This window comes from Veillonella sp. 3913, assembly GCF_003992235.1.
GTDB lineage: Bacteria > Bacillota > Negativicutes > Veillonellales > Veillonellaceae > F0422.
Genome location: NZ_RQVF01000001.1, coordinates 57,672 through 115,342 on the forward strand (window position 1 = coordinate 57,672; position 57,671 = coordinate 115,342).

Consider the following 57,671-nt stretch of genomic DNA (forward strand, 5'->3'; position numbering starts at 1 on the left):
AACGTTATAACAATTGGGAACGTTTACGCCGAAAAGACAGCCATATTATTATTGGTGCTCGTTCGGCAGTGTTTGCTCCAACAGAAGACATTGGCCTTATTGTAGTCGATGAGGAACATGACCCATCCTACAAACAACAAGATATGACTCGATATGATGCACGCATGGTGGCTAGATGGCGTAGTGAAAGTCATGAATGTCCTATTATTTTTGGGTCTGCTACACCGTCCGTACAGGCTTATTATTTAGCGAGCCAAGGTATCTATGAGTTACTATCTTTAGAGCATCGTATTTTTCATCAACCTATGCCTAAGGTGACTGTTGTGGATATGAAAGAAGAAATGTTCTATGGGAATTACTCTGTATTTTCTATGGCGTTAGATACTTTAATCCAAGAAACACTACAGAAACGTGAGCAAATCATTCTTTTGCTGAATCGTCGAGGTCATAGTACATTTGTCATGTGTCGTGACTGTGGTAAACCTATCCATTGTCCTCACTGTGATATATCTATGGTATATCATCAAGCGGGGAAGGACTTGCGTTGCCATTACTGTGACCATCATGAAAAAGTGCCTCAAATTTGTCCGCATTGTGGTAGCCATAAAATTAAATTTTTTGGTACAGGCACGCAAAAAGTAGAAGAAGAATTAGCAAAACGTTTTCCACAAGCTAGAATTGCTCGTCTAGATCAAGATACAACTTCTAAAAAAGGAGAATCTCAGCGTATTTTAGAAGCCTTTGGTGCTGGTCAATATGATATTTTGTTGGGCACGCAAATGGTGGCAAAAGGACATGATTTTTCAAATGTTACCGCAGTGGGAATTATTACTGCTGATTCTGTATTGCATATTCCTGTGTATACGGCTTCTGAAAGAACATTTAATTTGCTAACGCAAGCAGCTGGTCGTGCTGGTCGTGGTAATAAATCAGGAAAAGTAGTGGTACAAACCTATAGTCCTGAACATTATGCTATTCAGCACAGCACGCACCATGATTATGTTAGCTTTTATGAGGAAGAAATAGAGGCTCGTAAAGCTTTGTTGTATCCACCAATTGGTGAAATGATACAAATTACCTTATTAGATGAAAAGCTTTCAGTAGTACGAACAAGAGCGACAGAATTAGCCAACACTTTGCGCCAGGCTTGTGAAGGTCAGCGCATTGATATACTAGGGCCCTATGAAAATGGCGCCGCAAAGATACGAGATATGTATCGACTTTGTATTATGATTCGTGGTATTGATTTATCGAATTTAAAATCACACATGTATCATTCAGATATATTTACATTGCCCCATATCTATATAGATGTGGATCCAGTATAGGAGGGACTATGGCAGTTTTAGAAGTCATGAAAACAGGGCATCCTGTGTTAAAACAAATAGCAGAACCGGTAGAGTTCGTAAATAAAAAGATTCGTCAATTATTAGATGATATGGCTGAAACTATGTATAAAACAGATGGTGTAGGCTTGGCGGCACCACAAGTCAACGTATCCAAACGAATTATTGTACTAGATGATGGAAATGGTTTAATTGAAGTCATCAACCCAGAAATCGTGAAAAAAGAAGGTTCTCAAGTAGGCTTAGAAGGTTGTTTGAGCGTACCAGAACTATTCGGCGATGTAGAGCGATATGACAAAATTGAAGTACATGGTATCAATCGAAATAATAAAAAGATAAAAATTAAGGCAGAAGGCTTTTTAGCTCGTATTTTTCAGCATGAAATCGACCATTTAAATGGTATTTTATTTGTGGAAAAGTTAGTGAATCCCAATGAGATTTTTATCCATAAAAAGGAACAACAATAATGAATCCATTACGTATAGTATTTATGGGTACTCCAGATATAGCAGTCCCAACGTTACAGGCTTTAATCGATAGTCCACACACTGTAGTAGGTGTATTTTGTCAACCAGATAAGCCGAAAGGGCGAGGTAATAAGTTACAAATGCCGCCGACGAAAGAGTTGGCATTAGAGCATGATATTCCTGTGTATCAACCAAAATCCTTGCGCAATGAAGAAGCGGAAGAACTATTAGAATCCTTGGCTCCTGATATTGTGGTAGTCATTGCTTATGGAAAAATTTTGCCTCCTTGGCTTATTCATCAGCCTCCTTTGGGGTGTATTAATCTACATGCTTCTTTATTACCGAAATTTAGAGGTGCAGCACCTATTCAATATGCGATTCTTCATGAAGAGTCAGAAACTGGTATGACTATTATGCATATGGACGAAGGATTAGATACAGGTGATACTCTGTTAATGGAACGTATTCCTGTTACAGAAGAGGATACATCTGGTACAATCTTTACAGCTTTGGCAAAATTAGGGGCACAGATGATTGTACCAGCCGTAGATGCTTTACAATCAGGTACGTTAACAAGAGTCCCTCAAAATCATGAAGAAGCTATTGAAACAGGAAAAATTACAAAAGAGATGGGACATCTTAACTTTACAGAACCAGCACATACATTAGCTGCGAAAATAAGAGCTTTCAATCCCAGTCCTGGATGTTATACATTCTTAGAGGGTAAACGGATTAAGTTCTGGCATGCAAAAGTAGACCCTACCTCCAAGTATGCCCCTGAACATTTACAAGGGGCTTGTGGCTATCCTAAAGAGGGGACAATAGTGCATGTAGATAAAGAGTCTTTCAGTATTTTCACTGGTCACGGGGTCTTACGTGTCACAGAAGTGCAGCCTGAAAATAAAAAACGAATGAATGCAGGTGATTTTGCTCGTGGTCATCAGTTAGCAGTAGGAGCTTGCTTTGGCGATGAATAAATCTTATCGTCTATATTTAACAGTGACGGCTGTGGCAATGCTATTGATTTCCATGGTATGGGGTTGGATAGTCTGGATGATGCATCTTAGCTTATCCCAATGGGGACCTGTTGTCGGGCCTATCGTAGAGAGTGCGCTACTACTACCTATATTGATTGGGTGGTCCATGTGGATATACATGGCATTAGTCACAATATATCCTATACAACATCCGATTTTATTGCGACTATCCAATCGTGGGTTATATCTTTTATTTCCTTTGGTCACGGTCTTAGCTAGATGTTTTGGGTATACAAAGGATGAAGTGAGTCAATCCTTGATTGCGTTAATTAATCATCTCGTGAGTACCCAAGTGTATCGTGTGGAACCAGAACGATTATTATTGCTCACACCGCACTGTATACAACTATCTAGCTGTGTACATAAAGTGACTACAGATGTACATAATTGTAAGCGCTGTGGGGGATGCCAAGTAGGAACCTTGCTAGATATTGCAGATACCTATGGATGTCATTTTGTGGTAGTCACAGGTGGTACATTAGCACGTTTAAAAATTAAGGAAATTCGTCCTCAAGCGATTGTGGCTATCGCCTGTGAAAGAGACTTAGTCAGTGGCATGGCAGATGTATTTCCTATTCCTGTGATTGGTGTCTTAAATGAACGACCTTGTGGTCCTTGTTGTAATACGCGAGTCAATACAGAAGACATTAGACTTGTCATAGAAAGGTTACTCTATGGAAACGAAACAAAAGAAAGAATATAAAAACATTCGGCGCCTAGCTATGAAAGCCTTAGTAGATATACATCGAGATAAGAAGTATGCCAATATTGTATTGCCTCAGTATATGATGCAAGAAAGACTAGAGGATTTAGATCGTAGATTCTTTACAGAATTGGTATATGGTGTGGTGCGACGCAAAAACTACTTGGATGCCGTTATCGTTCACTTTACCAAGAAACCGGTTAAAAAATTATCTCCTTTTGTACTAGAAATTCTTAGACTCGGAGTGTATCAATTGCTCTATATGGATAAGGTACCCTCTAGTGCTGCGGTGAATGAAAGTGTAAAGCTTGCCAAAAAAGTGGCACCTGGTACAGACCGTTTTGTCAATGCTGTACTTCGTAATGTAGATCGACAGCGCGAAGATATTGGAGTAGATGCTTTAGCCACTTCGGAAGCGGAGAGAATTTCCTATATTTATAATCAACCTTTATGGCTAGTCCGTTTATGGATAGAGCAACGAGGTCTAGAAGAAACAATTGATCTCTGTGAATGGTTCAATGAAACTCCATTATTGACAGCGCGAGTGAATACTTTACGAATTAGTCGGCATGATTTATTAGAAGAGCTTTCACAGGCAAATTGGGTGGTAGAGCCTAGTCATATGATTCCAGATGCAATTATCATCAAATCTCACAAAGGACAATTGCAGGAAGCAAAATGGGTACAAGAGGGATTGATGACATTCATGGACGAAGCCTCTATGGCTGTGGCTTATGCAGTACAACCTAAACACCATATGCATATTTTAGATACCTGTGCAGCGCCGGGTGGTAAAACATTACATATGGCAACCCTTATGGATAATACAGGAACTATCGTAGCTACGGATATTCATGAACATAAAGTAGAACTGTTGCAGGCAAATGCAAAACGCATGAAAATATCTAATGTGCAACCACAGCAAGGGGATGCTACAGTTAAAGAAGAACAATGGAAAGAGTCTTTTGATGCGGTACTAGTAGATGCACCATGTTCAGGACTAGGAATCTTACAGAAGAAATTAGATATGCGTTGGCGAAAAGAGGAATCTCAATTACAAGAATTGCCAATGTTACAGCAACAAATATTGCAAAATGCTAGTTCCTATGTAAAAGTAGGGGGACATTTGGTATATTCTACGTGTACTATAAATACATTGGAAAATGAAGGGGTTGTAGAAAACTTTTTACGAGAAAACCCTAATTTTATATTAGAAGATGTGGCTCCCTTGTTGCCGTTTGCAGCAGAAGGTCCTATGGTTACTTTATTACCGCATGTATATGATATGGATGGATTTTTTATAGCCCGTTTACGTAAGGAGAGAGCATGATAGAATTACTTGGCCTTTCATTGCCAGCATTAAGTAAAGTTGTGACAGATGGAGGGTTTCCAAAGTTTAGAGCGAAACAGATTATGGATTATATTTATCAACGTCACGTATTCTCTATGGAAGATATGTTACAGCTTCCACAGACAATGCGTGAATGGCTTGCTACACACTGTACAATTACACTTCCTACGGTGGTGCGAGAATCTACTAGTTCTGATGGAAATACGAAGAAATTATTGCTCAGATTTTCTGATGGGCATCAAGTAGAAACGGTACTGATGAAGCAGCACTATGGGAATTCTGTGTGTTTGTCATCTCAAGTGGGATGTGCTATGGGATGTATTTTTTGTGCATCCACTACAGAAGGCCTATTCCGGAATCTGACGGTAGCTGAAATTGTTGGGCAGTTATTATTGTTTGAAAGCATCATCAAAGAAGAAGTCAACTCCATTGTTGTCATGGGATCTGGAGAACCATTACAAAACTTCGATTATACTATGGAAGCATTGCAATTTATTCATGAAAAAGAAAGCTTTAATATAGGCTATCGTCGAATGACTGTGTCTACCTGTGGTTTAGTACCCAATATTTATCGTTTTGCAGAACTGGAACTACCTATCACATTAGCATTATCATTGCATGCTACTACAGATGAAAAACGAAAAGAAATTATGCCTATAGGGGCGACGTATGCTTTACAAGATGTGCTAGACGCTGTGGCAGAATATTATCGACGGACAGAACGCCGTGTAACCTTTGAATATATTTTAATTAAAGATGTGAATACATCTGAAAAAGAAGCTCATGAACTAGGTACTATTGCAAAACAATTTCCTCATTGTAATGTCAACTTAATTCCTGTCAATGGAAATGAACATATTAATTTATATAAACCGTCTATGAAAGCAATGCAAGAGTTTAAGTCTATTGTAGAATCCTACGGTGTATCTGTAACGATCCGTAAGGAAATGGGAGATGAAATCCAAGCAGCTTGTGGACAATTAAAAATACAACATCAACAATCTTTGAAAGAAGGAATGGTATGATTAGTTTAGGAATTAGTAAAACTGGGCTAGTTCGCCAGCGAAACGAAGATCGCTTTTATGCACAAGGACCGCTGTTAATTGTAGCAGATGGTATGGGTGGATATACTGGTGGAGAATATGCTAGTACTATGGTGGTAGACGCTATTGTAAATGTAGTAGAAAAGTCTAAAGAAGTATCTGCTCATGTATTGCGAAATGCCATACTAGAGGCAAATCATATGGTGTATAGAAAAAGCCAATCCTATAAGGAATTAGAAGGTATGGGAACTACTGCTGTTGTGGCTTATGTGCAAAATAATATTTTATATTGGGCTCACGTAGGAGATAGCCGTTTATATATATATGGCGAAAAAGGTTTACAACGCATGACAAAAGATCATTCTATGGTACAACAGTTAGTAGAAGCTGGAACGATTACAGAAGAAGAAGTTCTTCATCATCCTAATCGGAATATGTTAACCCGTGCGATTGGCGTCTATGAATCGGTAGAAGTCGATACAGGGATGATAGAATTACTTCAAAATGACCGAATCTTACTTTGTAGTGATGGTTTATCTGGTTATATTGAAGAATCCAAGATTGAACAAGTTCTCTCTGAAGAACAAAATGAAAATAGAGCGTTAGAAGATTTAGTGCACCTTGTGTATGATGCGGGAGCACGAGATAATGTGACAATCGTACTAGGACGTATATAAAGAGGTGACTTATGGATAGACTTACATTAGTAGGATTGGTCTTTGACCATCGCTATGAAGTACAGCAAAAGATAGGTGTTGGCGGCATGGCCGACGTATATCTTGGAAAAGATACATTATTAGGAAGACCAGTAGCTATTAAAATTCTGCATCAAAATTTTGGTAGTGATCAAGATTTTGTGGCTCGATTTAAGCGAGAAGCGCAAGCTGCTGGTAAATTAAATCATCCCAATGTTGTTAGTATGTATGATGTAGGCTTTGATCAAGGCTTTCATTACATCATAATGGAATATGTATCAGGATGTACATTAAAAGAATATATTCAACATCATGGTAATCAAGTATCTGTGCAAGAGGCTGTAAAAATAGTAGTAGCTATTGCAGAGGGCTTGGAGCATGCACACATGATGGGCATAGTACATTGTGATGTAAAACCGCATAATATTTTAATTACAGATTCTGGTCGTATCAAAGTAACTGACTTTGGCATTGCTCGTGCAATTAATACAGCAGCTACGATGATGTATACAAATTCAGTAATGGGATCAGCTCATTATATTTCTCCAGAACAAGCTAGTGGAAAAAGTATTAATGTGAGTACAGATATTTATTCATTAGGGGTTGTGCTTTATGAATTATTAACGGGAGAAGTTCCTTTTAGAGGAGAGACACCAGTTAGTGTAGCCTTACAACATGTACGTGATCGAGTATTGGCACCACGTATTAAGAATCCACAGATTCCAGCACAGTTAGAGCAAGTTGTTTTGACAGCATTAGAAAAAGAACCTGGTAAGAGATTTGGTTCTATTTCTGAGATGATTCAAGCTTTACGGATGTCTTTAGGTTATCGTGGTAGTACTTCGACACGACCATTACAGCATGACTTTGCTACACAAGTATTACCTCCTATGGAGACAGACACTATGGAAGATGAGGATGACTCACAAGAAGGAATATTGTCAAAACTAGGAAACTTACCACAAAAATATGTCATTGGTGGTGCTGTTTTTGCCTTTTTGCTTGCCTTTTTATGGGCCTTCTTGAGTTTTGGTAACTTTTGGAGCAATTCCACAGTAGATGTACCAAACGTGGTGGGCAAACAATTAAGTGTGGCCACACGATTGTTGGAAGAACGACATCTTCGAGTCTCTAGTTCAGAGGTAACTAACTCTGATGTGCCTGCAGGGCAGGTTATTTCACAGAGTCCTGAGCCAGGTGAAACAGTAAAAGAACAACGGATGGTTCATTTGGTGGTTAGTAAAGGTGCTGGTGATATAACAATACCAGATCTACAAGGGATGAGTTTTGATCAGGCAAGAGAAAAGTTGAAAGCCTTAGGCCTATCAATTGGTAAGATATCCTATGTAAGTGACACTAGTAAAGATGATGGAGTTATTATTAGTCAAGGCTTACAGCCAGGCGGTAAAGCCTCTAAAAATGCAACCGTAGATATTACGATTAATGAAACAAAATCTACCATGGTAGAGATACCTAATGTAGTGGGTATGACAATTAAAGAAGCTAAAGAAGCATTGGGAAATTTAGGATTAAGCATTAGTAAAATAGCAGGCTCTAATGAGGATTCTGCAATTGTAACTGAAGTGAGCCCAGCACCAGGATCTTCCGTAAAACGTGATGAAAGTATTTCTCTAGTAGGGCAAGCAAAAGATGCCAAAAAAGATACTACTAATAGTAAACAAAATGGTACTACAAAAGGTGTAGTAGATATAACCGTACCCAATGGACGTGCCTCCCAGCATATCAAGTTAGTGGTTATTGATGACGATGGCGGTCGTGTTGTCTATGATGGTACCAATGCGCCTGGAGATCGTATTGTGAAAAGCGTATCAGGATCTGGAAATGTACGCGTACAGGTGTACTTAAATAATGCATTAGTACAAGAGCAATCCTTATAGGAGAGACTATGGAACAAGGTGTTGTAATTAAAAATATGAATGGCTACTTTTATGTGCAGACTCTAAATGGAGATGTGCATGAATGTAAAGTACGTGGTCGATTAAAAAAAGAACGATATTCCCTTTTAGTAGGTGATTCAGTGACAATTACAGAAGATTCTTGGATTGATGCGATTGAACCACGAAGAAATTCTTTGCGTAGACCAGCCATTGCCAATATTGACCAAGTCATTGTAGTGGTAGCAGCTAGAGAGCCAGATATTCATCCTCTATTATTGGATCGTTTATTAGTGATGATTCATCATAGTCATATTCCTCCAGTACTAGTGATTAATAAATATGATTTGCACACAGAAGATACGATGAAACTGAAATCTATCTATGAAAATATCGGTTACACTGTAATCTGTACGTCCACATATACTGGTGAAGGGATTGAAGAGTTACGCCATGTATTACATGGTAAAATCAGTGCCTTTGCCGGCCCTTCTGGAGTAGGTAAAAGTAGTTTGCTCAATGCAGTAGATCCGAATTTTGCCTTTCAAACAGGGGCTGTTAGCGATAAGATTAAACGTGGTCGCCATACAACGCGCCATGCCTCTTTATACAGCTTAGATGAAAGTTCCTTTATCATGGATACACCAGGATTTTCAGCTCTAGAGCATACAGGGATGACTGTAGAAGAGTTAGTGCATACATTCCCCGAGTTTGGTGACCATGATAGGGGATGCAAGTTTAGTCCTTGTTCCCATAGTCATGAACCTATTTGTTCTGTGAAAGATGCCTTAGCTAATGGGCAGATTAGTGAGCAACGATACCAATCCTATTTGACGATTAAATCAGAACTTGAAGATCAAAGGAGACGATAAGATGATTCAAATTGCCCCATCTATGTTATCGGCAGATTTTTCAAATTTGCGAGAAGATATTCGTACTATCGAAGAAGGTGGTGCTGACTTATTACATATTGATGTGATGGATGGACATTTTGTGCCAAATCTAACATTTGGTGCTCCTGTGGTAAAAGCATTACGTCCACATACAAAGTTGCCATTTGATGTACATTTAATGGTAGAAAATCCAGGCGATTATGTAGAAGAGTATGCCAAGATAGGTGTGGAGTATTTCACCTTTCATTGGGAAGCTGTGCCACATGCGCATCGTTTGATTCAAGCCATCAAAGCAACTGGTATGAAAGCAGGAGTTTCTTTAAATCCATCTACGCCAGTATCCTTACTGGAAGATATTGCAGAAGGTTTGGATTTAATTCTAATTATGAGTGTAAATCCAGGCTTTGGAGGGCAATCGTTTATTCATAATGCAGTGAAAAAAGTAAAACAAGCTCGAGAATTATTGGATTCTGTAGGTAATATAAAAGCTGTTGTAGAAGTAGATGGTGGTATTAACTTGGAAACAGCTCCATTAGTGCGTGAAGCAGGGGCTACCCTATTAGTAGCTGGTTCTGCTGTATTTGGTGCAGCAGATCGTGCAGAGATGATTGCCAAATTACGAGGCTAATATGATTCGAGTAGGCACAGATATTATAGAAATTCATCGCATGGAACAAGCGATTGAACGGGATAGCTTTTTACAACGAGTATTTACAGAATACGAACGAAACTATGCGTGGGGACGTAACAAACAGGCAGCTGCATCCTTTGCGGGTATCTTTGCGGCGAAAGAAGCTTGTGTAAAAGCTTTAGGAACAGGATTTCGTCATGGCTCTTGGCAGAATATTGAAATTACTCACGATGCATGGGGGGCCCCTGTTCTTACTTGTACAGGCTATTTTGGACAACAAATGAAAGCCTTAGGATACGAAACGTTGCAAGTTTCTATTAGCCATTGTCATGAATATGCTACGAGTACTGTCATTGTATATTAGAGGATAGACCTATGCGACTATTAACACCAAAGCAAGTTAACATAGTAGATCAATATATTGAAAGTTTAGGACTTCCAGTATCTCATTTAATGGAACAAGCGGGACGATCTGTTTTTGAGGTAGTACATAGATACATACAAGAAATAAAGGGGCCAAAGGGAGTTTTGTTTCTTTCTGGCATTGGCAACAACGGTGGTGATGCCTTAGTGGCAGCACGCTTGCTAACAGAAGTTCCTGAAGTGACTCCCTATGTTATTGTATGTGGGAATCCAGAAGAAGGGTCTCCTTTGTTTCAACAACAATGGAAGGTGGTACATACTCTAGAAGATACGATTACGATTGTGCCTGATGAGATGATGCAGTCTAATGGAAATCTAATACCCTCACATATATTACAGGATGTAAGTATTGTGGTAGATGGCGTGTTTGGCACAGGATTTCATGGTGAACTACCCAAACGAATACGATCTATTTTTGAACAATGTAAAGAATGGCGTTCTTATAGTGATACTAGAACATGTATTGCCATCGATATTCCTAGTGGGGTTAATGGTCTGACAGGTAGTGCAGATATATCTTCATTTAGAGCAGATGAAACGATTACATTATTAGCCCCTAAAGTAGGAATACTTTTCTATCCGGGAAGACAATGTGTAGGACATATGAGTATAGGCAGTATCGGATATCCTTTTCCGCATCATGCATTGCGGAAGTCTGATCATAATTGGCCCGAACTCTATTGGAACAATGCAGATTCCTTGTATGTAGAGCCTCGTTCACCTATTGCTCATAAAGGGACCAATGGTCATGTCTATATTGTGGGTGGTTCGCCGGGGATTTATGGGGCACCCATATTAAGTGCTGAAGGAGCTTTACGCAGTGGAGCTGGAAAAGTCACTATTCTGTCTGGTATAAATGAGTTAGATGCGTTGCGTTCCTTGAGTCGTCCTGAAATGATGATTCGTGATAGTAGCGATATAGAACAACTAGATGGGAATAGCACAGTAGTCATTGGCCCTGGTGGTGGCAGAAGCAATAGTGAGAAGAAACATTTACTTCAATGGATACAATCTGTTACAGGTAGCCATATGGTGATTGATGCAGATGGGCTTATAGCTATTGCTAGTGATCTATTGCTATTGAAGTATCGTGCCTATGAATTAGGAAAAGATGATTATATTATTGTACTGACACCGCATTTAGGTGAATTTTCTGTTCTTACAGGAAAAAGTATAGAAGAGCTTAGCAAAGATCCTATTGGATATGCTAGTGAATTTGCAAAAGAACACGGTGTATATGTTGTCCTAAAAGGACAACCAACGATTCTTGCTACTCCATTTGGTAAAATATATCTAACAACGACAGGTAATCCCTATATGGGAACTGGTGGCATGGGTGATGTATTAGCTGGAATAATTGGTTCTATGTTAAATCAAGAACAGGACCCCATGAATGCTATTAATGTTGCTATATATGCCCATAGTCGAGCGGGAGATATAGCACTCGATGATTGTGGTCCAGGATTTACTCCTACAGAAGTGGCACAGCGAATTGGTCGAGTATTACCCTCTATGGATGGATATGTGCGAATGATACCTCTGTGATAATACGTAGAAATTAGAAAGTACTTAAAAATGAAAAAAGCAATATATAAATATCTACTCTTGTTAGGTGTGTTGGTAGTATCACTACTTAGTCTATTGGGCTGTGGAAAAGAACTTTCACAGGCGAATGCAAATGTTGCAAAGACAGAGGTCAGTCAATCTACGCAAGCACCAACTGGTACTATGAAGGTCCATGTACTGGATATCGGACAAGGAGATGCAATTTTACTCCAAATTGGTGATAGATTTTCCATGATTGATACAGGCGATATTGAACATAGACCACAGGTGGTCGCCTTATTAAAAAAACATGGTGTGAAAGAATTAGAAAATGTCATTTTGACACATCCTCATGCGGACCATATTGGCGGTTTCTATGCTATTGCCAAAGCAATCCCGATTAAACATGTCTATGATAATGGCATCGATATCGATAGTGGTACCTATAGAACCTATTTAAAAATGATAGAGACAAAACAGATTCATCGTGAAACACTTCATAAAGGTGATCTTTTAGACTTAGGAAATGGAGCGTATTTTGAGGTCTATGCCCCTTGGAAAGGGGAAGTGATGGCTGACAAAAAAGGTGAAGTTCATCAAAATAATAACTCCATTGTAGGTAAGCTGACATTTGGTAAGTTTTCTATGCTTATGACTGGTGACGCGGAAAAAGAAGAAGAAGCACGTCTTATTAAAGAGCAAAATACAAAAATGTCTAGTAAAGTCTTAAAAGTGGGACACCATGGTAGTAATGGTTCTAGTCAAAAAGATTTTATTCGTTCTGTTCGACCAGAAGCAGCTGTTATTTCTGCAGGTTTACATAATTCTTATGGACATCCTGGTGAGAAAGCTATGGCACGTTTATTGGAGGAACATGTAGATATTTATCGTACAGATACGATGGGGACTGTTACCATTCGGACAAATGGTACAGACTATGATATCCAAAGAGAACGATAATAGAGTGTACTATATAGGGATCTAAATTAGGGGAGGTATAGAAATGAAAAACATTTTAATTGTAACAGGTCATACCCACGAAGAAAATTCTGTGGCAAACAAAGAGATTCTCGCGTTGCTTAAAGAAAAATATCCTAAGGCTGAGTTTGATCGTTTGGAAGTGCTCTACGGAGATTATAAAATCAATGTAGAAGCAGAACGAGAAAAGCTCTTATGGGCGGATACGATTGTGATTCAGTCTCCTCTATTTTGGTATTCTTTAACATCTCTGATTATGAGATGGTTTGAAGAAGTGTTTACCTATGGTTGGGCCTATGGAGCAGACACCTATGCAGTAGCTGGTAAGGATATGGTTGTTGGCCTTACCGCTGCTTGTGGTAATGATGAATATGCGTTGCATGGTGATAAAGGCATTACTATTGATGAAATCTTTAAAACCTGTGAAGCTACTTGTAAGTTCTGTAAAATGAATTTTAAAGGAGGCGTCTTTACTGGAAATATGCTGTATACAGGTGAAGATGCACAGCTACAAGTGATTCATAGACAAGCAAAAGAACACTGTGAGCAATTAGTTCAGTATATAGACGCTTAAGTGCGCCATAGGATACATACTATTGCGATATACTAGATACGGTGTATAATTTATATTACTAAGACAGTCATTAATACAGGAATGAGGAACATGAATATAATTGTAACAGGAGGTGCCGGTTTCATTGGATCACATCTAGTAGATAGGTTGATTCAAGAGGGACATCGTGTACTTGTCATTGATAATTTAAGCAGTGGATTGCGGACATTCGTCAATGAACAAGCTGAATTTTTAGAATTGGATATACGAGATGAAAGAATATATGATGTGTTTGAAGACTTTCAACCGGACTATGTATTTCATGAGGCAGCGCAAACAGTAGTAGCAGAATCCATGGTACATCCAACAGAAGATTGTGATATCAATCTAATGGGACTATTGAACTTATTACAAGCCTCAGTTAAAGTGGGTGTAAAAAAATTCCTTATGCCATCCTCTGCTGCTGTATATGGTGATTTAGAGGTATTACCTCTTACGGAAGAATTGGCAGGAGTGCCTCGTTCTTGCTATGGATTGACAAAATTAACTACGGAAGGCTATTTGCGTATTTACCAAGAATCTTTTGGATTATCTTATATTTGCTATCGCTATTCTAATGTATATGGACCACGTCAAGGAAATGGTGGTGAAGGTGGCGTTGTTAGCATTTTCTGCGAACATGTGGCGAATGGTGAATCCATCAAAATTTTTGGTGATGGAGAACAAACACGTGACTTTGTCTATGTAGATGACGTAGTAGAAGCAAATATATTGGGATTGAATAATGATGTAACAGGTGTCATCAATGTGAGTACAGAAACTGGAATTTCTGTGAATGATTTAATCGACACATTAGAAGATATTGCTGGCACTACGGTAACACGTCATTATGAAGAACCGCGCATTGGTGATATTAAACATTCTTTATTGAGTACTGCAAAAGCAAAACAATCTTTAGGGTATATGCCGAAATGGACATTACAAAAAGGACTGGAAAATACCTATCACTATGTGAAAGATAATAGATAACATCATAAGAGCTTTGCGAAGGCAAAGCTCTTTGTTATTGAGGAGGAACTATGCAAATTAATGCAGCTGTACTAGAAGTGTTTGACTTTACGTCGTCTATGTCGGCCTATTCAGATCATCCTATGGATATTACTGAACCAGAGATACAGAGCTATCTTGAAATGCATGTAATGAAAGCGTTACAAGACCCTGGAGCTAGAACTGGTTATATCTCGGACCAAACCCCATGGGGGAGAAAGATTAAAGAATTGGATAATCAAGAAGTAAGCCTTGTAGAGTTTGGTAAAGAACTAGGTGAGACTTTATTTATCTATATGGCACAAGCAATGGACCCTTGTGTACTAGATATGATTGTCTGTGAAGCACAAGGAGAGCAAGCTTACCTTTGTGTTCTTCTTTGTAAAGCCCATGATGGATATACTCACCAATTATATTCAGAAGAGGATGGTTCATTAGCAACAAAATTAGTAGAGCATAGAGTCGTATTACCAACAGTGACACAAAAACTATATGCTTTTGCAAGTATTAAACTTTCTGATTTATCCATTCGTCTCTTTGAGCCGAAAGGAGAATATGATGGAGAGAAAATGCACTTCTTGGAAGAACGAATCTTTCAGGTTACCACGAATCCGTCTTCTAAAGATACAGTGAAAAAAGTACGTACAGTGGTAGATCGAATTTCTAAAGCTCATGAGCAAGATGGTGTGGCAGCTATGGCTAAAACAAAAGAATTACTAGCTAAGAATGCAGAAGTTTCTGATACATTAGAAGCACGACATATTATTGAGCAAGTGTTTAGTACGAACCCCATTCAGCGAGAAGCAGCTATGAAAGAGCTAGCAGAAGAAGATTTACTTGAACCATTGCCAGTGAGTCGGACCTATGCTACAAAAGTGGGGAAGCAACATAAAATTAAAACAGATACTGGTATTGAACTTTCATTTCCAGTAGAATATATGAATGATCGTGAGTTTATAGAAATTTCAACGAATGAAAATGGTACCTTGCGCATTGAATTAAAAAATATTTCAAAGATTACCAACAAATAGGGGGTCTAATGAGTAAAAAAGGACATAAAAAAACAAATGCATTACGCATACTAGATACTCACCATATTGACTATGAAGTGTTCACCTACGAATGGTCTGAAGAACGCGGAGCTGGTATACATGTTGCTGAATCTTTGCATATTCCGCCTGAACAAGTGTTTAAAACATTGGTTGGGAAAGGCAATGTAACAGGTCATGTAGTATTCTGTATTCCTGTAGAAGGGGAACTAGATATGAAACAAGCCGCACGAGTGAGCGGAAATAAATCGGTAGAATTGATTGCGGTAAAAGACTTATTACCGTTAACAGGATACTTACGTGGCGGTTGCTCTCCATTAGGGATGAAAAAAGCATTTCCTACCTATTTTGATGATAGCATTACATCCATTCCTATGGTCTATGTCAGTGCAGGACTTAGAGGGATGCAAGTACAGGTTAATCCACAAGCATTAGTAGATGTAGTAGGTGGCACGATAGCGCCACTGACAATGGGGTAAGTATGGCAAAGAAGTATTATGCTGTTCGAGTAGGGCACAAACCAGGAATCTACGTGACATGGTCTGACTGTGAAGTGCAAGTAAAAGGATTTCCTGGTGCGCAGTATAAGTCATTCCCTACAGAAGCAGAAGCAAAAGCCTATATGGGCTCTATCGATTTACCTAAGAGTGCAGGGATTAAACCGACTAGAACTGGTACAAAGAAAACATCTGCTAGTGCGTCTAAACGTATGAGCGTAGGTGAATACCTTAAGACACAGACTGATAACATAAGTCAAATCGTAGAATCAGATCCTTGTGAAATTCGTGCTTTTATCGACGGCAGTTTTGATAAGCGAAAAGGTGTGGTTGGCTCTGGAGGGGTTATTCTTCTTGGTGCAGAAGAAGTAGAATTTTCTCTTTCGAGTACAGAACCGAATCATGTGGCCTATTGGAATGTGTCTGGGGAATTATTAGCAGCACTTCATGTAGTGGATTATGCACTAGACCATGGGTATACATCATGCTCTCTCTATTATGATTATATGGGCATTGAAATGTGGGCTACAGGTAGATGGAAAACAAATAATCCATTAACAACTAACTATGCGAAACGAATGAAAGAAGCTAGCAAACAACTTCGTATCGATTTTCATAAGGTAAAAGCTCACTCTGGTATCGCCTATAACGACCGTGCAGATGCATTAGCAAAGAAAGGAACGCTACTAAAATAACACTGGTAGGAAATTTCTCATAAAATTCCTTTAATCTCTCCATGATTTGATGTACAATAAAAGTACGATTACAATCATACTGTACATAGGAGGAAACTATGAAACGGATTCAATTAGACTCTGGTTTTGTTTATGATTATACAAATATGATGTTACCTGGTGGGGTGACGGAAGCAGATGTAACAAACTTAGGCACTGCGATTTCTGATGCCTTAGCAGCAGCGGAAGAAACTCGTCATCATGGTGTTGTAAAAGGCCATCTATCCAAAGATGGAGAGCCTGAATTAGTACTTTTTCCACAATTGCCGTATGTAGTGGAAGGACATATTAATAATCCTACTGTGATGGCTCGCCTTGATGCTTTGAAAGAAAAGAAGGTTAGTACTGTAGTCAGCTTTGGTATTGGTGGTTCTTTCCTAGGTGGAAAAGTATTATTTGACGTACATTGTGGGGAGTTTTGGAACTCCATGAGTGATGAAGAACGTAATTACCGCCCACGTATGTATTTCAGTGGTAATAATGTTGACCCTGTACGTACCCAAGAATTAATCAAGCAATTACAAAGAGAATGGAAAGAGCAACAATTTTTAGAAGACCATGCCCATGTACCTAATGAGTATAAAGTGCTATTGGTGCTAATTTCTAAATCTGGTTCTACTATTGAACCAATGACAAATTTCATGATTGTGAAAGAAGCTCTAGAAGTAGCAATGATTAATTATGAAGTGCTAGTAGTGACAGATCCAAGAGATGATGACAAAGAAACGTTGTTACATAAGTTAGCTGTTGCAGAAGGTTGGGGAGACTCCATCTTCGCTGTACCTGATGGCATTGGTGGTCGTTTCTCTGTGTTCTCAGAAGTAGGGTTGGTAATCGGTGCTTTATTAGGATTTGACATTCATGATTATTTAGAGGGGGCTAAAGCAGCAGATATAGCAGCTAAAGAACAAGATGTCTGGAAGAATCCAGCCTTGTTAAGTGCTGTGTTAAAATATATTGGCTCTGAACAATATGGTCGTCATATTGAAGTATTTATGCCTTATGCAGATCGTTTGAAATCCTTATCTGAATGGTATGTACAATTATTAGCGGAATCCTTAGGTAAAGAAAAAGATGATAAATCTGGACACTATGGTCGTACTCCAATTGTAGCGGTAGGTACTACAGACATGCATGCCCAAACACAGGAACATCAAGAAGGTCGCTATGATAAAGTTGTATCTTTTGTAGATGTAGAAAATTGGCATGTGAATCTAACAGTGCCACATATGTATGACCAATATAGTAAACTAGAAGCTTTAGCCGGTCTTGACTTAGGATTTATCAATCGTGCGGCCTTGGCATCTAATGCAGAGTCCTTAGCCAGTGATGGACGATTTAATGGGACCTACCAAGTTCCAACCATGAATGCCTTCCACTTGGGAGAATTGATGTTTACTATGTGCTGGGCCATCTACTTTGAAGGACAATTGGCAGGGGTGGATGCTTTCAATCAACCAGGCGTAGAAGTGTATAAAAAATTATTAGGACCTAAACTTTCAAAAGCATAGGAGAAGTAAGAATGAATATTTTAGTGACAGGTGGCGCAGGGTACATTGGTAGCCATACAGTACGTGCCTTATTAGGAGCAGGTCATCAAGTGGTGATTGTAGATAATTTATCTCGAGGTCATAAGGAGTCGATTCCTGCAGGAGTACCGTTCTATGAAATGGATATTACAGACCCTGCATTAGGTGAGGTTCTAGATACGTATAAAATTGATGGCATTATGCACTTTGCAGCTCATTCCCAAGTTGGTGAATCCATGGTAAATCCATCTATCTATTATGAAAATAATGTAGTAGGGTCCTATCGTTTAGTAGAAACTGCTCGTAAACATGGTGTAAATCGTTTGGTATTTTCCTCTACAGCGGCTGTCTATGGTGAACCAGAAGTAGTACCTATTACGGAAGATGCGAAATGGAGTCCAACCAATGTGTATGGTCGCACAAAATTGATGATTGAAGATATGCTACGTGACTATAGCAAAATTTATGGATTTAAATTTGTAGCACTACGTTATTTTAATGCAGCAGGTGCTGATCCATCTGGTGAAATTGGTGAAGATCATACACCAGAAACACATCTAATTCCACTTATTATTGATGCAGCTTTAGGTAAGCGTGAATCCATCACTGTATTTGGTACAGATTATGATACTGCGGATGGTACTTGTGTACGTGACTATGTACATGTAAATGATTTAGCTTCTGCTCATATTCTAGCTATGGAATATCTGTATAATGGTGGAGAATCAGACGTATTTAACTTAGGTTCAGGTAATGGTTTTAGTGTAAATGAAATTGTAGCGGCTACTAAAGAAGTAACAGGTGTCGATTTCCGTGTTGATTACGGTGAACGTCGTGCTGGGGATCCAGGTACATTAATTGCATCTTCAGAAAAGATTCATGCAAAATTAGGCTGGAAACCAGTTCACAGTACAGTACAAGAAGTGATTCGTGATGCTTGGAATTGGCATCAATTACATCCTAAAGGATATTAATCGTATATAGGAGGGCATGATGAACGTATCATATACGCAAGACCTCTACAACCAAATAAAAAGATATATACGTACACACGGTCGTCTCGTTTTCGGGGCGACCGTTTTATTGTGCCTCATTTGCTATCTAGGTTGGAGAGAATCCGTATGGTCAGAAGTAGAACAGTTAGAAAGTCCTGTACAATCCCATCGTGAAAGTAACAGGGCAGAGGGAGGGAAACAGGGAAATACAGATATAGATTCTGTTCCTTCTGAGGCTAGTCCTAGGAAAAAGCATACTGCTCAAAAGGGGAAACCATCTACAATGAAAGAATCATCAACAAAAGAGGGCTCATCAAATGGCACGTTGATATTCCCTATTCGAAATGTATTGCGTCCCTATCCATTAGTGGACACATTTTCTAAGGAGATAGTAGGAATTAAGGGGAAAGAGATGCAAGGGCTAGATAGTAGTGGTATAGATACTAAGGAAAAAGAAATACGTAGAGGAAGACATATTAAAGAAGGAAATACAGACCATGTGTATCAACCACTAGAGATAAAAAGAACTTCTAAACATCATGATCGTGTACATCATCAAGTGCCAGTGGTTCATCTGTTAGGTATCGTGTATGGAGATGCTCCAGTGGGAGTATTAGAGATTAATGGAAATATATATACAGTACATGAAGGAGAACAGGCTGAGGGTGTACAGGTTATCACGGTTGGAGAGACAAAGGTTCAGGTTCAAATGAATGGGTCTACTCATTGGATAGAATAAAAGTAGGGTGGAAATCTTAGATGTAGTACAAGGTAGAGATATGAAGAAAGGAGACACATATGTGGATGAGAATAGTAAATTATCTTAGAAAGAATGTAGCAATTCCTATCCATCAACCTATGTATCGATGTGGAATGGCATATGTTTTACTACTGACATTCTTAGGAGCTTTCCCTGTAGAGGCAGTTCATATTATGGCTAAAGATATGCCTTTACGAACATTGGTGCAAACCATAGCTAGGACGGAAAAACTTTCAGTAGTAGGATTAGATACATTAGAGGGGAAGGTTACTTTAGAAGTACAAGAAAATTCAGGACAAGAGGCCATTACTAAGTTGGGATCACAGTTAGGTTTTTTAGTCTATAAAGAAGGTGGCACCTTCATCGTAGAGGGGCGCCATGAAGAAAAAGAACGTCGACATGTGCGTCGAATCGTAGCGGAGTCGGCCACCCCTGAAGAATTGAGTAATCTGATTCAATCTGTAGTACCTAAAGAGCATGTACAAGTGATAGCAAGCACCAACGAGGTAATCTATTATGGAACGGTTCATGAAATTTTAGAAGTTGAAAAGCTACTTCGATCTTGGCATGCTACACCAAAACAAGTACAGTTAGATGTGGCGGTATTGGCAATGGAAAAAGGCTATGCTAAAGAACTAGGGGTACAATGGTCATTTCCTGGATTACAAAGTTCAGGGCTTTCCATGCATGGAAAATCTGAATCAGGTATGGAAGGAAATGTTCATATCGGTCATATTCCTAAGGGCACATCGTATTCGTTTTTAGCGCACCCTGAAGTATCTGCTAAAGAAGGAAGTAGTCGTATGGCATTGATTGCAAGACCTAGTATTGTAGCTCTTAATGGAGAGGAAGCAAGCATACTCATTGGTGAACGCGTGCCGGTGACAGTAGAATCCATACAAAATGGTGTCACAAGAACCAGTATTCGCTATGAAGAAGCAGGTATACGATTGCGATGTAAACCATATGTATTACAGGGGAATCACATTGATACTATTGTGGAAGCAGAAGTGAGTAATCCTACTTTGGTCCCTGAAATGAAAGCTTATCGCATTACCACACGGCAAGCAAAAACAAGAGTGCGCATACCTGATGGAGAAACATTGATCATTGGTGGATTGATGGATCGCCGTACCGTGCGACAATGGCAAAAAGTACCTATTTTGGGAGATATTCCACTTATTGGTAAACTATTTCAACATAGTCGTAAAACGAAAGATGAAGTAGAATTATATATTTTGGTTACAGCCAAGGTAATTCCTGAAATTCCCTAAATTTCCTTGCAAAAGGTGGGGATTATTACTATAATAAAGGATAGATTAAAATGTTTCTTTCACAGGAGGTTACCATGAGCTATGTAAAACAGCAAGACCCTAAAGTTCAAGAAATGATTGAATTAGAGTTGGGTCGTCAACGCAACAAATTAGAAATGATTGCATCGGAAAACTTTGTGTCTCAAGCTGTGATGGAAGCACAAGGTAGCGTATTGACAAATAAATACGCAGAAGGATATCCACATAAACGCTATTACGGTGGATGTGAATATGTCGACATGGTAGAAGAGTTGGCTATTGAAAGAGCGAAACAACTATTCGGCGCAGAACATGTGAATGTACAACCTCATTCTGGCTCTCAAGCAAACTTTGGCGTGTACTTTGCCTTATTAGAGCCAGGCGACACTATTATGGGGATGAATTTATCCCATGGTGGACATTTAACACATGGATCTCCAGTGAATGTATCTGGTAAGTATTTTAATATTATTCCTTATGGCGTAGATGCAGAAACAGGTCGCATTGATTATGAGGAAATGCGTAAAATTGCGCAAGAGCATAAGCCTAAAATGATTATCGGTGGTGGCAGTGCTTATTCCCGTCAAATTGATTTCAAAACCATGGCAGATATTGCCCATGAAGTAGGCGCAATTTTCATGGTGGATATGGCACACTTTGCTGGCTTAGTGGCAGCAGGATTGCATCCAAATCCAGTGGAATATGCTGATATTGTAACTACCACTACACATAAAACATTGCGTGGACCACGTGGTGGTATGATTATGTGCAAAGAAGAATATGCTAAAGCGATTGATAAATCTATCTTCCCTGGTATTCAAGGTGGTCCATTGATGCATGTCATCGCTGCCAAAGCAGTTGCTTTTGGTGAAGCATTACAACCAGAATTTAAGGAATATGCAAAACAAATCATTGTGAATGCCCAAACATTAGCTGATGCGTTACAAGAAGAAGGTTTTACTATCGTATCTGGTGGTACCGATACGCATGTATTATTAGTAGACCTACGTACTGTAGGCTTAACTGGTAAAGTAGCTGAACATGTACTAGATGAAGTAGGTATTACATGTAATAAAAATACAATTCCATTTGATCCGGAAAGCCCATTTGTTACATCTGGTATCCGCCTAGGCACTCCAGCGTTAACAACTAGAGGTTTACATGCAGAAGATATGAAAGAAATTGCAAGTATCATTTCTTTAGTATTAAAACAGCCAGAAGATACTGCTGTATTAGCAGAGGCTAAACAACGTGTAGCAACACTTTGTGAAAAATATCCAATGTATGCTTAATTAATAAAAAGGAAGTAAGTAAGATGAACGTAAATGTAATGACACATCCTTTGATTCAACATAAAGTAACGTTGATTCGATCTGTAGATACTGGGACAAAAGATTTCCGCCAATTATTAGAAGAAATCGCTTTGTTAATGGGCTATGAAATCACACGTGATTTGCCATTAGAAGATGTAGAAGTAGAGACCCCATTGGTGAAAGCAATTGGTAAACAAATTGCAGGCAAAAAATTGGGTATTGTGCCTATCCTTCGTGCTGGCTTAGGTATGGTGAATGGTTTGTTAGAATTAATGCCAATGGCAAAAGTAGGTCATGTAGGTATGTATCGTGATCCAAAAACATTGCAACCAGTAGAGTACTATTGCAAATTACCATCTGATTTGGCTGATCGTCGAATTATCGTGACAGATCCAATGTTGGCTACAGGTGGTAGTGCAGCAGCAGCGATTTCTTTATTGAAAGAAAAAGGTGCTAAAGAAATTCAATTAATGTGTCTAGTAGCAGCCCCAGAAGGTGTAGAAGTTGTGAATAAAGCGCATCCTGACGTACGCATCTATGTAGCTGCATTAGATGAAAAATTAAATGACCATGGATATATTTTACCTGGTCTTGGTGATGCGGGAGATCGTATTTTCGGTACGAAATAAACGGTGTTACCCGAAGAGTAGTGCGCGTTTCTTTTCAGTGACGCGCATTATTTTTATAAGAAAGGGTATATATGGCTAAAAAGAAAACAGTTTTTTTCTGCTCAGAGTGTGGAAATGAATCATCGAAATGGTTTGGTCGTTGTACTGCTTGTGGTGCTTGGAATACGGCGGTGGAGGAAGAACTGCAACCGGAAGTTAAAACAAAGCATGTAGCGTCTTATCGACCGGTAAAAGATGAAGATAACAAGCCCAAGGCTTTGACAGAGATTGAGGTAGGCGCTATAGCCCGAATTACATCTGGATATGGAGAAATTGATCGTGTTCTTGGCGGTGGCATTGTACCTGGTGCGTTAATCTTGCTAGGTGGGGACCCAGGTATTGGTAAGTCTACCTTACTGTTACAAGTGTCTGGTCGTATTGCAGAAGAGTCAGGTAAAGTCCTATATGCATCTGGAGAAGAATCAGATATGCAGTTAAAGCTGAGAGCTCATCGACTAGGTATCAATTCTTCCAATCTCTTAGTGCAGGCAGAAACTAATTTAGATACCATATTGAATGAAGCTAAACGAAGTCAACCAATGTTACTTGTGATTGACTCTATCCAAACTATGTATGTAGGTTCTGTAGAATCTGCACCGGGAAGTGTCAGTCAAGTTCGTGAATGTACAGCAAGATTGTTACGCTTTGCAAAAGATCAAGACATTCCAGTCATCATCATTGGTCATGTTACCAAAGATGGTACTATCGCAGGACCTCGTATGTTAGAGCATATGGTAGACGTAGTATTGTATTTTGAAGGAGAACGGTCCTATCAATTTCGTATTTTACGAGGAATTAAAAATCGATTTGGATCTACATCGGAATCAGGATTATTTACCATGGAAGAAGAAGGGTTAGGTGAACTCCTCAACCCATCAGCTACTTTATTAGCAGAGCGATCAGAAGAAGAGACGGGTTCTGCCATAATGGCATACTTAGAAGGAGTACGACCTATCTTGGTAGAAGTGCAGAGTTTAGTGGTATCCACTGCCTTTGGTATGCCACGAAGAACGGCTATTGGGTATGATTTAAATAAGCTGATTTTACTACTAGCAGTATTAGAAAAACGCTGTGGCTTTACCTTAGGTAACAAAGATGTGTATGTTACTATTATTGGGGGCTTAAAAATTAATGAACCTGCTTGTGACCTAGCCATGGCAGTAGCCATAATTTCTAACTTAAAAAATAAGCCTGTACCTCCAGATATGGTGATATTAGGCGAAGTAGGATTGACAGGGAATATTCGTAGTATTCCAAGAATAGAACACCGAATTGCAGAAGCCAAGAAATTAGGGTTTAAACAATTTGTGATTCCTGCTGGGAATGTAAAACAGTTGAAAGGAATACAAGAAGGTATCTCCATACAAGGGGTGACTAGTATTCAAGAAGTGATGAAAAGTATTTTCTAACCCTATGTGCAGAGTCTTTACTATCAAGTATTCATTAAAATTACACGTAGGGCTAGTATACTAAAAAAAGAGGAGGTGACCATATGATCTATAAATTATTGCGCTATGCTATTGCTATTTTATTTGGCAGTATGGGGTACGTCGGAGCAGATGCACTATCAACACTTATGGTATCTATATGGGATGAAAAGATGCTGCAAATGGGTGTATTTGGAATCTCTGCAGTGATGATATTGTACTATACTATAAGTATCTTACTGGCAGCTTTTATCGGCTATTTAGTGTCCCAGTATATTTTGCGTATAGGATTAAGAGTAGCAAAACAAATTGAACGTATTTTAAGTCGAGTTCCTAGTCAACAACTAGTAGCTGGCACGATAGGATTATTATTTGGACTCATTATTGCTAATTTAATTGGTATGGCTTTTGAGCGTGTACCAATTATTGGCTCATACTTACCTATCGCGCTCAGTGCTGTATTGGGATATATAGGGATTCGTTTGGGGATGGATAAAGGGCCAGACTTATATAAAGCTATGGTATCTTATACGTTTAGAGGATTGCTCAATAAGGGTAGATCACCTAAAGAATCTAAAGTAAAAGAAATCCGAACTTGTTCTGCTAAGGTTTTAGATACATCGGTTGTCATTGATGGCCGAATTTTAGATATTGTGAATACAGGATTTTTGGAAGGTCCTTTCATAGTGCCTGTATTTGTACTAGAAGAATTACAAAAATTGTCTGATTCTGCGGATACTTTGAAACGTAATAAAGGCAGACGAGGGTTAGACTTACTACAGACAATGCGTGAAAAATTAACAGAATCTATGGAAATCATAGATGTTGATTATGAAGATCTGTCAGAAGTAGATTTGAAATTGATTCGCCTTAGTATGGATAAACATTGGAAGCTCATAACTAATGATTTTAACCTGAATAAAGTAGCTACATTACAAGGAGTTGGGGTGTTGAACCTAAATGATCTAGCAAATGCTATTAAGCCCAAAATGACGAGTGGTGAAACCTTACTAGTACGTATTATGAAAGTTGGTAAAGAACCACATCAAGGAGTTGCCTATTTAGATGACGGTACTATGATTGTTGTGGAAAATGGTGTAGACTATGTGGATCAAACAGTAAATGTAGTAGTTACCTCTGTATTACAAACCAGTGCGGGACGAATGATTTTTGCCCGTGTAGAGGAATCAAATTCCTAGAAAGGGAGTACCATGATTAGTTGTATCTTATTAGCGGCAGGTGCAGGACGCCGAATGGGCTATACAGAGAATAAAGTGTGTATGCCGTTGGGACAGTATACAGTGTTACAATGGAATTTACATCACATGAAACAATGGGAAGGCTTGGAAGAAGTCATTGTGGTTGTATCGGAAGAAGATCAACTCTCGATTCAAGAACAAGTAGAAGCTATGCAGGTACCGTGGATGGTACAATATGTTATTGGCGGTGCAGAACGACAAGACTCTGTAGCCGCTGGACTTTCACAAGTATCGAATGGAGCAGAGATTGTATTAGTGCATGATGGTGCAAGACCATTGGCGAACAAGGAGTTAGCTCATCGAGTGGTTGAGGGGGCTAAAGTATATGGAGCTGCAGTGCCAGCCATTCCTGTAGTAGATACGATAAAACGTGTGAATGCAGAGGGATATGTAGAAGAAACATTAGTACGTTCTGAATTATATGGAATGCAAACGCCACAAGGGTTTCAAACTGCTATTTTATTAGATGCTTATGTATATGCGGAAGAACACAGATATAAAGGAACCGATGATGTGTCTTTAGTAGAGTTTCAAGGAAATCCAGTGCACATTGTGGAAGGGGATAGAAAAAATATTAAATTAACAGTCCCTGAAGATGTGGCAATTGCTAAGAAGTATTTAGGAGTAGAATCAATGATGCGTATTGGTTATGGTTATGATATCCACCGTTTCAAAGAGGGACGACCTTGTGTATTAGGAGGGGTAACTATCGATAGCCCTATTGGTCCTGATGGGCATTCTGATGCGGATGTGTTGATTCATGCCCTTATGGATGCTATGCTAGGGGCTGCAGGTATGCGAGACATTGGGTATTATTTTCCTCCAGAAGATGATGCTTTCAAAGGGATTTCTAGTAGGCTATTATTAGAAAAAGTGGTACAATTATTAAAGGACTCAAATTTTGGAATCTACAATGCAGATATCATGGTCATTGCAGAAGCTCCAAAATTGAAACCTCATATTGAAAAAATGAAAGAAAATCTAAGTGTGGATTTAGGTATCCCTCTTAGTAGAATTAGTATTAAAGCAACGACAAATGAAGGGTTAGGTGCCTTGGGAAGAACAGAAGGTATAGCCGCACAAGCTGTTGTTTCAATGTATGAAAGAGAGGAGTTATAACTCATGAAAGTTCGTTTTGCACCGAGTCCAACCGGTCCATTTCATATTGGTGGAGCTCGTTCCGCATTATTTAACTATTTATTAGCTCGCAAGGAGCAAGGTACATTCTTATTGCGCGTGGAAGATACTGACCAAGCTCGTTCTACTCGTGAAAGCGAAGAAAACATTAAGGCTGCTCTTAAATGGCTTGGTATGGACTGGGATGAAGGTGTTGATGTAGGGGGCGAACATGGTCCATATCGCCAAACAGAACGTTTAGATATTTACGACAAAGTAACACAACAATTGTTAGAATCTGGTCATGCTTACGAATGTTATTGTTCCCAAGAAGAATTAGATTCTGTTCGGGAAGAGCAATTAGGTCGTGGTGAAACCCCAAAATATAATGGTCATTGCCATCATTTAACGGAAGAACAAAAAGCTGCCTACAAAGCAGAAGGACGTAAACCAACTATCCGATTACGTGTCCCATTGCATGAAACAGTAGCATTTGATGATATGGTTCGCGGTCATGTATCTTTTGAATCTAACGGTATTGGTGACTTCGTTATCGTAAAATCTGATGGAATCCCAGTGTATAACTATGCGGTAGTAGTGGACGATCACACTATGGGTATTTCTCATGTTATCCGTGCGGAAGAACATTTATCTAACACACCACGTCAAATCGTGATCTATAAAGCCTTAGGCTGGGATGTACCAACATTTGGTCATATTTCCTTGATTATGGGCAAAGATGGCAAAAAAATGAGTAAACGACATGGTGCTACCTCTGTTGAACAATACCGTGAGTTGGGATACTTGCCAGAAGCGATTGTGAACTTCTTGGCATTACTTGGCTGGGCTCCTGAAGGAGAAGAAGAATTGTTCACGAAGGAAGAGTTGTGTCAAAAATTCTCCATGGATCGAGTAGCAAAAAATCCTGCTGTCTTCGACATCGACAAATTGAATTACATTAATTTTAACTATATGAAACAATTGACACCGGAAGCATTGTATGAATTATGTTTACCTCATTTGGTGAAAGCTGGCTACGCTAGTGAAAGTCCGTCTGCAGAGGAACAAGCATGGCTCACAATGCTTTGTACTTGCGTGAAAGACCATATTAGTTATGGTGCTCAAATCGTAGATGAAGTAAATATGTTCTTCCAAGATGATATCCTAGAAGATGCAGAACATGCAGAAGAGATTGCAGCTGTGAAAGCAGAAGAATCGTATCCAACAGTAATTGGTGTTTTCAAAGAAAAAATTGAAGCTATGGATGAGATTACCCCAGATGCTGTGAAAGCAGCAATCAAAGCGATTATGAAAGAAACAGGATTAAAAGGCAAATTTGTATTTATGCCAATTCGCATTGCTACGACAGGTCAAATGCACGGTCCTGATTTGAATTATATTATTACCTTATTTGGCAAAGAAAAAGTACTTCGCCGTCTAGGCTAAGTGCATACAAGGAGGCTATTTCTAATGAGAGAACTGACAGTTTTCAACACGATGACTCGTGAAAAATCAGTATTCCAACCTGTGAAAGAAGGGGAAGTTAGCATCTATGTATGCGGAGTAACACCATATAATCATCCTCATATTGGTAATGCACGTCCTTTCGTGACTTGGGATACCATTCGTCGTTATTTGAGCCATGTGGGCTATAAAGTAACATATATCCAAAACTTTACAGATGTGGATGATAAAATCATTAATACGTCTAATGGTGAAGGGGTAGCATGGAATGTAATCTCTGATCGCTATATTGATGCATACTATGATGTAATGGATGCATTACATGTGCGTCGTGCTGATGTATATCCTCGCGTGTCTACGCATATGGAAGAAATTATTTCCATGATCACTACATTAATCGACAATGGTTATGCCTATGCAGTAGATGGTGATGTGTACTATCGTGTAGAAAAATTTGAACATTATGGCAAACTATCTGGTCGTACGTTAGACGATATGGAAGCCGGTGCTCGTGTAGATGTAGATGACCGCAAGGAAAACCCAATGGACTTTGCTTTATGGAAAGCGGCAAAACCAGGCGAACCATTCTGGGAAAGCCCTTGGGGGCAAGGCCGACCAGGTTGGCACATTGAATGTTCTGCCATGAGTCAAAAATATTTGGGCGAAGAGTTTGACTTCCATGGCGGTGGATCTGACTTAATCTTCCCTCATCATGAAAATGAAATTGCCCAATCTGAAGGATGCTCTGAACACCATCCAGCTGTACGTTATTGGGTGCATAATGGTTTCATTACGATTAATCAAGAAAAAATGAGTAAATCCTTGAACAATTTCTTCTTGGTGAAAGATATTTTAGAACAATATAGTGCAGATGCATTGCGTTTCTTCTTGTTGAGCACACATTATCGTAGTCCATTGGACTTCAGTGATGAACGCTTAGATGAAGCGACTAAGGCTATTGAACGATTTCAAACCGTGATTGACAACTTACTGTACTTAGAAAGTCGTCCAGAAGGATTGTGTGAACTAGAAGCAGCAGAATTATTGAAAAATGCTCGTAACTATAAAGAAGAGTTTGAAGCAGCTATGAGCGATGATTTCAATACAGCCTTAGCAACAGCACCAATCTATGGTTTGGCAAAAGAAATTAACATCTATTACCAATCTGTTCAAAGCTGTGATGGCACTGTATGCCATAGTACTATTGGTGAAGTTAAAGAAATCTTTAAAATGATGTTAGATATTCTAGGTTTATTAGAAGAGGGCTGGAAAGGTCAAGAAACTAGTAATGAAGAATATAATCAATTAATGGAAGTCATCTTGAATATTCGTCAATGTGCTCGTGATCAAAAACAATGGGGCATTGCAGACTCCATTCGTGATGAATTGGCCAATATTGGAATTGTCATCGAAGATTCCCCACAAGGGGCACGGTGGAAAAAACGTGAACTTTAATCGATACAAACAGCTACGATCTATGGCGATTGATAAATTAAAATCTTCAGTGAAAGTAGAAGCAAATGGAGAGGGTCCTTTAGAGGACTCTCTTATGCTTGCTTATATTGGAGATGGTGTATATACTTTATTTATCAGAAATCGTGTAGTAGAAACGGGCATTACAAAAACACAAATACTTCATGATGTAGTGACGTCATTTATCAATGCAAAAGCACAGGCGAAAGTATTACATGCATTAGAGCCAACTCTGACAGAGGAAGAGTTATTAGTGGCAAAACGGGCTCGCAATAGTAATGTGCATGTACCGAAAAGTGCCAGTGTACAGGAATACCGCATGAGTACAGCCTTTGAGGCGTTGTTGGGGTATACCTATCGCAAGGGGGATGAAGAGAGGCTTACTACTCTCATGGAATTCGCTTTTGCTGAAACGTTGTCACATATGTAGCATGAATATAAATACGCCATAGGCTTTCATTAATTAACTTGTATTGAAGTCTGTGGCGTTTTCTTAATCTGTGGAATGGAAGAGCACGGCATATTCCTTCAGAAACGGCATTTCATGATGTTTGTTCGGGGGCACACCGTGCTCTTCTTGTGTTTTCTGAATTAACGACAGATGAACGTGACATGGCATAGAATATGTTTTTTTCATTGTACTAGTGGGTGTGACAACGTTTCAGGGGGGCGCTCATGTCTTATTTTGGGGTTGTCCTCTTTTAATGGTATAATAGAGTAATAGCTAGTAGTGGCTAGTTTTTATAGATTCTAATGATATGACATAGATGCTATGTAATAGTAATAGCTTAACTAAAATAGGTAGTATTACTGTTGGGAAGGTTTGAGGTTTTCATGGATACGTTTATTGTAGGTCGTAATGCTGTGCGTGAGGCGCTGAAGTCGGATCGAGGGATTCATCGTATTTTAGTGGCAGAAGGTAAGCAAGGTGGCTCTCTTTCGGAGATATTGGGTTTGGCAAAGTCTAAGGGTATTGAGGTTCGTCGCGTGAAGGAACGGGATTTACAGAAGTATCCTAGTGATGTGCCGAATCAAGGTGTGGTAGCCTTGGTGAATGCGGTGAAGTTCCAAGAGTTACAAGATGTGTTGCTGGCATGCACGGAAGAACATCCGTTGTTAATTTTAACGGATGGCGTGGAAGATCCTCATAATATGGGTGCTATCATTCGTACAGCTGAATGTGTAGGTGCTACGGCGGTACTGATTCCTAAACGTCATAATGCGCCTATTAATGCAACGGTTAGCAAAACATCTGCAGGAGCTGTAGAATCGATTCCATTGGTACAAATTGGTAATGTAGCACAGACGATTGAGCAATTGAAAGCACAAGGCTTCTGGGTGATGGGGGCTCATATGGATGGGACTGTTATGTATGATGTGAATATGACAGGTCCTATAGTATTGGTCATAGGGAATGAAGGGAAAGGCTTAAGCCGTTTAACAAAAGAGTTGTGCGATGTACTGGTGACAATTCCCATGTTTGGAACCATTAACTCATTAAATGCATCGGTAGCAGCAGCGGTTCTTTTATATGAAGCGAGACGTCAACGATAATAGGTATACTATGAAAAAAGACATTTTAATTGTAGATGGGTATAATGTTATTTTTGATTGGGCTGACTTGAAATCACTCAGTAAGGAGTCTTTAGAACATGCCCGATTAGAATTACGTCATAGATTACTCAATTATGGGACCTATAAGGGATATAAAATTATTCTTGTATTTGACGGTAAGCACGCACCTTTTACGGCAGATGAACAGCGTATATCTGCAGATTTCATTGAAGTCTTTACAGGTACCCATGAGACGGCAGATGCTTATATTGAGCGTGAAGTCTTTAGTAAAAAGGGTCAATATAAGACAATCTACGTCGTAACAAGTGATGGGGAAGAACAAAGTCAAATTTTAGGATTTGGAGGATTACGCATATCAGCACGTGAATTACGTCATCAAATTGACTTAGCTAAGCAAGAAGAACGTAAACGATATACAGGTTATCATCAACGTGATGCTATGACATTACAACGTAATGAATTAGGTGCACATATTGATGGGGATGTGGCGGAAAAGCTTGAACGAATGCGACGAGGGGAGCTATGAGAGTAGCTCCTTTTGTTATGTTTGCCTTGATAATTTTTATAGAGGAATACTAGAATCAGTAGATACATGCATACATATTAGTATCTTACGGTGGATCTAGAACATAGAGATGATATATAAAAAAGAGGGTTAACTAAGAGAAATGGTATTTCTCCTTGTTAACCCTCTTTTAGAGTTCATTATAGAGCATTTACTTTAGCTGCTAAGTTGGATTTTTTGCGAGCTGCAGTATTTTTATGAAGAACGCCTTTGGAGGCTGCTTTATCAATTACGCTTGTAGCATGAACTAGTGCTTTTTTAGCTTCTTCTACAGCGCCTGCTTGAGCAGCTTCTACAGTCTTACGAGTAGCTGTACGAATTTGAGATTTTACAGCAGAGTTTTTCGCACGACGTTCAGCATCCGTTTTTACGCTTCTAATACTGGATTTAATATTTGGCAATTGAGTCACCTCCTTGTGATTTACTGTATTATTACTAAAGTAGTATATCATAGGGCGTACAGTTTTGCAACTGTTTTTATATATAACCTAAGGAATATTGGCTTATACAGCAAGGGTTTACACAGGAATACCCTCTATTTTCATCACTCATAAGAGTAGGAAATATGGTATAATTAAGGATACGTAGATTAGTCAATAGGAGAGTAAACTATGAAAAAATTAATGGTTATAGATGGCAGTAGCTTATTATATCGTGCATTCTTTGCACTACCACCACTACAAAATGCATTAGGGGTTCCTACGAATGCAGTATATGGTTTTTTAACTATGTTAACAAAGCTCTATGAAGAAATCAATCCTGACTATATTGCAGTAGCATTTGATAAAGGAAAGCAGACGTTCCGTATGGATATTTACGAAGACTATAAAGGAACTCGTCAAAGTGCACCAGATGAATTGCGCCCACAATTTAGCTTAATCCGTGAAGTATTAGAATCTTTGGGGATTATTGTGATTGAAGAAGAAGGTTTTGAAGGCGATGATATTATTGGTTCTTTAAGTAAAAAATGGGGTTCTACTGACTTACAAGTCCACATTATTACTGGAGATAGAGATAATTTGCAATTAGTAGATGAGTATACTAGTGTGTTCTTAACGAAAAAGGGCATCACTGATATGCTTCATGTGACTATGTCTAATATGGAAGAACTCTATGGGTATGGTCCACAAATGGTCATTGAAATGAAGTCTCTCATGGGGGACTCTTCAGATAATATCCCTGGTGTGCCCGGTGTTGGTGAAAAAACAGCTCTTAAACTATTGACACAATATGGTACGTTAGAGGGCGTGTATGAGCATATTGAGGAACAAAAGGGAAAACTGAAAGAACGATTAGTAGACAATAAAGACTTAGCGTTCATTTCTCATCAACTAGCTACTATCAAAACAGATATGGATATGCCTTATGAACTAGAGCAATTTGTTCCTGTAGTACATCGTAGTGAAGTGACTCCATTATTTGAAAAATTAGGCTTTCACGCAGTAACACCAAGATTACTAAAAGCGATGGGCGTGGCAGAAGAAGGAACTTTATTCGATCAATTTTTAGCTCCACCAGCAAAAGAAATTGAATTAACTCATGTCACAGAAGTGCCGCGAGAATTTTATGAAGATAAAATCATCAGTGTCATTCTAAAAGAGGCTGGAACACATCCATTTAGGACGATAGAAGCCTTATATCTATATAATGGAGATACCCAATTAGTTGTGAATGGATTTGTAGATGTAGCACATGTGGAAACAGTCTTTGAAGGGGCTAAGGAACTTGTTACAGATAATGCAAAGTTGTTATTTGAAGTGTTAGGTACTGAAACAACAGGTCGTATTTCAATTTTGAAAGAAGAAACTGTTCATATCAAAGATCTCACATTAATGGCGTATTTACTCGATCCTACACGAGCAAACTATGGTATGACTTATTTATGCGAACGTTTTGGACAATCTTCTATTCCTGCTACGGAAAATGAAACAGAGTGGGCTCTACAAGCACAGGCTTTATACCATATGCACGAGAAGGCTACGGAAGAGATGAAGGCTGCTGGTGTATGGGGCCTATATAGAGATATTGAATTGCCGTTATTACGTACTCTATGTGTACTGGAAAAAAATGGTATTTACATGGATGTAGACCAATTACACACTACATTGGAACGCTTCAAAGTAGAAGTTAGTGAACTACAAGAAAAGATATTTACATTGGCTGGAGAAACTTTCAACATTAATTCGCCAAAACAATTGGGTGTTATCTTGTTTGAAAAATTACAATTGCCAGTGATTAAGAAAACAAAAACTGGTTATTCTACAGATGCTGAAGTCCTAGATATGCTCAGAAATGACCATGAAATTGTTGAACAAATTTTGGCCTATCGTTCAGTGGTAAAGTTGGTATCTACCTACTTAGAAGGGTTTGAAGGACTTGTGAATCCTCATACTAACCGGATTCATACTTCTTTTAATCAAATGGTAACAGCGACTGGCCGTTTAAGTAGTTCCGATCCGAATTTGCAAAATATTCCTGTACGCAGTGAAAAAGGCCGAGAAATTCGAGCTTTATTTAAACCTCATGATGGGTATGATATGTTCGTCAGTGCCGATTATTCTCAGATAGAATTACGTATTTTGGCGCACTTGTCAGAAGATCCTGCCTTAATTCAAGCGTTCCAAAATGGTGAAGATATTCACCGATTTACAGCTGCAGAAGTATTAGGTAAGTCCTTAGAAGAGGTAACGCCACTAGAACGTTCCCATGCAAAGGCTATCAACTTCGGTATTATTTATGGTATTAGTGACTTTGGCTTGTCTCGTGATTTAGGTATTACAAGAGCAGAAGCAAAAGAATATATTGAATTATATTTCAGTCGTTACCCACAAATTAAAGGGTACATGGACCGCATGGTGCAAGAAGCCCATGAAACTGGATCTGTACGTACTATGTTTGGTCGTGTTCGCCCATTGCCTGATATTAATAGCCGTAACTTTAACCGTCGTTCCTTTGCGGAGCGTACAGCTATGAATACGCCAATTCAAGGGACAGCGGCAGACATTATTAAGTTAGCCATGAACCAAGTAGAACGAGCGCTAGAAGAGCAAGGCTTGCAATCCCGTATTTTATTACAGGTACATGATGAACTAGTGCTAGAAGTAGTAGAATCGGAACAAGAGCAAGTAGAAACTCTGTTGCGTAATTGTATGGAACAAGTAGTGACATTACGTGTGCCATTGCAAGTAGATGTGCACAGTGCACAGAACTGGGCAGATGTAAAATAGTAGGATTTTATAAATTCGATGCTATCGTTTGTGTATAGAATAGTTAAGTATGAGTAGAATCAAATGTGGGGTGTAAATATGTATAAAATCGGACTCACAGGAGGCATTGCCTCTGGTAAAAGTACAGTGTTACGATGGTTACAAAAAAAAGGTGTTCCCTATATTGATGCAGATGTAGTGGCTAGAGAAGTTGTTGAGCCAGGAACGCCAGGTTTACAGGAATTGATACAGGCTTTTGGACCTAATACAGTGCTAGAAGATGGCACGTTACATCGTGCCTATATTGGTAGCTTTGTATTTTCAGATTCCAAAGCTTTAGAAACTATTAATTCTATATTGCAACCCCATATTAGACATCGTATACAAGAATTGACAGAAGAATGGGAAGCAAAAGGAAAGCAGGCAGTTATCTATGATATACCATTGATGTTTGAAACAGATTGGCATACACAGATGGATGAGATTTGGCTTGTGTACGTAAACCCTGTGACACAACTAGAGCGTTTGATGAAACGAAACGCTTATTCTGAACAGGAGGCACTGGATCGAATTCGTAGTCAAATGAGTTTAGATGAAAAGCGTGATTTAAGTACTGTGATCATCGATAATTCTGGGACTATGAAAGAACTAGAAAAACAATTACGTAAATTGTGGAAAACAGCGAAAATTCACTTTCAGAAGGAGGAACTATGAGGGTATCCACAGCATTTGCTTGGCTAATCGTTGTTCTTACGGCCTACTATGTGCAATATGGACAACCCTATTTAGCTAGACAGTATGCGTATCCGTTAGTATATGAAAGCGCGGTATTGAAAAATGCATCTACTTACCATGTAAGACCATCTATGGTTGCGGCTGTTATCTATACGGAAAGTAAATTTGATACGAATGCAAAATCTTTACCAGGGGCTATAGGATTGATGCAGTTAATGCCAGAAACAGCGCACTGGATTGGAGAACAATTAAATCAGTCTAGTCTATCTGACCAAGATATTAAGGAACCGAACACGAATATACAATTAGGGACTTGGTATTTATCATATTTATTAGAAGAATTTAAAGGTAACGAAATCTTAGCCTTAGCAGCCTACAATGCAGGACGTGGTCATGTGGAGGAATGGATGCAGACCTATGGCTGGGATGATAATTTTGACGATATAAACAAAATACCATTTCCAGAAACAAAAGATTACGTGAAACGCGTGATAGCGAATGAATCACAGTATCAAGCATTATATAGTCAACTACGATAAGGAAAGAGTCCATGGATGCAATCATAAAAGAATGTGAAACCCTCGATTTATCATGGTTAGAATCCACTATTGGAGACTTTCACTTAGTGGTGGAACAAAAAGCCATATCGTCTACTGTATATAGTATTTTTTATTATACAAATGATAGAAAGTGGCGTTGGTCAGTTCTCTATGATACGGAAGTAGGGGATTATATGGTACGTATTACAGTACCTTTAGTAGAGTTTGTAGATATTGCTTTTATACGTGAGTCTTTAACCCCATTTATGGAGAACCTAAAGGCCAACTATAAAGCATCTATGATGACACGATTTATGGCGCCCCAAGAAGGATTTGTGTACGAATACAAGAAAAAAGGTATACATCAGTGGAATTATACAGAGGCATTGCCACAAACAATCGCAGGATATCATTTAGATGTGACGCCTCATACTGCATTAGATATGATTAATGGCTCCTATATTATTGGCACCTATATCAAAGATAATGAGGAAACAGGGGTCGTCTTATTTTATAATACATTCCGCGATGAATTTTTTGGTGAAACTAGACAACAAGGCTATCCAGGAATTACACATGACTTGGACGCAACTACGATAGATAAATTTGAACAAGCTTTGACGAATCATTTACAAGAAGTATTACTTAGTTTATAAACTACCTATATTATTTACTAAGATAAATGGTATATTTTTTAGATACTATATAATGGTAATACTTTTGTATAGGGAACAGAAACAGGATAGGGGAAGTATTTTGGAACAGATCCGAATAGAAAAACTAGGGAAATCCTTTGGGATACGAGAAATTTTTTCTAATGTATCTTTTACCATACGACAAGGAGAACGTCTCGCTTTAGTTGGCCCGAATGGGGCAGGTAAATCGACGTTGATGAAATGCATACTAGGTATAGAAGAACATGATGAGGGGATCATTGTGAAAGACAGTAGTATCACTATAGGCTATTTACAACAAGATGTAAATTTAGGTGATGCTAGTTTAGAAGAAGAAATTCAAACAGCTTGGGCTGATGTACAGCACTTAGAATCCCAGTTACAAGCGTTAACGACAGAATTAGAAAATCGAGATGCCACAGAACAGGACTTGCGTCGTTTATCCTATTTACAAGAGCGATTAGAATGGCTTGGTGGGTATGATTATGAAAAACAAAGCCAACGTATTGCTTATGGGTTAGGGTTTGGTGACGAAGATTTAAAGAAGAAAGCCAGTGAATTTTCTGGGGGACAAAAAACGCGTATTAACTTGGCGAAAGCCTTGGTGCGCCGTCCTGACTTTTTATTTCTTGATGAGCCTACTAACCATTTAGATATGCCAATGTTAGAGTGGTTAGAGGGATATTTAAAATCCTACAAAGGTGGCATTGTCATCATCAGCCATGACCGATATTTCTTAGATCAAGTGGCGACAGAAGTAGTAGAATTATCTCATCGTAAAGTACATACCTATAAAGGTAATTATAGCCAGTTCTTGAAACAACGAGAGCAGCAACGAGTGGCGTATCAACGTGCGTATGAAAAGCAACAGGAACACATTCGTAAAACGGAAGAATATATTGACAAATATCGAGCGGGCATAAAATCTAAAATGGCTCGTGGTCGTCAATCACAATTAGATAGACTAGAAAGATTAGAGGCACCAGACCAAGATAGAGAGTTTGCTTTTACCTTTCCTAAGGCAGAAATGAGTGCAGACAGAGTGTTGATGGTGGAGGATGTGTCCATTGGATATGATGTAGAACATCCAGTGGCTACACATATTACAACAACGCTACGTCGAGGAGATGTAGTAGGCTTAATTGGTGCGAATGGAGCTGGAAAATCGACTTTTGTAAAAACAATTATGGGGGAAATTAATACACTGGATGGATCGATTACCACAGGAAATCGAGTGCAGACAGGATATTTCTCGCAAGAACATGAAGAATTACACCCTAGTTGGTCTGTGTTACAAGAGATTATGGCTCCTTATGATATGTCAGAAGAATCTGCTCGTAGCGTACTAGGTGCCTTTCAGTTTAGAGGTGATGATGTATTCAAGTTAATAGGAGATTTATCAGGTGGAGAACGTGCAAGGATAGCCTTATTACAGTTATTTTTAGAAGGCCGTAACTTCTTAATCCTTGACGAACCGACAAATCATTTAGACATTCCTACACGAGAAACAGTGGAGCAAGCCTTACAACAGTTTGAGGGCACATTGCTCATTATTTCCCATGACAGATATTTGTTGGATGCTGTGGCAAAACGCATTGTGGTCTTAGATAATGGTGGCATTGAAGAGTTTTATGGCAATTATTCGTATTATAAAGAAAAAATGTTGGAACGATCAGTGTTAGCAGCCCAACGATTAGAAGCGGAGCAGACGAAACGCAACAATATGTCCAGCAATACAGCAGGAAAGGCCGACAATGCTGGAGATACAGCAGTGAGTACAGATTCTAATGCTGAGATACATAAAGGTATATCAGAGGCTGCTATAACAGAGAAACAAGATACTAGGTATTCAGAAGCAGTGACAGTACCTAAAAAGAAAACGAATTCTTTTATGCTAGAAAAGGAATTAGCAAAAGTAGAGTCAGATATTGCACGGTATGAGGCGACAGTTAAAATGTATACGGTGCAGCTACAGGACCCATCTATACAGGGAGATATATCAGAATATGAACGATTATCTCAAGAGTTAGCTAATACAACATCACAGTTAGAGGTTCTTTATGAGCGGTGGGAACACCTTAGTGAAGAGGCTTAGGAGGTTTCTATGAAAGGTCGTTTTGCCCCCAGCCCTACAGGTCATATACATGTAGGGAATTTGTGGGTGGCATTTTTGTCCTATTGGTCTGCACGGCATCAAGATGGTGAATATATAGTGCGCATAGAAGATGTAGATACTCAACGGTCTAAACCAATCTATGCAGAACATATACTAGAAGATTTATCTTGGCTTGGTTTTACTTGGGACGAAGCACCTACGTATCAATCCAAACGTATGGATATATACGAGATATATTTACAAGAATTACGTAGCCAAAAACGGTTATATCCGTGTTATTGTAATCGAGCGCGTTTACAGGAAATCAGTAGCGCTCCTCATCAAGGTGAAGCCCATCATGTGTACGATGGATATTGTTTAACCCATGAGCCGACTATGGGTGAAAGACCTCCTTCTTGGCGATTTCATATGGAGAATATAAAAGGATCCTTTCTGGACATATATCGAGGCACGATAGATTATAAAATCCAATCTTGTAATGATGATATCGTGTTACAGCGATGGGATGGAATGATTGCCTATCATTTGGCGGTGGTCATTGATGATTATGAAATGGGTGTCACAGAAGTAGTTCGTGGTAATGATTTACTGCCTGTGACGGGTCATCAAATTGCGCTGGCCCAAGCCTTGGGGTTTCCTTCTTTGCAATATGGTCATGCCCCTATGCTAGTGGATGCAGAAGGGTATCGTCTGTCTAAACGGCAACAAAGTATAACCATACGTGATCTGCAGAACCAAGGTGCTACACCAGAGAGATTGTGGGCATGGTTTGCATTAGAAACAGGATTACTCACAAAGGGGGACTTACCTCTTAGCGGTCACATAGGGCTTTCAGAACTATTGGAGATTACAATTCCAAAGAAACTATTAAAACAAGATACAATTAAATTGACAAATTTCGATATTATGGTATGATAGTACAGTAACGAGGTGATACGTATGTCAATGGAAACAGCGATCCAAGAAAAAACGTGGGCCGTTTTAGGTGCCACAACAAGAACCGATAAGTTCGGATATAAGATTTTCAAACATCTTGTCAATAAAGGATATACAGTGTATCCAGTGAATCCTAATATTATATCTATCGATGGCGTACAATGCTATCCAAGCTTGCATGAGTTGCCAGTAGTACCTACTGTAGTGGACTTTGTTGTGCCAGAAAAAGTTGGTTTAGAAGCTCTAGATAGTTGTAAAGAGTTAGGGGTTAAGACCGTTTGGCTACAACCAGGTGCGGATAAACCGGCAGTAGTGAAAAAGGCAACTGAATTAGGTCTTGAAGTGATTCAAGACTGTGTATTGATTCAAATTTAATAGGAGGCTTATATGAGCGCAATTATTGATGTAACATCTGCAAATTTTAAAGAAGTAGTAGCAACAAATGATAAAGTAACTGTTGTAGATTTCTGGGCACCATGGTGTGGATACTGTGTTCGCATGATGCCAGTATATGATGAATTGGCAGCTGCCTTAGGCGACAAAGTGACATTAACAAAAGTAAACACTGATGAACAACCTGAATTGGCACAATTCTTCAAAATTGAAATTCTTCCTACTTTTGCTATCTTCAAAAATGGTGAAATCGTAGATCGCAAAATCGGTTTCATTCCATTAGAAGAATTAAAAGCAGCTGTAGAAGCTCATCTATAATACACAAAAAGGACTGATATCTTTGAGATATCAGTCCTTTTCTTATGTATACCGTTTATCTAATAAACTTTCTAGTTTTTTCTCTTTTCTAGCATCTAATATTTTACCAGCTAGAATAGAAGGAATAGCAACGCCTACACCGATGGATATGATGATTAGGATGGCAGTGACTCCACTTTGAATGGCTTCGACTAAGGTTGCAGATGTGAGAGAATTAATATGTAACATGGCATATAAAAATCGATAGATAAATACGCCAGGTACAAGAGGAATCGCTGATGGAATCGCTAATACCTTAGAGGATGTATGGGAATAACGAGCTGCTTTCAGAGAAAATAAACTGACCATAGCAGCAGCGATAAAAGTAGCGCCAAACACAGAAAATCCTAAGTATAATATGAGCATATTTTTTACTAAAATAGCAATGAGGCCACCAATACCTATGAGTGGGAGTAGACGCTTTGGAGTATAAAACATGACAGCATAGCCCGCAGCACCCACAACGGCAGCACCTAGTAAAACAATGGAAATGCTGTCTGGAACAATACTTAAATGGGTGAAATCATAAGAATGATTGAAGTATTGAGCCATGCTAATCCCTACAGTCATACTGCCCACAATGAGTAACGTATGTACAGCTCGAGATATTCCTGCCAAAATGTAGTTGTTTAGCAAATCATCGACTGTATTAATGAGAGGAATGCCAGGAACCATAAACAATGTGCAAGCAATCATAGCATAGATCACATCGGCAGAGTCAAAAATACATCCGGATAGAAAGGCTAATCCAGAAGATACCGCAGCAGCACAGGCGATACTGATATAGCCATTAATTTGAAAACGTTTTAATATCAATTGTATAATAAATCCAAGGAGAGCGCAGAATGTTGTAATCCATGCAGAGATAATAGTACCCCCAAATAAGATAGGAAAAGCACCACAGGCAAATCCTGCAAAGATGGCAGATGTGGCGTCCGAATGGGGAGGATCTTTTTTAGCAATCTCTTCGAGTTTTTGGGAAAATTCATCAAGAGTATACTCATTACGTAATGCAGTCCAAGTTAAGACACTAATGGAGGAAATAATATCCATATTAGCACCTAAATATTGGACATTTCTAAAGGATGTAAAGCAATCTTCTGGACTATGAATATTAATCAAAATATTAGAGTAGGCAATATGGATATGAAGATGATCTGCTGGAATTCCCATATATGCGGCTGCGCGATGCATATCTCGAACAATTTGGTTCGCATTGGCTCCATTTTCAGATAATAAACAGCCCATACGAAGTAGAATTTTTACCTTTTTTCTGATTTCCACAAAGGGTTCTTCTAAAATGCGCAAATCCTTTTCTGTGTATTGAGACATATTAATGCTTCTTCCGTAAGTGTTTTGTGTCTAAATCTACATCCACTTCCACAGTATCTGCTTCAGGTTCAGCATCTACAAACTCAATAGATTCCAAATGTTGTACCACTTGGGCACGGATAAAACCTAAATACACTTCATATAAATCTTTTTTTTCTGCTAACTCTTCTTCTGTTAAGCTTTGACCAGATTTTTTTTTCGCTGCCAATGCATTAATGCGTGTTAATGCTTCTTCCATGGTCATTTCTTTTTTTTCTTGTTCTGTCATAGATAATCTCCTTATTTGTTAGTAGACTTTCTTTATGGTATGATACTTTATATACTTGGTTAGATAAAAGTATCTAACCGATGATATTCATTGTAGATTTATATTATAACACAATTTATATAGTTTTTTCATCTTAGAGGAGAAGGCTCCGATGCGAATCACAAAAGCCATCAAGGCAGAGCAAATACGAATATTGGGAGAAGTCTACCATGATGCAAAACCTGCACTAGAATTTACTACGCCTTTTGAATTACTAGTAGCAGTTGCATTATCTGCACAATGTACTGACGAACGAGTCAACATTGTAACAAAACGACTCTTTCCGAAATATAGCGATCCTAAAGACATGTATGAATTAGGTATACCTGGATTAGAGGCGCTCATTAAAGATTGCGGGTTATATCGTTCTAAAGCTAAACATATTCATGAAACATGCAAAATTTTAGTGGAACAACACAATAGTGAAGTGCCCCGAGATTTTGATACCTTAGTCACATTGCCAGGGGTTGGTCGTAAAACAGCCAATGTATTAGTATCCATACTATTTGATACACCAGCCATTGCGGTCGACACGCATGTGTTTCGTGTATCCAATCGCTTAGGTATTGCTAAGGGTAAAACACCAGATGAAGTAGAAAAGAAACTGAAAAAAGCAATTCCTATGGAACACTGGAGTGCCGCACATCATTGGATGATCTGGCACGGTCGAAAAATTTGTAAAGCACGAAAACCATTATGTGACGAATGTCCTTTATATGATGTATGCCAATCGGCAGGGAAGGTATAGTATGACAGAACAAATGAGACATCTCATAGAAACTTTTACAAAAGTAGGTGTTATAGGTCCTGCTATCGTACAGGAAATAGCAAGATTCCGTGTATTAGATCAAATCATCACCCAAAGCGGTGAAGTCCGTGAGTGGGGGATTACGCCGAAAGAATTATTTGAGCTTGCACAAACATCCACAGTAGATATGTTTGGACCCTTGCCATATGATGAAGCAGGGTTTAAGGAAATTTACGGTGTTTCCTTTAGCGTAGAATTAATGGATTTCATCAGTGCTACTGGCTATTATGAAGGTGTGTCCGCAGGTCGTCAATGGACTGTACCGTTCAAAGAAGTTATCGACTTCCACAAGAATACAGAAGGTATAATTCTTTTTGCCTATTTTGAGGAATATGCAGCCATTGCAGAAGAAATAATGCAAACCCTTCCCACAGATCGTTTGCTGTTTTATACAGCCTCTGAAAGCTGCTATGACCTATTCCGTAGTCTATATCCATTAGCACCAGTAATCAATGAATGGCCAGAAGATGTCATCTTTGACCACATTGTAGCAGCTACATCCGGCATGTTCACAGCACCAGTAACGACGATGGAAGAAATGGCGGCTCGTGTGAATAATGTAAGCGAAAAAGGCACTGTACGTTACTTCATTCCAGTGTCTGCCGTACAAGATCAATTGAATATGAATCGAGTAGCCTTACAGTTCATGATTCTTCAAAATCATTTAGAAGTCGTTCGAGAATGGGCCCCATTGCAAACCTATGAATTCCGCTATGGCTTAGGACCTGTGAAAAAAGTAGGTTTGTCCATTTGTGAAATCGTTGAAGATGGGTATAAGCAAACCAACTTCATTCCATTGCCTCACGAAGTTTTGGCGTCTATGGAAACATTTAGTTTGGTTCACTATGGACTTTCACTATATGGTGTACAAGTAAGTATGAATCCAAAACATCCAACCATGGGTGAAGATGGATATATACATGGAGACTATCGTATTCCAACATACATGCAACGCATGTTTGAAGCTTTGGAGGGATATTATTTACAAGTATCTATGAAAGGCATCGATGTGTCTGTTACATTGGAACAAAAGGGTGGTATTCCTTTAGGGGCATCCCCAGAGGATGAAGCCGTACAAACTGCGATGGAACAATCTGTTTTACAAGATGATACAGTAGAATATCGTTGGTATTTTAACCATCCAAGTGCACCATTCTTATGGTATACGTATTTCAATAGTGAAGAAGGAAAACAAGTAGTACGTACATTAGCGTCCATGGTAACTACCACACCTGCATTATTACAATTAATGGGTAGTTGTCGTCGTCAAGTGGTGAAAGAAGAGGCGTTGGCTACATTTACGACAAGCTTTACCACTTCATTAGAACAATATGAAACAGAAAAAGCGCAAGCTGAAACAAACTGGGGCAATGCATTAGCCACACTAGCTAGTGTGGTTGTACCAGTGCCAACAGAAACGAATACAGAAGCAGAGGAGGGCTAATCATGGCTGTGGTTAATTATTCAATTTATAAAGTACTAGGTACACTTTCAGAAAATAAAGATGGCATGAAAAAGCAATTAACATGCACAAGCTGGGGACGTTACAATCCTAAATTCGATATCCGCGCTTGGGATGAAGATTACTCACAAATGACAAAAGGTGTAACCTTGACATTAGAAGAGATTTTAGAACTAAAAGAAATCTTAAACTCTGTAGATTTAGAAGAAGCTTTAGAAGAAGCAAAACAAGAACGAGCAGAGGCTAAAAAATTAGAAGCAGAAAAATCTGAATAAGTCATAGTCCCTAGTATTGCATAGAGTATAGCATTCGTGATATAATCTATAGGAAAAGTTTAGACGTTGAAAAGAGGTGTATATACATGAAAGAAGGAATTCATCCTAATTATGCGGAAGCAACTGTAACTTGCGGTTGTGGAAACACATTCAAAACTGGTTCTGTTAAAGGTGATCTTCGCGTGGACGTTTGCTCCAACTGCCATCCATTCTTCACAGGACAACAACGTGCGGCTAAAGCTCGCGGTCGTATCGAACAATTTAACAAACGTTACGGCAAATAATTACGTAAATAACCTATACAAATTAATTGGCAGAGCTAAGGCTCTGCCTATATTTGTTTTACAGGAGACCCTATGACTCAGGAACGAGTAAAAAAATATGTAGGTGGACAAGCTGTCATTGAAGGGGTTATGATGCGTGGTCCTAAGATTATGGCCACAGCTTGTCGAAAACCAGATGGAACCATCACGGTTAAAGAAGAACCTACGAAATCTATCCAAGACAAGTATCCCGTATTAAAGTTGCCATTTCTGCGTGGAGTAGTAGCTTTATTTGAATCCTTAGTGATTGGTATGAAAGCCTTATCCTTTTCGGCACAGGCCTCTGGAGAAGAAGAGGAAGAGGTATCCAACAAAGAAATTGCCATCACTATGGCTGTATCTGTACTCATTGCAGCAGCATTATTTATCGCCTTACCGACATGGTTGGCAAAATTTATGCCAGGTGCAGGCACAGATCATATGATATTGAATTTATATGAAGGAATTATTCGTTTAATCCTTTTTTTATTATATATTTTTGCTATTGGACTCACTCCAGATATTAAGCGTGTCTTTCAGTATCATGGAGCAGAGCATAAAACGATACACACCTATGAAAATGATATGGAATTAACCGTGGAAAATGTGCGAAATCATTCTAGATTACATGCACGGTGCGGTACTAATTTCTTATTATTCGTCATGGTAGTGAGTATTGTTGTATTCGCATTTCTAGGTTGGCCTAATTTAGTGGAACGTATAGTATCTAGATTAGCCTTGATGCCAGTGGTGGCTGGAATTTCCTATGAATTGATTCGCCTAGCTGGACGGACACAGCATCCACTCATGAAAGCCATCATTGCTCCTGGTTTGGCCCTACAATATATGACTACGAGAGAGCCAGAGGATGACCAAATTGAAGTGGCTATTCGTGCCTTACAATCTGTGCGACCTAGTGAAGAAGATGCTTACGAAGAAGATTAGAAAGGAGTCACCGTGTTAGTAGATAAACTGCAAGTGATTGAAGATAAATTTTTAGACTTGGAACAGCGCATTTCTGACCCAGATGTGATTGCTCGCCAAGAAGAATGGCGTAAACTGACTCGCCAACATGCGTCATTGACGGATACAGTGAACACATTCCGTCAATATAAACAAGTCTTAGCCGGCATTGAAGAAGCGTTAGAAGTACTAGGTGATAAAAGCCTAGATGAAGACTTCCGTGCTATGGCACAAGAAGAATTGAATGAATTAAAAGTTCGTCGAGATGAATTAGAGGCAGAATTACATATTTTGCTATTACCAAAAGATCCGAACGATGATAAAAATATTATCGTCGAAATTCGTGGTGGTGCCGGTGGTGATGAAGCAGCTTTGTTCGCAGGAGATTTATTCCGCATGTTTACAAAGTACGCAGAAACACAAGGCTGGAGATGTACCATCATCGATGCGAACGAGCCTGAATTAGGGGGCTTCAAAGAGGTCGTATTTTCCATCGAAGGCGACAGTGTATATTCTAAGTTAAAATTTGAAAGTGGCGTACACCGTGTGCAACGTGTTCCAGATACAGAATCTTCTGGACGTATCCATACGTCTACTGTAACGGTAGCGGTATTACCAGAAGCAGAAGATATCGACATCGAAATCAATGAAAAAGATTTGGAAATCGATACATACCGTGCATCTGGTGCAGGTGGACAGCACATTAATAAAACGGAGTCAGCTGTCCGTATTACACACAAACCATCTGGTATTGTGGTAGCTTGTCAGGATGAGCGTTCTCAGCTCAAAAACCGTGAAAAAGCAATGCGCGTATTGCGTGCTAAATTACAAGATAAAGCAGAGCAAGAAGCGACGTCCGCTATGGCAGCAGACCGTAAAAGCCAAGTGGGTACAGGGGATCGCTCCGAGCGTATTCGTACGTACAACTATCCACAAGGTCGTGTCACAGACCATCGCATTAACTTAACTTTATACAAATTAAATGCTGTATTAAATGGAGATATGGATGAATTAATTCAAGCCCTCATTACAGCAGAACAAGCCGCTAAAATGCAAGAGGCAAATCAACATGGATAATGAGTTATGGACTATTAGTCGCATGCTCCAATGGACAGAGCAGTATTTTCGCTCCAAAGGCATAGAATCAAGCCGCTTGGATGGGGAAGTACTGCTTTCTCATAGTTTGGGCTGTGACCGCATGTATTTATATGTCAACTTTGACCGACCTTTGGACAAAGCTGAATTAGATGCCTATCGACCTCTAGTGGTACAGCGTGCGAAGGGGTATAGCGTAGCCGCTATTACAGGGCATAAAGAATTTATGGGGTTAGACTTTCATGTGAACGAGCATGTATTGATTCCCCGTCCAGATACAGAAACCTTAATTGAAGATATGCTAGACCTTTATGAAGTAGATGCATCGCCACGCGTTTTAGACTTATGTACAGGTCCCGGTACCATTTTATTAAGTCTATTGCATTATTTGCCCAATGCCACTGGTGTAGGTGTAGATATTTCCAACAAAGCATTAGCAGTAGCTGAGGAGAATCGCGTATCCTTAGAATTAGCCGATGTTTCAAGGTTCTGTGAAAGTGATATAAAGCAACTATTAGAACAGGTGAAAGTAGGTAAAGGTACTGAATATAGTGCGCTGTTAGAGGCTTGTAAGTCTCTATTTGATGAACAACAAACATCCTTAGACGGTTTATTTGATATAATTGTGTCGAATCCACCGTATATTACCACCGCAGAGATGAACACATTATCTCAAGAAGTATTACATGAACCTCATATTGCCCTTCATGGAGGAACTACGGGATTAGAGTTTTATGTTCCTATCATTCGTGAAGGTTGGCGTCTAGTAAAAGACGGTGGATACCTTGCCATCGAAATTGGACAAGGTCAAGAAGAGGCTGTATCAAAGCTAGCTGCAGAAACAGGATACTATGGAGAACCAGTGTATCAACAAGATATAGCTGGTATTATTCGTGAAGTACGTTGGGAAGTACGACGCTCTTTTATATAAAATTTTGTTCGATACATGTAATAGTGGGGATAGAGCGCCATATACTTGTCCATAGATTTACGTTCCACTGAGATTTGCTCCGAAGTATATGGCACTCTATCTGTAGTAATCAACAATATCCTGTACAAACAAAAGTTTATATACGGCTCGCTTTGTGGAGGTAGGATGAGAGTCGAAAATTACTGTCTCATATAGTTTAAAATAAGTTTGTTATAAGTGATATAATAGTAAATAGGAAACAGTACATAGGAAAGGAGGTATGATATGGAAGTAGTAGAACATATTGAAACACAGGTATTGACTCCTGATGATGTAGAATTAGCCGGTACGTTGCTTCGTGTAGGCGATTTGGTGGCCATACCTACGGAGACGGTCTACGGCTTAGGAGCTAATGGACTGGCAGCAGATGCGATGGATCGTATTTATGCAGCCAAGGGGCGACCTTCTGATAATCCTTTAATTTTACATGTATGTGATCAGTCTATGGTACACCGTTTAGTGAAACATATCTCTCCTTTAGAACAAAGATTAATGGATACCTTTTGGCCAGGTCCTTTGACGATTACCTTTGAAAAGTCTGCGCTAGTGCCAGAGCGTGCGACCGGTGGACTTTCACGGGTGGCATTACGATGCCCAGACCATGAGGTGTGTCGTAAGATGATACGTATTGCGGGTGTGCCTATTGCAGCGCCTAGTGCCAATCGTTCAGGTCGGCCAAGTCCGACTACGGCAGAAGCAGTCTTACACGATATGAAAGGACGTATTCATGCTGTAGTAGATGCAGGGCCTTGTGAAATTGGCGTAGAATCTACAGTCGTACAAGTCGAAGATGATACGATAATTATCCTACGTCCCGGTGGTGTCACAAAAGAGATGCTAGAAATGGTGGCGGACCATGTGGTATATGATACGGCATTGCATGATCCTACAGAGGCGCCGAAAGCGCCAGGGATGAAATATCGCCATTATGCCCCTGATATGCCGGTACAAGTACTAGTGGGACAGTCATTAACAGTAGCGGAACATATGAAAGACATCATAGATAAGATGGTTCAGCAAGAAGCTATTTTACAGGAAGATTGCACAAGAAAGCCGAGAGTTGGGTTATTACTTTCAGAGAAAACTTTGGAAAATTTAAATACAGTACTTCCCAATTTTACACTTTCGGTAGATATCATTGTATATGGTGAACAAGCAGAGCCTATGGCATTGGCCAACCGTTTATATGATAGTTTATTACAGTTTAACGATATGGGTGTGGATACATTAATTGTGGAAGGCTGTGCTCCGGTAGGACTTGGTGTGGCCGTTATGAATCGCTTAGAGAAAGCCAGTGGTGGTCATGTACAATATATCTAAGGATGTTTGAAACGCTTGATGGGATGAGTGCAGTAGTTCTAAATATTGGTATGTTGATATATATCAGATATGGTTTTTCTTAATTGATTTTGTAAACGTGATGGCTAGACCATATTGGATGGTGTAAAATAGCTTTAAAGTGTAGTAGAGGTAATTATGAATTTATTGTTTGTTTGTACAGGGAATACCTGTCGTAGTCCCATGGGAGAAGGAATTGCCCGTGCTGTAGGGCGTGAACTTGGTATAGAGGTATTGACCTTATCCACAGGATTATTTTGCGTTCCTGGAGCTAAGGTGAGCGACGAAGCTGTGGAGGCAGTTCGTGAATTAGTAGGCGAAGATATTAGCGAACACAGCTCTCGCCCATTAAAAGTAGATTTTGTGAAAGCCGCAGATTATGTATTGGCAATGACAGAAGATCATAAAAAAATATTACTTCGCCAATTTCCTTTCGATAGTAAAAAAATTATGACCCTTGCTGAATTTGGTGGTGAAGTTGGGGACGTAGAAGACCCATTTGGACAATCTCAAGAAATATATACTAAAACAGCGGAACAGATTGTACGGTATGTACAACAAGGACTTGCATTGCATAAATAAGAATGCTCCAATTGATTCATCAAATAGATTGGATACCATAGTATATAAAGAATACTATAATTGCTTGTATGTATAAATCAACAATGCGGATATGTATCTACAATACAGGCGTATCTAAAGATATATATTAATAAGATACTATTTTATGAAGCTAGTATTAAATAAAGGAGGACGAAATGAAAGTAGCAGTTGGTTGTGATCATGGTGGATTTCATTTAAAAGAAGCTATTAAAGGCTTACTAGAGAAACAAGGCATTGAGTACAAAGATTTTGGTACGTACTCTACAGATTCCATGGATTATCCAGATGTGGCAAAGCCATTGGCGGAAGCAGTGGCAGCAGGCGAATTTGATCGTGGTATTTTGACATGTGGTACAGGTATCGGTATCGGTATTGCAGCGAACAAGGTTAAAGGCATTCGTGCGGCATTATGTCATGATACATTCTCTGCTCATGCTAGTCGCGAACATAACAATGCTAATGTACTAACTATGGGTGAACGTGTTATCGGTCAAGGTTTGGCATTAGAAATTGTGGACATTTGGTTGCACACTGAATTTGAAGGCGGTCGCCATGCAAAACGTGTGGATAAAATCTCAGCTATTGAAGAATAATAGAATAATATCGAACAAAGTAACGGCTGGTCCTGAGATTGGACTAGTCGTTTTTATGTTCGATATAATTCTAAAATAAATATATTCGGAATCTTACAAATATAGAAATATTAGTCAATTTACTATACAATAGTATATGTAATATTACTATTAGATAGGAGATACTATGCATATTTTATTAACAAATGACGACGGCTTATGGGCCCCAGGTATACAAGGATTAGCACAGGAATTAGCAAAGCACCATCAAGTAACAATGGTGGCACCAAAGGTGGAGCAAAGTGCAAAATCTAGTGCGTTAACGGTACAAGTACCGATTCGAGCAAAAGAGATGAGTGAAGAGGGTGACAACCCAAGAATGCTCTTTGTAGAGGGCACACCAGTAGATTGCGTGAAGTTTTCTTTATCTTATTTATTAAAAAATGATCGTCCTGACTTAGTTGTATCTGGTATCAACCATGGATTTAACTTGGGATCTGATGCAGTGTATTCAGGTACTGTAGGTGCCGCATTAGAGGGATTGATGTACGATATTCCATCTTTGGCTTTATCTCTTGAGAAATATACCGTCAAACGTATGGAGGAAATATTGCCTTTTATTACTGACTTTATCAGAGTTATGTACGAAAAGGGAAAATATGAAGGGTTGTTAAATGTCAATTTCCTAAAAGAAGGCCCTGTTGGCTGGGAACAAGTGAAAGTATTCCATCAAGGTTTTCAAGAATACACGAATGTTATCGATGTTCGTAAGGATGCCAAAGGTAGAGAATATTATTGGATTGTAGGGGACCAAGGATTCCATAAGGAAGATAAACCAACCGATGTGGGACATATCAAAGAAGGATATATATCTGTGGTGCCTTTGACGTGGAAACAAGAAGATACGGCTCAAATTTCTGTGGTGGAACAGTTAATTGCAAATAAATAGCGTGCAGTCATTAAAGCTTTACAACCCCGTGGAGGGAGTATTAACTTTTGGATATATTTATTATAGTATAGTTATAAATCTTTGATGTATCTAATAATATACAAACGATCTATCTATCATGATATATGATAGGATAGGTCGTTTCTTTTTATTGTAAACTCCTAGTAATTATATTGGAGTTGACAATAAAAAGCAATAGTGTTTTAATACTACTTGAAAGACATTTTTTATCATCTTATGTTGTGGCTCAAGGGAGGGTCCTATCATGAAAGAAGAAACAAATGTAACAGGAGCGATGAGTGCAAGACAAATTACGATGACCGCATTATTTGTGGCTTTGGTAGCAGTAGGGGCATTTATTAAGATTCCTATTCCTAATTTACCATTTACCTTGCAATTGCTCTTTACCACATTAGCTGGTTTAATCTTGGGAAGTCGATTAGGTGGTATGAGCGTAGCGATGTATATTATTCTTGGTCTCGTAGGTGTACCAGTGTTCACTGAAGGTGGCGGATTTATGTACATCTTCAAACCTACCTTTGGCTATCTAGTAGGCTTTGCTATTGGTGCCTTTGTGGCAGGTCGTATGATAGAAAAAGCAACAGTTGTGACTTTCAAAACATTGCTAACCGCTTCATTTGTGAATTTAGCTATAGTATATGCCTTAGGCATGGTCTACTTATATGAAATCATGGATCTATACTTAGCAAAACCAATTGGACTAGATGTATTATTTATCTACTGTTTTGCATTGCCAGTGATACCAGATATTTTCCTCTGTATCTTGGCAGCAGTGATTGCAAAACGATTACTTCCGATTTTAAAACGATAGTATACATAACAGATGTGACATAAGGTGCATATACACGTTGGTATGCACCTTATGTTGATATTTATGAAAGTCACCACAGGTGATGAACAACGTAGGAAAGGATAAAATCATGACAATAACTCAAAGCCCAAAAGGTTTGTATATATTAGGTACAGGAACAGATGTAGGTAAAACATATATCACTGCTTTATGGCTCAAAAAACTTCATGAAGCTGGCCATGATGTGGCATATTATAAAGCAGCTGTCAGCGGTGCTCCTAGCATTTCTGAAAGCGATGCAGGCTATGTAAAACAAGTGGCAGGACTTTCACAGGAGGATGAAAGTTTACTATCTTATGTATTTGATGAGGCCGTATCTCCCCATTTAGCGGCTCGTCATGAAGGAAAAGTTATCGATAGAACCATAGTGAACCAAAATTTCTGTAACGTCGCTAGATCACATACCTATACAACTGTAGAAGGTAGTGGTGGCATTATTTGTCCTCTATATGTGACAGATACAGAATTATATATGCTAGAAGATGTAGTAAAAGATTTAGGCTTGCCAACCATTGTGGTAGCTACAGCAGCACTTGGTACGATTAACAGCACAGTGTTGACAATCCATTATTTGCAATCCAAAGGTATTACTGTAAAAGGTATCATTGTGAACCAATACACAGGAAACCCAATGGAAGAAGATAATTGTGTGATGATGGAACGATTGACGGGTATTCCTGTGTTAGATAGAGTAGGACCTGGGGAAACATCCTTGCATATAGGTGTGAAGGTTATGTTAAGTTGCTACGAGGATATAGTGAATCCCCATGCATAATTAGATAATTATAAGAGAGGTATAGGTATACACATGAAAGATTGGGCAAAAAAGGATTTAGAATTAATTTGGCATCCATGTTCTCAAATGAAAGATTATGAAACATTGCCACCCATTGTAATCGACCATGCAAAAGGTTGCTATTTATATGATGTAGATGGAAAAGAATACATAGATATTATCAGTTCTTGGTGGTGTAATTTATTGGGTCATTGCCATCCAAAGGTCAATAAGGCGATTAAAAATCAATTAGATACATTGGAACATGTTATCTTTGCTAACTTTAGTCATCGTTCGGCTATCACTTTGGCTGAACGATTGAAAGAAGTAGTGCCAGAAGGGTTAACAAGGTTTCACTTTAGTGATAATGGGTCTGGTGCTGTAGAATGTGCCTTGAAAATGGCGTTCCAATACCATTATCAAACAGGTCACCCAGAGCGTCAAAAATTTTTATGCCTCAGTGAGAGCTACCATGGTGAAACCATTGGTGCTTTATCGGTAGGCAGTATGGATTTGTTTGCTGAAATTTATAAGCCAATGTTGATGGATCAAACTATCCATACACAAGGACCAGACTGTTATCGTTGTGCTTATGGTAAAACTCGCGAAACTTGTTCCTGTGAATGTTTTGAGCATATGGAACAAGATTTCGCAGAGCATGGTTCCACATTAGCAGCTGTTATCATCGAACCATTGATTCAAGGGTGTGCAGGTATGAAAATGTATCCGCCAGAATACCTACGTAAACTACGTGAGCTGTGCGACCGTTATGGAGTGTTACTGATTGCTGATGAAATTGCAACAGGATTTGGTCGTACAGGCAAGTTATTTGCCTTTGACCATGCAGGAGTTTCTCCAGATATTATGACTGTCTCCAAAGCGTTGACTGGTGGCTATATGCCGATGTCAATTACAGTAGTAGCTGAAAAAATTTATCAGGCCTTCTACGATGATTACCACACAATGAAAGCGTTCATGCATAGTCATACCTATAGTGGTAACCCATTGGGCTGTGCCGCAGCATTGGCAGTACTAGATACATTGCGAGATGAACATATTTTAGAACAAGCTGAGGAAATGGGTAACTATTTACATGATGCCTTACTGAAAGCCTTAGGTAATCACCCCAATGTAGGAGAAATCCGTCGTATGGGATTAATAAATGCCATCGAACTTGTTACCAATAAAGAAGCAAAAGAAGGATTTGATGGATCCTTGCGCATGGGCTATCAAATCTATAAAAAAGCATTAGATAGAGGATTACTACTTAGACCATTGGGGAATGTCATTTACTTTAATCCCCCTTTAACCATTGATAAAGAGACCATCGATATTGCCATCGAACGAACAGTGAAAGCCATGGCAGATGTATTGGGATAAGTGTAAATCATTAAATATAACTCGTTAAACTATCATCTTTGTGCTACAATTTGGGTAATATCTAATTCCCTAAAATATTTTTTAGATTATAAAGATGGAAAAGAACCTGAATATAGTCTGATGTACGAGAGTGATAGTGAAGTTCATACGATATGAATTAGAATAATAAAAAGGCTGTAAGCAAACGATATGAATGCTTACAGCCTTTGCTATATTTTGATTATGTTGTTAAAATCATTGGTTACCATTAGATTACAAAGGGATATTCTAACTTGTACTTAAGATAAACTAGTGATTTTCCGTATACCCCTCAGGTGCTTTCGGTTCTACCACAATGTCGTTGTGGGTATTAAATATGACATACCCCAAAGGAGATCCAGGTGGCTTTTTAATGTACTTCACTAAGGTGTAGTCCACGGTTACTTTAGATGTATCTTTTCCTTTGCTAAAGTACGCAGCGATTTGTGCAGCGGCTTCAATCATTTTAATATCTGGTTCTATATCTGAACGTAAGATAACATGAGATCCTTGAATATGCTGTGTATGTAACCATAGATCATTAGGTTTAGCCCAACGGTTGGTAAGGTACTCATTTTGCTGGTTGTTTTGCCCTACATATACGTCACCATTAGGAATGGTAAAATGCAAGAAATTGTCTTTTTTAATCTTGAAAGGAATCGGCTTTTTAGATTGACGCAAGATGCCTGCACTTTCACATTCACTGCGAATTTCTTGAACAGATTGTTTGGTCGTGGCCAAAGATAAACTGTATTGAATGGATTCCAAATAAGAAAGGCGCATGGAGCTTTGTTCTAGTTGGTATTGACCATTTTTTGTACGATTTTTCATCTTACGATACAGTTTATAATAGGCCTGCGCATTTTCTGTAATGGATAATGGGGGATCCAATGGGATTGTAATATCTTCAGCCGAGTCAGATAATACATTTTGTACTGTCACTTCCGATTCATAGTGGTGGGGCAAGTAGCTATAAATCATGAGCAAATCCCCATAGGATTTATACATATCCGCTTTGGATGTGTCGTCTAGTTCAGCTTTTATTTTTTCGTGACGACCTTCCTCTTTTTTGATAGCGGCGGAGATAATTTTTTCTAACTCTTTTCCTGCTGTATGAATAGCTCCTAGCTTTGCCACATCCTGTGAAAGGGCCTCAGAAATTGTTGGATACTGGGTAGTATCAACAATGGTGTGGGGAGAACTTTCACAGAGTGGAATAGGCGTTAACAAGCGTTTACCAGTAGCTGTAGTGTATTGCAATAATCCTTGTGTCCTAAGAAGTTGGGATTGCAAATTAGTAAGTCCTTCGGTGATACTATTGATGAGCTCCGCTGTCATCGGTGTCGTAGGAGTTAGCCCCATACGATAACATAGATCATCTAATAGGACAGGACCAAAGCCATTGAAGATATGGCGAATGGTATTGCCTACTGTATCTTGTGAAAAGGATTGGAGTAATTGTGTTATTTCCGGACCTGAGAACTGCATAAGATCCACACGAGATGTATTAGGAGGTAGCTCGTAAGGTAATTTGGGAGCTACTGACCGAACACGATTCATAAGTGGTGTGACATGAACCAGAGATTCTAAAATGGTGCCATCTTGCACAAATATACAGTTGGAATATTTGCCCATTAGTTCTACATAGATTTCATTTACAAGTATGGAACCATCTAACCCTAATTTGTCGGCTGTGATGCGGATAATACGGTCCCCGTGTAGTTGCTCAATATTTGTGATACGAGCTCCTTCAATGTATTTTCGTAAATACATAATAAGAGATGTGGGCTCCTTGGGAGCATCTACAATCTTGTCTGTTACATAGATAGATGGAGCACTGCCTACAGTAATCACTAAGTATGGACTTGTGGTAGGTGTATTAATTTTTAAAAGTATACTTGTTTTATCAATCTGCTGAATACGTTGAATTTGACCATTACCAACTTGGTCATTTAGTTCTCGGATTAATACAGATAATGTTAAACCATCTAAATTCATGGAAATCCTTTCGTTATAGGTGTATAGTACTATTATATTTGAAAGTGTAAAATATTCTTGCAATTACACTTCTTTTCTATACAAATGGAATAGGTAATTTGTATAAATTTACGAAAAATAATTGATATTACATGGTACCTTACTAAGGGTACCATATTCTTATACTATCTATTAGTAAGAGAAAAATTTAAAAACTATCACTATACTAGTATACACTAATCTAGTACTAGGAGATATAGGTAGGTTTTGAATTAAAGGTATGACACCCAAAATATAGCTGAATAGAGACATCGTTAAACTTGATGTTTCACTGAGAGCGATATATAAGAGAAGAATAATGCATATCTGAATTAGCAGTGAAATAAAATTTCTAA

General features: G+C 38.9%; 58 protein-coding genes (1 of these 58 only partly in view). 54 read left to right on the forward strand and 4 right to left on the reverse strand.

The window, feature by feature from the left end; translation table 11 throughout:
* The 32 genes from priA to EO113_RS00445 all read left to right on the forward strand — a co-directional run.
* Positions 1 to 1,328 carry the 3' portion of a primosomal protein N' gene (priA, locus tag EO113_RS00290; protein ID WP_127135533.1) on the forward strand. Its footprint begins 853 nt before the window's first position, so only the last 1,328 of its 2,181 coding nucleotides appear in the window; its start codon lies beyond the left edge, outside the window; its stop codon occupies positions 1,326 to 1,328.
* Positions 1,329 to 1,336: 8 nt separating this feature from the next.
* Positions 1,337 to 1,813: a peptide deformylase gene (gene def / locus EO113_RS00295; RefSeq protein ID WP_009353453.1), complete on the forward strand. Its 477-nt coding sequence runs from the start codon at positions 1,337 to 1,339 to the stop codon at positions 1,811 to 1,813.
* Positions 1,813 to 2,790 (forward strand): methionyl-tRNA formyltransferase, encoded by a 978-nt coding sequence (gene fmt / locus EO113_RS00300; RefSeq protein ID WP_127062224.1) that lies wholly within the window; start codon positions 1,813 to 1,815, stop codon positions 2,788 to 2,790. Before def ends, fmt begins: the two co-directional genes overlap by 1 nt.
* Positions 2,783 to 3,553 carry a DUF116 domain-containing protein gene (locus tag EO113_RS00305; protein ID WP_127010877.1) on the forward strand — a complete coding sequence of 257 codons (771 nt, stop codon included), beginning with the start codon at positions 2,783 to 2,785 and terminating at the stop codon, positions 3,551 to 3,553. Before fmt ends, EO113_RS00305 begins: the two co-directional genes overlap by 8 nt.
* Positions 3,525 to 4,883: a 16S rRNA (cytosine(967)-C(5))-methyltransferase RsmB gene (gene rsmB / locus EO113_RS00310; RefSeq protein WP_127135184.1), complete on the forward strand. Its 1,359-nt coding sequence runs from the start codon at positions 3,525 to 3,527 to the stop codon at positions 4,881 to 4,883. The genes EO113_RS00305 and rsmB overlap by 29 nt, the downstream gene beginning before the upstream one ends.
* The gene (rlmN, locus tag EO113_RS00315) at positions 4,880 to 5,929 is read left to right on the forward strand and encodes a 23S rRNA (adenine(2503)-C(2))-methyltransferase RlmN (RefSeq protein WP_127135185.1); all 1,050 of its coding nucleotides are present in this window, start codon (positions 4,880 to 4,882) and stop codon (positions 5,927 to 5,929) included. Before rsmB ends, rlmN begins: the two co-directional genes overlap by 4 nt.
* The gene (locus tag EO113_RS00320; protein WP_127135186.1) at positions 5,926 to 6,624 is read left to right on the forward strand and encodes a Stp1/IreP family PP2C-type Ser/Thr phosphatase; all 699 of its coding nucleotides are present in this window, start codon (positions 5,926 to 5,928) and stop codon (positions 6,622 to 6,624) included. Before rlmN ends, EO113_RS00320 begins: the two co-directional genes overlap by 4 nt.
* Before the next feature lie 11 nt (positions 6,625 to 6,635).
* The gene (gene pknB, locus EO113_RS00325) at positions 6,636 to 8,540 is read left to right on the forward strand and encodes a Stk1 family PASTA domain-containing Ser/Thr kinase (protein WP_127135187.1); all 1,905 of its coding nucleotides are present in this window, start codon (positions 6,636 to 6,638) and stop codon (positions 8,538 to 8,540) included.
* Positions 8,541 to 8,548: 8 nt separating this feature from the next.
* Positions 8,549 to 9,409 (forward strand): ribosome small subunit-dependent GTPase A, encoded by an 861-nt coding sequence (gene rsgA / locus EO113_RS00330; RefSeq protein ID WP_127135188.1) that lies wholly within the window; start codon positions 8,549 to 8,551, stop codon positions 9,407 to 9,409.
* A gap of 1 nt (position 9,410) precedes the next feature.
* Complete coding sequence (gene rpe, locus EO113_RS00335) at positions 9,411 to 10,058, forward strand: ribulose-phosphate 3-epimerase (protein ID WP_127135189.1); 648 nt, start codon at positions 9,411 to 9,413, stop codon at positions 10,056 to 10,058.
* Positions 10,059 to 10,062: 4 nt separating this feature from the next.
* Positions 10,063 to 10,425, forward strand: coding sequence for a holo-ACP synthase (acpS, locus tag EO113_RS00340; RefSeq protein ID WP_038145166.1), 363 nt, complete (start codon positions 10,063 to 10,065; stop codon positions 10,423 to 10,425).
* A gap of 11 nt (positions 10,426 to 10,436) precedes the next feature.
* On the forward strand, positions 10,437 to 12,029 hold the full coding sequence (locus EO113_RS00345) for an NAD(P)H-hydrate dehydratase (RefSeq protein WP_127135190.1): 1,593 nt from the start codon (positions 10,437 to 10,439) through the stop codon (positions 12,027 to 12,029).
* A gap of 30 nt (positions 12,030 to 12,059) precedes the next feature.
* A complete protein-coding gene (locus EO113_RS00350; RefSeq protein WP_127135191.1) occupies positions 12,060 to 12,989 on the forward strand; it encodes a ComEC/Rec2 family competence protein in 930 nt (309 codons plus the stop codon).
* Positions 12,990 to 13,032: 43 nt separating this feature from the next.
* Entirely contained in the window at positions 13,033 to 13,581 is a 549-nt protein-coding gene (locus EO113_RS00355) for an NAD(P)H-dependent oxidoreductase (RefSeq protein ID WP_127135192.1), read from the forward strand.
* Positions 13,582 to 13,671: 90 nt separating this feature from the next.
* Positions 13,672 to 14,589, forward strand: coding sequence for an NAD-dependent epimerase/dehydratase family protein (locus EO113_RS00360; RefSeq protein ID WP_127135193.1), 918 nt, complete (start codon positions 13,672 to 13,674; stop codon positions 14,587 to 14,589).
* Positions 14,590 to 14,639: 50 nt separating this feature from the next.
* On the forward strand, positions 14,640 to 15,638 hold the full coding sequence (locus tag EO113_RS00365; protein WP_127135194.1) for a nucleoid-associated protein: 999 nt from the start codon (positions 14,640 to 14,642) through the stop codon (positions 15,636 to 15,638).
* An 8-nt stretch (positions 15,639 to 15,646) separates the two neighbouring features.
* Positions 15,647 to 16,135 carry a Cys-tRNA(Pro) deacylase gene (gene ybaK / locus EO113_RS00370; RefSeq protein ID WP_127010845.1) on the forward strand — a complete coding sequence of 163 codons (489 nt, stop codon included), beginning with the start codon at positions 15,647 to 15,649 and terminating at the stop codon, positions 16,133 to 16,135.
* Between the two features lie 2 nt (positions 16,136 to 16,137).
* Positions 16,138 to 16,848, forward strand: coding sequence for a viroplasmin family protein (locus EO113_RS00375; protein WP_127135195.1), 711 nt, complete (start codon positions 16,138 to 16,140; stop codon positions 16,846 to 16,848).
* 98 nt (positions 16,849 to 16,946) lie between these two features.
* Positions 16,947 to 18,398 carry a glucose-6-phosphate isomerase gene (locus EO113_RS00380; protein ID WP_126940742.1) on the forward strand — a complete coding sequence of 484 codons (1,452 nt, stop codon included), beginning with the start codon at positions 16,947 to 16,949 and terminating at the stop codon, positions 18,396 to 18,398.
* 11 nt (positions 18,399 to 18,409) lie between these two features.
* Positions 18,410 to 19,390, forward strand: a complete 981-nt coding sequence (gene galE, locus EO113_RS00385) for a UDP-glucose 4-epimerase GalE (RefSeq protein ID WP_126940741.1) — start codon at positions 18,410 to 18,412, stop codon at positions 19,388 to 19,390.
* Between the two features lie 19 nt (positions 19,391 to 19,409).
* Positions 19,410 to 20,150, forward strand: a complete 741-nt coding sequence (locus EO113_RS00390; RefSeq protein WP_127135196.1) for a hypothetical protein — start codon at positions 19,410 to 19,412, stop codon at positions 20,148 to 20,150.
* A gap of 65 nt (positions 20,151 to 20,215) precedes the next feature.
* The gene (locus tag EO113_RS00395; RefSeq protein ID WP_206168636.1) at positions 20,216 to 21,445 is read left to right on the forward strand and encodes a type II secretion system protein GspD; all 1,230 of its coding nucleotides are present in this window, start codon (positions 20,216 to 20,218) and stop codon (positions 21,443 to 21,445) included.
* 74 nt (positions 21,446 to 21,519) lie between these two features.
* On the forward strand, positions 21,520 to 22,755 hold the full coding sequence (glyA, locus tag EO113_RS00400) for a serine hydroxymethyltransferase (protein WP_126941026.1): 1,236 nt from the start codon (positions 21,520 to 21,522) through the stop codon (positions 22,753 to 22,755).
* 23 nt (positions 22,756 to 22,778) lie between these two features.
* Positions 22,779 to 23,405: a uracil phosphoribosyltransferase gene (upp, locus tag EO113_RS00405; RefSeq protein WP_126941025.1), complete on the forward strand. Its 627-nt coding sequence runs from the start codon at positions 22,779 to 22,781 to the stop codon at positions 23,403 to 23,405.
* 71 nt (positions 23,406 to 23,476) lie between these two features.
* Entirely contained in the window at positions 23,477 to 24,853 is a 1,377-nt protein-coding gene (radA, locus tag EO113_RS00410) for a DNA repair protein RadA (RefSeq protein WP_126941024.1), read from the forward strand.
* Between the two features lie 83 nt (positions 24,854 to 24,936).
* Positions 24,937 to 26,070 (forward strand): PIN/TRAM domain-containing protein, encoded by a 1,134-nt coding sequence (locus EO113_RS00415; protein ID WP_126941023.1) that lies wholly within the window; start codon positions 24,937 to 24,939, stop codon positions 26,068 to 26,070.
* A gap of 12 nt (positions 26,071 to 26,082) precedes the next feature.
* The gene (ispD, locus tag EO113_RS00420; protein WP_009354150.1) at positions 26,083 to 27,249 is read left to right on the forward strand and encodes a 2-C-methyl-D-erythritol 4-phosphate cytidylyltransferase; all 1,167 of its coding nucleotides are present in this window, start codon (positions 26,083 to 26,085) and stop codon (positions 27,247 to 27,249) included.
* A 3-nt stretch (positions 27,250 to 27,252) separates the two neighbouring features.
* Positions 27,253 to 28,692, forward strand: a complete 1,440-nt coding sequence (gltX, locus tag EO113_RS00425) for a glutamate--tRNA ligase (RefSeq protein WP_127135198.1) — start codon at positions 27,253 to 27,255, stop codon at positions 28,690 to 28,692.
* A gap of 24 nt (positions 28,693 to 28,716) precedes the next feature.
* Positions 28,717 to 30,165, forward strand: coding sequence for a cysteine--tRNA ligase (gene cysS / locus EO113_RS00430; RefSeq protein ID WP_126941021.1), 1,449 nt, complete (start codon positions 28,717 to 28,719; stop codon positions 30,163 to 30,165).
* A 22-nt stretch (positions 30,166 to 30,187) separates the two neighbouring features.
* A complete protein-coding gene (locus EO113_RS00435; RefSeq protein ID WP_127135534.1) occupies positions 30,188 to 30,613 on the forward strand; it encodes a Mini-ribonuclease 3 in 426 nt (141 codons plus the stop codon).
* A gap of 404 nt (positions 30,614 to 31,017) precedes the next feature.
* Positions 31,018 to 31,737, forward strand: coding sequence for a 23S rRNA (guanosine(2251)-2'-O)-methyltransferase RlmB (rlmB, locus tag EO113_RS00440; RefSeq protein ID WP_127135199.1), 720 nt, complete (start codon positions 31,018 to 31,020; stop codon positions 31,735 to 31,737).
* 10 nt (positions 31,738 to 31,747) lie between these two features.
* Positions 31,748 to 32,284, forward strand: coding sequence for an NYN domain-containing protein (locus EO113_RS00445; protein ID WP_009354153.1), 537 nt, complete (start codon positions 31,748 to 31,750; stop codon positions 32,282 to 32,284).
* 179 nt (positions 32,285 to 32,463) lie between these two features.
* Here the strand turns inward: EO113_RS00445 and rpsT are convergent, their stop codons facing one another.
* Positions 32,464 to 32,724, reverse strand: a complete 261-nt coding sequence (gene rpsT, locus EO113_RS00450) for a 30S ribosomal protein S20 (RefSeq protein WP_009354152.1) — start codon at positions 32,722 to 32,724, stop codon at positions 32,464 to 32,466.
* 210 nt (positions 32,725 to 32,934) lie between these two features.
* On the opposite strand from rpsT, the gene polA reads away from it, so the two are divergent.
* The 8 genes from polA (at position 32,935) to trxA (ending at position 41,240) form a co-directional block, all read left to right on the forward strand.
* On the forward strand, positions 32,935 to 35,550 hold the full coding sequence (gene polA, locus EO113_RS00455; protein ID WP_127135200.1) for a DNA polymerase I: 2,616 nt from the start codon (positions 32,935 to 32,937) through the stop codon (positions 35,548 to 35,550).
* 78 nt (positions 35,551 to 35,628) lie between these two features.
* On the forward strand, positions 35,629 to 36,243 hold the full coding sequence (gene coaE, locus EO113_RS00460; RefSeq protein WP_127135535.1) for a dephospho-CoA kinase: 615 nt from the start codon (positions 35,629 to 35,631) through the stop codon (positions 36,241 to 36,243).
* The gene (locus tag EO113_RS00465) at positions 36,240 to 36,803 is read left to right on the forward strand and encodes a lytic transglycosylase domain-containing protein (RefSeq protein ID WP_127135201.1); all 564 of its coding nucleotides are present in this window, start codon (positions 36,240 to 36,242) and stop codon (positions 36,801 to 36,803) included. The genes coaE and EO113_RS00465 overlap by 4 nt, the downstream gene beginning before the upstream one ends.
* An 11-nt stretch (positions 36,804 to 36,814) precedes the next feature.
* Positions 36,815 to 37,459 (forward strand): hypothetical protein, encoded by a 645-nt coding sequence (locus EO113_RS00470; RefSeq protein ID WP_127135202.1) that lies wholly within the window; start codon positions 36,815 to 36,817, stop codon positions 37,457 to 37,459.
* A 100-nt stretch (positions 37,460 to 37,559) separates the two neighbouring features.
* Complete coding sequence (locus EO113_RS00475) at positions 37,560 to 39,572, forward strand: ABC-F family ATP-binding cassette domain-containing protein (protein ID WP_127135203.1); 2,013 nt, start codon at positions 37,560 to 37,562, stop codon at positions 39,570 to 39,572.
* A 9-nt stretch (positions 39,573 to 39,581) separates the two neighbouring features.
* The gene (gene gluQRS, locus EO113_RS00480; protein ID WP_127135204.1) at positions 39,582 to 40,508 is read left to right on the forward strand and encodes a tRNA glutamyl-Q(34) synthetase GluQRS; all 927 of its coding nucleotides are present in this window, start codon (positions 39,582 to 39,584) and stop codon (positions 40,506 to 40,508) included.
* 24 nt (positions 40,509 to 40,532) lie between these two features.
* Positions 40,533 to 40,904 (forward strand): CoA-binding protein, encoded by a 372-nt coding sequence (locus EO113_RS00485; RefSeq protein ID WP_127135205.1) that lies wholly within the window; start codon positions 40,533 to 40,535, stop codon positions 40,902 to 40,904.
* A 12-nt stretch (positions 40,905 to 40,916) separates the two neighbouring features.
* Positions 40,917 to 41,240, forward strand: a complete 324-nt coding sequence (gene trxA, locus EO113_RS00490; protein WP_009354160.1) for a thioredoxin — start codon at positions 40,917 to 40,919, stop codon at positions 41,238 to 41,240.
* Positions 41,241 to 41,282: 42 nt separating this feature from the next.
* Here trxA and EO113_RS00495 read toward each other — a convergent pair whose 3' ends face one another.
* Entirely contained in the window at positions 41,283 to 42,611 is a 1,329-nt protein-coding gene (locus tag EO113_RS00495) for a threonine/serine exporter ThrE family protein (protein WP_127135206.1), read from the reverse strand.
* 1 nt (position 42,612) lies between these two features.
* The gene (locus EO113_RS00500; RefSeq protein WP_240629355.1) at positions 42,613 to 42,879 is read right to left on the reverse strand and encodes a DUF896 domain-containing protein; all 267 of its coding nucleotides are present in this window, start codon (positions 42,877 to 42,879) and stop codon (positions 42,613 to 42,615) included.
* A gap of 151 nt (positions 42,880 to 43,030) precedes the next feature.
* Here EO113_RS00500 and nth point away from each other — a divergent pair, with 151 nt between their 5' ends.
* From nth to bioA, 14 genes are all read left to right on the forward strand, one after another.
* The gene (gene nth / locus EO113_RS00505; protein WP_009354082.1) at positions 43,031 to 43,666 is read left to right on the forward strand and encodes an endonuclease III; all 636 of its coding nucleotides are present in this window, start codon (positions 43,031 to 43,033) and stop codon (positions 43,664 to 43,666) included.
* 1 nt (position 43,667) lies between these two features.
* A complete protein-coding gene (locus EO113_RS00510) occupies positions 43,668 to 45,170 on the forward strand; it encodes a hypothetical protein (RefSeq protein ID WP_127135207.1) in 1,503 nt (500 codons plus the stop codon).
* Between the two features lie 2 nt (positions 45,171 to 45,172).
* Complete coding sequence (locus tag EO113_RS00515; protein WP_009354108.1) at positions 45,173 to 45,463, forward strand: YdbC family protein; 291 nt, start codon at positions 45,173 to 45,175, stop codon at positions 45,461 to 45,463.
* 86 nt (positions 45,464 to 45,549) lie between these two features.
* On the forward strand, positions 45,550 to 45,747 hold the full coding sequence (rpmE, locus tag EO113_RS00520; protein WP_009354094.1) for a 50S ribosomal protein L31: 198 nt from the start codon (positions 45,550 to 45,552) through the stop codon (positions 45,745 to 45,747).
* A gap of 72 nt (positions 45,748 to 45,819) precedes the next feature.
* Positions 45,820 to 46,710 carry a DUF1385 domain-containing protein gene (locus EO113_RS00525; protein WP_127135208.1) on the forward strand — a complete coding sequence of 297 codons (891 nt, stop codon included), beginning with the start codon at positions 45,820 to 45,822 and terminating at the stop codon, positions 46,708 to 46,710.
* A 12-nt stretch (positions 46,711 to 46,722) separates the two neighbouring features.
* The gene (gene prfA / locus EO113_RS00530; protein ID WP_062402531.1) at positions 46,723 to 47,805 is read left to right on the forward strand and encodes a peptide chain release factor 1; all 1,083 of its coding nucleotides are present in this window, start codon (positions 46,723 to 46,725) and stop codon (positions 47,803 to 47,805) included.
* Positions 47,798 to 48,754: a peptide chain release factor N(5)-glutamine methyltransferase gene (gene prmC / locus EO113_RS00535; RefSeq protein ID WP_127135209.1), complete on the forward strand. Its 957-nt coding sequence runs from the start codon at positions 47,798 to 47,800 to the stop codon at positions 48,752 to 48,754. The genes prfA and prmC overlap by 8 nt, the downstream gene beginning before the upstream one ends.
* A gap of 264 nt (positions 48,755 to 49,018) precedes the next feature.
* The gene (locus EO113_RS00540; RefSeq protein WP_127135210.1) at positions 49,019 to 50,113 is read left to right on the forward strand and encodes an L-threonylcarbamoyladenylate synthase; all 1,095 of its coding nucleotides are present in this window, start codon (positions 49,019 to 49,021) and stop codon (positions 50,111 to 50,113) included.
* Positions 50,114 to 50,269: 156 nt separating this feature from the next.
* Entirely contained in the window at positions 50,270 to 50,713 is a 444-nt protein-coding gene (locus tag EO113_RS00545; RefSeq protein ID WP_127061069.1) for a low molecular weight protein arginine phosphatase, read from the forward strand.
* Positions 50,714 to 50,889: 176 nt separating this feature from the next.
* Complete coding sequence (gene rpiB, locus EO113_RS00550; RefSeq protein WP_127135211.1) at positions 50,890 to 51,327, forward strand: ribose 5-phosphate isomerase B; 438 nt, start codon at positions 50,890 to 50,892, stop codon at positions 51,325 to 51,327.
* A 166-nt stretch (positions 51,328 to 51,493) separates the two neighbouring features.
* Positions 51,494 to 52,255: a 5'/3'-nucleotidase SurE gene (gene surE / locus EO113_RS00555; RefSeq protein WP_127135212.1), complete on the forward strand. Its 762-nt coding sequence runs from the start codon at positions 51,494 to 51,496 to the stop codon at positions 52,253 to 52,255.
* 265 nt (positions 52,256 to 52,520) lie between these two features.
* Positions 52,521 to 53,087: a biotin transporter BioY gene (locus EO113_RS00560; RefSeq protein WP_127135213.1), complete on the forward strand. Its 567-nt coding sequence runs from the start codon at positions 52,521 to 52,523 to the stop codon at positions 53,085 to 53,087.
* A gap of 109 nt (positions 53,088 to 53,196) precedes the next feature.
* A complete protein-coding gene (bioD, locus tag EO113_RS00565; RefSeq protein ID WP_127135214.1) occupies positions 53,197 to 53,901 on the forward strand; it encodes a dethiobiotin synthase in 705 nt (234 codons plus the stop codon).
* A gap of 33 nt (positions 53,902 to 53,934) precedes the next feature.
* On the forward strand, positions 53,935 to 55,281 hold the full coding sequence (bioA, locus tag EO113_RS00570) for an adenosylmethionine--8-amino-7-oxononanoate transaminase (RefSeq protein ID WP_127135215.1): 1,347 nt from the start codon (positions 53,935 to 53,937) through the stop codon (positions 55,279 to 55,281).
* A gap of 288 nt (positions 55,282 to 55,569) precedes the next feature.
* On the opposite strand, the gene EO113_RS00575 is transcribed toward bioA, so the two are convergent.
* Complete coding sequence (locus EO113_RS00575; RefSeq protein WP_127135216.1) at positions 55,570 to 57,297, reverse strand: NFACT family protein; 1,728 nt, start codon at positions 57,295 to 57,297, stop codon at positions 55,570 to 55,572.
* Between the last annotated feature and the right edge of the window lie 374 nt (positions 57,298 to 57,671).

Excerpts from the sequence above, each read along its gene's own strand:
- def (WP_009353453.1), top strand. The coding sequence starts at position 1,337 with ATGGCAGTTTTAGAAGTCATGAAAACAGGGCATCCTGTGTTAAAACAA.
- fmt (WP_127062224.1), top strand. The coding sequence starts at position 1,813 with ATGAATCCATTACGTATAGTATTTATGGGTACTCCAGATATAGCAGTC.
- EO113_RS00305 (WP_127010877.1), top strand. The coding sequence starts at position 2,783 with ATGAATAAATCTTATCGTCTATATTTAACAGTGACGGCTGTGGCAATG.
- rsmB (WP_127135184.1), top strand. The coding sequence starts at position 3,525 with ATGGAAACGAAACAAAAGAAAGAATATAAAAACATTCGGCGCCTAGCT.
- rlmN (WP_127135185.1), top strand. The coding sequence starts at position 4,880 with ATGATAGAATTACTTGGCCTTTCATTGCCAGCATTAAGTAAAGTTGTG.
- EO113_RS00320 (WP_127135186.1), top strand. The coding sequence starts at position 5,926 with ATGATTAGTTTAGGAATTAGTAAAACTGGGCTAGTTCGCCAGCGAAAC.
- pknB (WP_127135187.1), top strand. The coding sequence starts at position 6,636 with ATGGATAGACTTACATTAGTAGGATTGGTCTTTGACCATCGCTATGAA.
- rsgA (WP_127135188.1), top strand. The coding sequence starts at position 8,549 with ATGGAACAAGGTGTTGTAATTAAAAATATGAATGGCTACTTTTATGTG.
- rpe (WP_127135189.1), top strand. The coding sequence starts at position 9,411 with ATGATTCAAATTGCCCCATCTATGTTATCGGCAGATTTTTCAAATTTG.
- EO113_RS00345 (WP_127135190.1), top strand. The coding sequence starts at position 10,437 with ATGCGACTATTAACACCAAAGCAAGTTAACATAGTAGATCAATATATT.
- EO113_RS00350 (WP_127135191.1), top strand. The coding sequence starts at position 12,060 with ATGAAAAAAGCAATATATAAATATCTACTCTTGTTAGGTGTGTTGGTA.
- EO113_RS00355 (WP_127135192.1), top strand. The coding sequence starts at position 13,033 with ATGAAAAACATTTTAATTGTAACAGGTCATACCCACGAAGAAAATTCT.
- EO113_RS00360 (WP_127135193.1), top strand. The coding sequence starts at position 13,672 with ATGAATATAATTGTAACAGGAGGTGCCGGTTTCATTGGATCACATCTA.
- EO113_RS00365 (WP_127135194.1), top strand. The coding sequence starts at position 14,640 with ATGCAAATTAATGCAGCTGTACTAGAAGTGTTTGACTTTACGTCGTCT.
- ybaK (WP_127010845.1), top strand. The coding sequence starts at position 15,647 with ATGAGTAAAAAAGGACATAAAAAAACAAATGCATTACGCATACTAGAT.
- EO113_RS00375 (WP_127135195.1), top strand. The coding sequence starts at position 16,138 with ATGGCAAAGAAGTATTATGCTGTTCGAGTAGGGCACAAACCAGGAATC.
- EO113_RS00380 (WP_126940742.1), top strand. The coding sequence starts at position 16,947 with ATGAAACGGATTCAATTAGACTCTGGTTTTGTTTATGATTATACAAAT.
- galE (WP_126940741.1), top strand. The coding sequence starts at position 18,410 with ATGAATATTTTAGTGACAGGTGGCGCAGGGTACATTGGTAGCCATACA.
- EO113_RS00390 (WP_127135196.1), top strand. The coding sequence starts at position 19,410 with ATGAACGTATCATATACGCAAGACCTCTACAACCAAATAAAAAGATAT.
- EO113_RS00395 (WP_206168636.1), top strand. The coding sequence starts at position 20,216 with ATGAGAATAGTAAATTATCTTAGAAAGAATGTAGCAATTCCTATCCAT.
- glyA (WP_126941026.1), top strand. The coding sequence starts at position 21,520 with ATGAGCTATGTAAAACAGCAAGACCCTAAAGTTCAAGAAATGATTGAA.
- upp (WP_126941025.1), top strand. The coding sequence starts at position 22,779 with ATGAACGTAAATGTAATGACACATCCTTTGATTCAACATAAAGTAACG.
- radA (WP_126941024.1), top strand. The coding sequence starts at position 23,477 with ATGGCTAAAAAGAAAACAGTTTTTTTCTGCTCAGAGTGTGGAAATGAA.
- EO113_RS00415 (WP_126941023.1), top strand. The coding sequence starts at position 24,937 with ATGATCTATAAATTATTGCGCTATGCTATTGCTATTTTATTTGGCAGT.
- ispD (WP_009354150.1), top strand. The coding sequence starts at position 26,083 with ATGATTAGTTGTATCTTATTAGCGGCAGGTGCAGGACGCCGAATGGGC.
- gltX (WP_127135198.1), top strand. The coding sequence starts at position 27,253 with ATGAAAGTTCGTTTTGCACCGAGTCCAACCGGTCCATTTCATATTGGT.
- cysS (WP_126941021.1), top strand. The coding sequence starts at position 28,717 with ATGAGAGAACTGACAGTTTTCAACACGATGACTCGTGAAAAATCAGTA.
- EO113_RS00435 (WP_127135534.1), top strand. The coding sequence starts at position 30,188 with ATGGCGATTGATAAATTAAAATCTTCAGTGAAAGTAGAAGCAAATGGA.
- rlmB (WP_127135199.1), top strand. The coding sequence starts at position 31,018 with ATGGATACGTTTATTGTAGGTCGTAATGCTGTGCGTGAGGCGCTGAAG.
- EO113_RS00445 (WP_009354153.1), top strand. The coding sequence starts at position 31,748 with ATGAAAAAAGACATTTTAATTGTAGATGGGTATAATGTTATTTTTGAT.
- polA (WP_127135200.1), top strand. The coding sequence starts at position 32,935 with ATGAAAAAATTAATGGTTATAGATGGCAGTAGCTTATTATATCGTGCA.
- coaE (WP_127135535.1), top strand. The coding sequence starts at position 35,629 with ATGTATAAAATCGGACTCACAGGAGGCATTGCCTCTGGTAAAAGTACA.
- EO113_RS00465 (WP_127135201.1), top strand. The coding sequence starts at position 36,240 with ATGAGGGTATCCACAGCATTTGCTTGGCTAATCGTTGTTCTTACGGCC.
- EO113_RS00470 (WP_127135202.1), top strand. The coding sequence starts at position 36,815 with ATGGATGCAATCATAAAAGAATGTGAAACCCTCGATTTATCATGGTTA.
- gluQRS (WP_127135204.1), top strand. The coding sequence starts at position 39,582 with ATGAAAGGTCGTTTTGCCCCCAGCCCTACAGGTCATATACATGTAGGG.
- EO113_RS00485 (WP_127135205.1), top strand. The coding sequence starts at position 40,533 with ATGTCAATGGAAACAGCGATCCAAGAAAAAACGTGGGCCGTTTTAGGT.
- trxA (WP_009354160.1), top strand. The coding sequence starts at position 40,917 with ATGAGCGCAATTATTGATGTAACATCTGCAAATTTTAAAGAAGTAGTA.
- EO113_RS00495 (WP_127135206.1), bottom strand. The coding sequence starts at position 42,611 with ATGTCTCAATACACAGAAAAGGATTTGCGCATTTTAGAAGAACCCTTT.
- EO113_RS00500 (WP_240629355.1), bottom strand. The coding sequence starts at position 42,879 with ATGACAGAACAAGAAAAAAAAGAAATGACCATGGAAGAAGCATTAACA.
- nth (WP_009354082.1), top strand. The coding sequence starts at position 43,031 with ATGCGAATCACAAAAGCCATCAAGGCAGAGCAAATACGAATATTGGGA.
- EO113_RS00510 (WP_127135207.1), top strand. The coding sequence starts at position 43,668 with ATGACAGAACAAATGAGACATCTCATAGAAACTTTTACAAAAGTAGGT.
- EO113_RS00515 (WP_009354108.1), top strand. The coding sequence starts at position 45,173 with ATGGCTGTGGTTAATTATTCAATTTATAAAGTACTAGGTACACTTTCA.
- rpmE (WP_009354094.1), top strand. The coding sequence starts at position 45,550 with ATGAAAGAAGGAATTCATCCTAATTATGCGGAAGCAACTGTAACTTGC.
- EO113_RS00525 (WP_127135208.1), top strand. The coding sequence starts at position 45,820 with ATGACTCAGGAACGAGTAAAAAAATATGTAGGTGGACAAGCTGTCATT.
- prmC (WP_127135209.1), top strand. The coding sequence starts at position 47,798 with ATGGATAATGAGTTATGGACTATTAGTCGCATGCTCCAATGGACAGAG.
- EO113_RS00540 (WP_127135210.1), top strand. The coding sequence starts at position 49,019 with ATGGAAGTAGTAGAACATATTGAAACACAGGTATTGACTCCTGATGAT.
- EO113_RS00545 (WP_127061069.1), top strand. The coding sequence starts at position 50,270 with ATGAATTTATTGTTTGTTTGTACAGGGAATACCTGTCGTAGTCCCATG.
- rpiB (WP_127135211.1), top strand. The coding sequence starts at position 50,890 with ATGAAAGTAGCAGTTGGTTGTGATCATGGTGGATTTCATTTAAAAGAA.
- surE (WP_127135212.1), top strand. The coding sequence starts at position 51,494 with ATGCATATTTTATTAACAAATGACGACGGCTTATGGGCCCCAGGTATA.
- EO113_RS00560 (WP_127135213.1), top strand. The coding sequence starts at position 52,521 with ATGAAAGAAGAAACAAATGTAACAGGAGCGATGAGTGCAAGACAAATT.
- bioD (WP_127135214.1), top strand. The coding sequence starts at position 53,197 with ATGACAATAACTCAAAGCCCAAAAGGTTTGTATATATTAGGTACAGGA.
- bioA (WP_127135215.1), top strand. The coding sequence starts at position 53,935 with ATGAAAGATTGGGCAAAAAAGGATTTAGAATTAATTTGGCATCCATGT.
- EO113_RS00575 (WP_127135216.1), bottom strand. The coding sequence starts at position 57,297 with ATGAATTTAGATGGTTTAACATTATCTGTATTAATCCGAGAACTAAAT.